Here is a 56409-nt window from a genome sequence, read left to right on the forward strand (position 1 = left end):
CTCCCGCACCCGCAGGGCCGAGTCCGACCAGCCGTCGACCGGTTCGGGCTGGCGCAGCACCCGGGATGCCGTCGAGACGTGGACACCGGCGCGCTCGGCGATCTCCTTGAGCGTCGGGGCGCGGTCGGGACGGGACATTCGGCTCTCCTGCTGGTACGGCATCGAGTTCGTGTTCCGGGTTGACGTGCCCGGAGCATGCCTTTAGCGTAGGCCACGCAATCGATCGTGCAAACGTTCTCGCAATCGTTCTGACAAACGTTTCCTCGACCACCGGAGAAGGCCATGTCCAACGCTCAGTCGCTCACCCAGCTGTTCGCCCTCGACTCCCTGCTCGAGCAGGAGGAGATCGACATCCGCGACACCGTCCGCAAGTTCGGTGACGAGCGCATCCGTCCGCACGTGGCCCAGTGGTTCGAGGAAGCAAAGTTTCCGGCGCGCGAGCTCGCGAAGGAACTCGGACAGCTGGGCGTACTGGGCATGCACCTCGACGGCTACGGTTGCGCCGGCATGAGCGCCACTGCCTACGGCCTGGCCTGCCTCGAACTCGAGGCCGTCGACTCCGGCATCCGCAGCCTCGTGTCCGTGCAGGGCTCGCTGGCGATGTTCTCCATCCACCATTGGGGCAGCGAGGAGCAGAAGCAGGAGTGGCTCCCCCGCATGGCCGCCGGTGAGGCCATCGGTTGCTTCGGCCTCACCGAGCCCGACTTCGGCTCCAACCCCGCCGGGATGCGCACCAACGCCAAGCGCGACGGCGACGACTGGATCCTCAACGGCACCAAGATGTGGATCACCAACGGCTCGATCGCCGACGTCGCCGTCGTCTGGGCGCAGACCGACCTCGAAGAAGGCGCCAAGGGAATCCGCGGCTTCGTCGTCCCCACCGACACCCCCGGTTTCTCCGCACCGGAGATCCACTCCAAGATGTCGCTGCGCGCCTCGGTCACCTCGGAGCTCGTCCTCGACGGCGTGCGCCTGCCCGCCTCGGCGATGATGCCGAAGGCCAAGGGGCTGCGCGGACCGCTCACCTCCCTCGGCGAGGCCCGATTCGGCATCGTCTTCGGTGCCATCGGTGCCGCCCGCGACTGCCTCGAGACCGCCATCGAGTACTCGCAGTCCCGCGAGGTGTTCGACAAGCCGCTCGCCGGCTACCAGCTCACCCAGGCCAAGATCTCCGACATGGCGCTCGAGGTCGGCAAGGGCCACCTGCTCGCCTACCACCTCGGCCGCATCAAGGACCGCGGCGAGATCGCCCCGGAGCAGGTCAGCCTCGGCAAGCTCAACAACGTGCGCGAGGCCATCGCCATCGCCCGTGAATGCCGTACCATCCTCGGCGCCAACGGAATCACGCTCGAGTACCCCGTCATCCGTCACGCCAACAACCTCGAGTCGGTGCTGACCTACGAGGGCACCTCCGAGGTCCATCAGCTGACCATCGGCAAGGCGCTGACCGGTGAGGCGGCCTTCCGGTGAGCGGAGCGTTGGAAGGGCTGGTGATCGCCGACTTCGGTCGCGTGCTCGCCGGCCCCTACGCCACCATGCTGCTCGCCGACCTCGGGGCGGAGGTCGTCAAGATCGAACGACCCGGCTTCGGGGACGACACCCGGCACTGGGGACCACCCTGGGTCGGCGACGAGTCGACCTACTTCCTCGGCGTCAACCGCAACAAGAAGTCGGTGGCCATCGACCTGACCACCAATGAAGGACTCGCTCAGGCACGCGATCTCGTCGCCCGCGCCGATGTCGTCGTCGAGAACTTCTTGCCCGGCACGATGACTCGGCTCGGGCTCGGATACGAGCAGGTCCGGGAACTCAACCCCGGCATCGTCTACACCTCGATCACCGGCTTCGGCGGACACAACAACCTGCCCGGCTACGACCTGCTCATCCAGGCCGTCGGCGGTCTGATGAGCATCACCGGGCCCGACCCGGCGACACCCACCAAGGTCGGTGTCGCCGTGGTCGACATCATCACCGGAATGCACGCTGCGCTCGGTATCCTCGCCGCGCTGCGGCACCGCGACCGCACCGGTGAGGGCCAACGCGTCGAGGTGAACCTGCTGTCGTCCCTGTTGTCGGCGCTGGCGAACCAGTCGTCGGGCTACGTCGCGGCGGGAGTGGTGCCGAAGGCGATGGGCAATCGTCATCCGAGCATCGCGCCCTACGAGGTGTTCCACACGGCCGACCGGCCGTTCGTCCTCGCCGTGGGAAACGATCGCCAATTCTCTTCGCTGGTCGAGGTTCTCGGCGCTCCGGAACTCGCCACCGACGAGCGGTTCACCACGAATACCGCCCGCGTCGCGAACCGGGAGGAGCTGACGAAGATCGTCGACGAGCTGCTGTCGACGGACACCGCCGACGCGTGGTTCGACGCTCTGACCGCAGCCCGGGTGCCGTGCGGTCCGCTCAACGACATCGCCGACGCGGTCGCGCTCGCCGAACGACTCGGCCTGTCGCCGGTGGTGTCGATCGACGATCCCGACCGGGAGGCTCCGCTTCGTCAGATCGCCAACCCGATCCGGCTCAGCGCCACCCCCGCCACCTACCGCACCGCACCCCCGCGGTTGGCATAGTCGGAGGCTCTCGTCAGTCGGACTTCTGTTCCTTCAGAGTGTGGGCGACGAGAGCATTGGCGTGCCCGTGACCCATCCCGTGTTCCTGCTTCAGCCAGTTCACGAGTTCCATGTGCTTGGTGAGATCCGACGCGCGGATCATGTTCTTCCACTCCTCGATCGGGCGTCCGTACTTCTGCTCGATCGACGGAAAATACGACTCCGGCCCCTTGACCTTCTCGCTCATGCCGGAGAGGTTAACCGCGACGACCGACACGGTCGGGCCGTTCCGTTCGATCCGTAAAAAAACGACCGCGGCGCCGCAGTCCCGGAGGGGACGCGGCGCCGCGGATGTTCGGAAGGGGATCAGGCCTTCGGGCCACCGGCCACGTAGATGACCTGACCGGACACGAAGCCTGCGCCCTCGGACGCGAGGAACGATGCGGTGTGGGCGATGTCGTCGACCTCGCCGATACGGCCGACCGGGATGTTGGCTGCGATGTTCGACTTGAAGTCGTCGAACGACAGGCCGAGACGCTCGGCGGTCGCGGCGGTCATCTCGGTGGCGATGAAACCCGGCGCGATGGCGTTGGCGGTGACACCGAACTTGCCCAGCTCGATCGCGAGGGTCTTCGTGAAGCCCTGCATGCCGGCCTTGGCAGCGGAGTAGTTGACCTGGCCGCGGTTGCCGAGGGCCGAGGTGCTCGAGAGGTTGACGATGCGACCGAACTTGGCGTCGACCATGTAGCTCTGGACGGCACGCGTCATGAGGAAGGCGCCACGCAGGTGCACGTTCATGACGGCGTCCCAGTCCTCGACCGTCATCTTGAACAGCAGGTTGTCGCGGGTGATGCCGGCGTTGTTGATCAGGACGGTGGGCTCGCCGAGTTCGGTGGCGACCTTCTCGACGGCAGCGGCGACGGACTTCTCGTCGGCGACGTCGGCACCCACGGCGAGCGCCTTGCCGCCGGCGGACTCGATAGCCGAAACGGTGTCCTTGCAGGCAGATTCGTCGAGGTCGAGGACGGCGACCTGGTAGCCGTCGCCGGCGAGCCGCTTCGCGACGGCGGCGCCGATACCGCGTGCGGCTCCGGTGACGATGGCAGTGCGGGGCTGTGTGCTCATAGCGTTCCTCCGTAGGGGGATGGGTGGTGCCGTCAGGTGATGGTGAGTCCGCCGTCCACGGCGATGGTCTGACCGGTGACGTAGGCGGAGGCGTCGGACGCCAGCCAGACTGCGGTGGCTGCGATCTCATCGGCATCCCCGGTCCGGCCGAGGATGATTCGCGGCTTCATCGAGTCGAGGTAGCCGGGCTGGTACTCGTCCGTCATCTCGGTGTGGAAGAAGCCGGGGGCGATGGCGTTGACGCGGATTCCCTTACGCGCTCCCCACTGCTGGGCCAGGTCGCGCGTGAGGCCGATGACGCCCGCCTTGCTGGCCGAGTACGCGGCCTGCGGTAGGCCGGCCGTGGTGAGGCCGAGAACCGACGAGATGTTGACGATCGAGCTACCGGGCTGCATCACACGGCCGACGGCCTGTGCCGCCCAATAGGATCCGTTCAGGTTGATGTCGATGACCTGCCGGAACTGGTCGGGGGTCTCCTTGGTGGCAGGGACGGCGGTGCCGATACCGGCATTGTTGATGAGGATGTCCACCCGGCCGAGCTGCTCGACCGCCTGATCGACCATGCGCTGCGCCTGTTCGGGATCGGCGATGTCGGTCTCGACCGTGACGGCCTGCCGTCCGGCCTCCCGGACCAGCTCGGCGGTCTTCTCGAGGCGGTCGACGCGGCGTGCGGCGAGCACGACGTCGGCCCCTGCCTCGGCCAGCCCTCGGGCGAATGCGACACCGAGGCCTGAAGAGGCACCGGTGACGATGGCAACGCGGCCGTCGAGACGGAAGCGGTCGAGCACGGACATACGTCATCTCCTCGCTGTGACGGGGCCTACAGGAACTGTATAGCCGACCGCCTTCTCATCCACCAAACAGCCTGTATCCAATTTGATTGGACAGCACTACCTTTCAGAGCCAGGTCCTATTCTTCTCTTCGGCGGATCCTATGTTGCCGCAGGCGTTGCAGCGCGGAGAGGACCCCGCGTCGCACCCACCGTTACCAAGTCGATAAGCACTGGCTTATTTCTAAGCGCTCGCTTATCGTGCGATGCCGTAGCGGGCTTGTCAACATCAACCGGACAGAACGGAAGCGCCCTCGTGAGTGATGCATGGGACGACGTCGTCGGCGGATCCAAGGCCGCTGCTCGCATCCGCACGGCCGCGATCGAGGAGTTCGCTGAGCACGGCTACGGCGGCACCACGACCCGCCGGATCGCGGCCCGACTCGGTATGAGTCCCGCCGCGATGTATCCGCACTACGCGTCCAAGGAAGAGCTGCTCTTCGCTATCGCCTACGAGGGTCATGCACTCGCCCTGGAGGTCCTCGAGAACGCCGACCGCCCCGACGCCGAGCCGTCCGACCGGCTCGCCTCCGTCATCGGACGCTTCGCCGCCTGGCAGGCGGAGAACCACCGGTGGAGCCGGGTCATCCAGTACGAACTGGCCGCGCTCGACCGCGAGCACTACCGCACGATCGTCGGACTACGACGGCAGACCACGCAGGTCGTGCGGGGTGTCGTGGACGCCGGCCACGCCTCGGGCGAGTTCACCCTCCCGGACGCCGAAGGTGTCACCCTCGCGCTGATGTCGCTCTGCGTCGACGTCTGCCGCTGGTACCCCTCGGGCCGCTACGACGACGCCGCGACGATCAGCGACCTGTATGCCGATCTTGCCCTGCGTCTGGTCGGTGCCGTGCGTTAGCATCGTCGCCACCATCGGATCGGGGGGATCTACGTGGGCAGGGGGATATCGCGCCGCCGTCGGCTCCTCGAGACGCGAGAGCATCGGAGGGGGAGCTGTCGTCCATGTCCACGAATGACAACATCGTCGACCGACTACTGGTGTCGCTCGGGGTCGACGCCCCGGTCCCCGATTCCGTCTCTCGACGGCAGTCCAACTACGACGCCCTCGCCGCGCGCATCGACGTGGGAGTCGATCCCGAATACATCGCGGCATTCGAGAACTTCCACGGCATGGAGCATGCCGACATCCATCGGCTCGCCCAGAGCATCAATCCCGTCGCGATGACCACTTTGGCCACCGAATGGGCCGAACTCGGAAAGGGTTTCAGCCTCACCGTCGCGTGGGGAACGCTGATGATCCGCAAGCTCATCGGCCGGCACTGGGAGGGCCCGGCGGCCGAGGCCGCGATGGACGCAACGGTGCGATTCGGCGAATCCGCACAACAGTTGTCCGACGCCGCACGCGCGACGTCCGAGAAACTCCGCATCGCCGCCGACGTCGGCGAGCGAGTGCGAGCGTCCGTGCCTCCACCCACGGTGAACACGTCGTCGGTCCTGTACGCGCTCGATCCCCTCGCGGGTGCTGCTGCCGCCCGGCAGGAGGAAGCCGTTCGCGCCCAGGCCGTGCGGGTGATGGAAGCCCTCTACAAGCCGTACTACCGCGATTCCGGCACGGCGGTTCCGGTCCTGCCCTCCCCGTATGCCGCCACCACGAGTCGCGCGACCGAAACATTCGTTCCTCAGGGCTACGGCACACCGGGTGTCGGCGACGCCCGGACCGCCGGCGACCCGACGGGAATCCCGGGCGGGGACGGAGAACGTCCGGATGGGCAGACCGCCACGGAAGCGGAGAACCGTACGGACGCATCGACGTCCGGTGAAGGTGCGGACGGCCGGTCGGAAGGATCGGATTCGGCTGGTAGGGCTGGCTCGAACGATCCTGCGGCGACCACTCCTGCATCCACCTCCCCGTCAGCGAGCGGCGCCCTCGGAAGCCCGACCGGTCAGTCGTATGGCTCACCGTCCTCCGGAGCGGGTGCAGGTGTCGGAGGTGGCCTGCCGGGCGCCGGTGGCGTCGGGTCGGCCGGTGGCGCATCGCCCGCGGCGGGACCCGCTCCGCTCGTCGCGGGAGCCGCACCCACCGGCGGTGCTGCCGGCCGGCCCGGTGCCGCCGCGACTCGCGGTGCCGGAATCCGCCCGTTCGGCATGATGCCCGGAATGGCCCCGGCCTCCTCACGCGGCGACGAACAGGACAAACGCGCGGCCGGATATCTCGTCACCGGCGAGAACGGAAACGAACTGATCGGGTCGCTGCCCGACACCGCTCCGCCGGTTCTGGGGGCCTGAGCTCTGTGGACCGGCATCTGACACCCGATCGATTCCTGGCGTCGTGGACAGCCGCGGGTGGCGACGAGTTCCCCTTCCCCCTGCGTTATCGCACCTCGGCGATGTGGGAAGACGAACACGCCGCGAACCTGCAGGCCGCTCGCGCGTGGCTGCACGAGACTCCCGACCCCGCCCTCGACGACGCGATGCGGAGGCTGCTGACCGGCGAGGTCGCGGTGGAGGTCTACGGCCGCTCCACCGACCCGACCTGCGAGGTCTTCGTCCGCGTCGCCGCGACCGGCGAGCAGGCCGTCCTCGCCCGCCAGGCTCCCGCCGCGGGCGACATCCGCATCACCACGACCACCGATCTCGCGGGCGCGATCGTCGGACACCTGCCGGTCGTAGCGCCGGGCCGCGAACCGGCACGCACCGCGCCGAGTCGGGACGTGCTCGAGCCGTCCGAATTCGGCGCTGTCCGTCGTCCGGCGGGTGGCACGCACGCAGAGTCGTTGCGCCGGTTGCTGCGTCGCGAACGCTCGGCCACCGGCAGCATCCGCATCCTGCGGTACTCGAACCCTGGATACACACCCGTCGCCGACATCGGCTGGTTCGACGTCGTGGGCGACGGCCGGTACCTCTTCCTCCCCGGTCCCGACCTCCGCGTCGCACCGGGCACCGTCGACGCATTCGTCCGGGAACTGTCGGCGCAGCTGTCCCGGGTGCGCAAGCCGTCGCACGAGGGTCGGAGCGGCGTCCTGCGACGGCAGTGATCCCTTCCCGAACCGGCCGTTCGTCTAGGCTGGCGACATGACGGACCGGGACCGCACACCCGACGGCAGGCCGCAGAACGCGCGTCCGCGCGACGCCCTGGGGCGTCCGTTGCCGCCGGGCGAAGAAGGCGTCGAACGTGTTCCCGAAGACATCGATCTGGATGTCGAGGAGACCATCGCCGAAGGTCAGCGCCTCCTCGACCACGGCTTTCCGTTCCACGCCCACGAGGTCTTCGAAGCGATGTGGAAGAAGGCGCCGCCCGAGGAACGTCCCCTCTGGCAGGGCCTCGCCCAGCTCGCCGTGGGGCTGACGCATCTGCTCCGGGGCAACCCCACCGGCGCGGCGTCGCTGCTGAAGCAGGGACAGGCGCGGGTGCGGCACTACGAGGACGAACCGCCCTACCGGCTCGATATCGACGGCCTCGCGAGTTGGGCCGATCATCTGCTCACCGAGATCGCTCGCGACGAACCGATCCCCGCTCCCCCGACCCCGCGCCTGAGGATGCCCTGATGCCGATACTTCCCATGTTCCCGCTCGGCACCGCGTTGCTTCCCGGGTCCGACCTTCCATTGCGCATCTTCGAGCCGAGATATCAGCAGCTCGTCCAGGACTGCACGGCATCACCGGACGGCCCCCGTTTCGGGGTCGTCCTCATCGCCCGAGGACACGAAGTGGGCGGAGGCGAGCAGCGACACGACGTCGGCACCATTGCGCGGATCATGGTCGACACCGAGGTCGGTGCGGGTCGCCGCGAACTCGAATGCATTGCGGAGGAGCGTATTCGCGTCACCCGATGGCTCCCCGACGATCCCTATCCCCTCGCCGAGGTGGAGCCCTGGCCCGACACCGATTCGGGGCCGGTGGATTTCGCCGCGATCACCGGACCGATGGGCCGGCTGTACGGGGTGCTCGACCGCCTCACGGGTGGCCAGGCCCCGCTGCCTCCCGCCACCACCGAACTACCGGAGGATCCGGGGGCGCGACTGTTCGCGCTCGCCCGGTACGTGCCCATGGGGGAAGCGGACCGCTACGCGGTTCTCGCCGCGCCGGGTCCGGCCGAACGCATGGCCGTGCTGCTCGAAGCGATCTCCACCGCAGTCGATCTCGCGGAATGGAAGCTGAAGGGCTGAGACGCGTGCGCCCGCCCGGTGAGTGGGAGTATCGCTCTTCCGGTCTCATGGTTGCGGGCTAGGGTCCGGGACACCGTTCGTCCCCGACCGGAAGGCACCCCGATGGACACCGTCGAACAACGGTTGGCCCGGCTCGAAGCCCTCGAAGAGATCAGGATGCTCAAGCATCGCTACTTCCGGGCGTGCGACGCCAAGGACCCGGAGGCGATGCGCAGGTGCTTCGTCGAGCACGGAGCCGACATCTACTACGGACCGGCGCTGGGTAGTTTCGACGACGCCGACGCCCTGGTCGACATCTATTCCCGAATCGCTCTCGAACGGATCGACGACCGCTACGTCGTGCTCGACATGCATCACGGCATGCATCCGAGCATCCACCTGACCGGGCCCGACACCGCGACCGGCGCCTGGACGCTGCGATTCCGGCAGGTGGATCTGCGTGCCCGCACCGAACGGGTCACCGCGCTCGACTACGACGACGACTACGTGGTCGAGAACGGCGAATGGAAGATCTCCCGCTGCCACGTGAAGGTGCTGTGGTCGATCCAGCGGGCTCTCACCGACGACGTGGAAGTGGTGCAGTGATGACAGAAGCAAAGGTCGCGCTGGTCACCGGCGCGAGTCGCAGCGTCGGCAAGGGCATCGCGTGCGCCCTCGGCTCCGACGGCTGGACCGTCTACGTCACCGCCCGCGGCCCCGTCGGCGTCGACGGACCACTCGACCGCACCGCGGCGGAGGTCACCGAACGCGGCGGACGAGGTATCGCCATGCAGTGCGACCACCGCGACGACGCACAGATCCACGAACTGTTCGGCCGGATCGCCGACGAGCAGGATTCCCGCCTCGATCTGCTCGTCAACAACGTGTGGGCATCACCGCCGGGATTCGCGGGGTTCTCCGAACCGTTCTGGAAACGCCCGATCAGCGACTGGGACAGCCTGATCGGCGTCGGTCTCCGCGCGCACTACGTCGCCTCCGTCGAAGCCGCGCAGCTGATGGTGCCGCGCAACAGCGGGATGATCGTCAACATCTCGTCGTTCGGCACCCGCGGCTACCTGCATTCGGTGCTGTACGGCATGTCGAAGGCCGGCCTGGACAAGATGGCCGCCGACATGGCCGTCGAACTCCGAGGCACCGGGGTGACCACCCTGTCGCTGTGGCCGGGACTGGTGAAGAACGAGGCCATGCTCGCCCGCGGCATCGACAACTTCGAGGGCTTCTCGCTGGCCAACGCCGAGACACCGGAGTTCATCGGACGGGTGATCGTCGCTCTCGCGGCCGACCCCGAGGTGAACGCGCGCAGCGGTCGCACCCTCATCACCGCCGAGACCGCACTCGACTACGGCATCGTGGACGTCGAAGGCAACCAACCCGATTCACACCGGGACATCTTCGGGGGCGGGCCGTTGTTCTGACGACGACCGCGGCGTCGGGAGTCGAAACTCGGGGGATGTTGTGTGCGTCGAATTCGTAAAAGTCGCACACAACCTCCCCTTCGATCGGGCGGCCCGGACGAGGGGTGGTCGGAGCACCCTCGGAAGTCGTGTATGGTTGGACATGCAACGCGGGGTGGAGCAGCTCGGTAGCTCGCTGGGCTCATAACCCAGAGGTCGCAGGTTCGAATCCTGTCCCCGCTACCACCGACCGGCCCGGACTCACACGAGTCCGGGCCGGTTCTTTTGTGAATGCTCCTCGGCCTCGGTACGGCTCCCCCGGCCGCGCTCACCGAGTAGATTTCGCGGCAGAGTCTCTGCAGAGCGGGAGGGTGTGATGGCCAAGCGCGCAACCGTCGCCGATCGACCACGAACTCCCCGCTGGCTCCGGCCCACGATCGTCGGTGTTCTGCTGGCCGTCGCCTTCTATCAGATGTCGGGCTGGCTCTTCCACAATCTGAAGGGCTTCCTCGGCCTGCTGTTCCTGGCGTGGTTGTTCAGCATCACCATCGAACCGATCGTCGACCGCCTCGAGCGGTTCGGGATGCGTCGCGGTGCCGGCACCGGCCTCGTGCTGTTCTCCCTGATCCTGCTCACGGTCGGTTTCTTCGCGGTGTTCGGCACGCTCCTGTTCGAACAGATCGCCCAGTTGCTCACCACACTGCCGGACGCGCTCACGCGCATCACCGATTGGGCGAACCGCACCTTCGACACCAACTTCAAGACCGGGGACGAGCTGTTCAAGATCACACCCGATACCGTTCGCGATCTCGCGCAACGTTTCACGCCCGGTGTCCTCGGCGTCCTCAGCACTCTGGTCGGTGCCCTGTTCCAGATCCTGACGATGCTGCTGTTCGTCTTCTACATGTCGGCCGAGGGGCCGAAGATGCGCCGGACGATCGCGAGCTGGTTCCCGGCCCGGCAGCAGCAGCTGATCGCGAACGTGTGGGAGACCTCGGTGGAGAAGGCCGGCGGCTATGTCGTCTCCCGGTTGATCCTCGCCGCCGCGGCGTCGATCTTCACCGGAATCTTCTTCCTCATCATCGGGGTTCCGTACTGGCTGCCCCTCGCGATCTGGACCGGGGTGGTCTCGCAGTTCATCCCCACTCTCGGCACCTATCTCGCGATCGGGCTCCCCGCGCTCATCGCCGCGGTGCAGCAACCGCTCGACGGTGTGTGGGTGATCGCCTTCGGCACGGTCTACCAGCAGATCGAGAACTATGTGCTGCACCCGCGCATCACGGCCCGCACGGTGTCGATCCACCCGGCGGTGGCGTTCGGTTCGGTGATCGTCGGCGCCACCCTGTTCGGCCCGGTGGGGGCGCTGGTGTCCGTGCCGGTGGTGGCGATCCTGCAGGCGCTCGCCGAGTCGTTCGGGCACCGCTACGAACTGATCCCGGAGGTGGGCGGGGACGAACCGGACCCCGACGCCCCGGAGCTCACGGCCGACAATGACGACTACGACTGAGAGGGCCGGGCACGAGATTCCCTCGTGCCCGGCCCGTCATTGTCCGATGATCAGACGATCAGCTTCGCCGCCGTCGCAGCGACGACGTCCTCGGTGGTCACACCGGGTGCCGTCTCGACGAGCTTCAGACCCTCGTCGGTGACGTCGATGACCGCGAGGTCGGTGATGATGCGCTGCACGCATCCACGACCGGTGAGCGGCAGCGCGCACTCCTCGAGGATCTTCGGATCACCCTTCTTGGTGACGTGATCCATCATCACGATGACGCGCTTGGCGCCGTGGACGAGGTCCATCGCGCCGCCCATACCCTTGACCATCGCGCCGGGCACCATCCAGTTGGCGATGTCGCCCTTGGCGGAGACCTGCATCGCGCCGAGCACGGCGACGTCGATCTGGCCGCCGCGGATCATGCCGAACGACTGCGCCGAGTCGAAGTACGACGCACCGGGGATCGCGGTGATAGTTTCCTTGCCGGCGTTGATGAGCTCGGGGTCGAGTTCGTCCTCGGTCGGGTACGGGCCGACGCCGAGCACACCGTTCTCGGAGTGCAGGATGACCTCGACGCCGGGCTCGAGGTAGTTCGGCACGAGGGTGGGCATGCCGATTCCGAGGTTGACGTACTGGCCGTCCTCGAGTTCCTTGGCGACGCGTGCCGCCATCTCCTCGCGGGTCAGCCCCTTCTTCGTTGCCTGTGTCATGAGCGCACCGTCCGGTTCTCGATGCCGACCTCGACGGGGCCGACGTGTACGACACGCTGCACGTGGATGCCGGGCGTGTGGATTTCGTTGGGGTCGAGTTCGCCGGGTTCGACGAGGTGCTCGACCTGCGCGATCGTGATGCGACCCGAGGCGGCGGCCGGCGGGTTGAAGTTGCGGGCGCTCGCTCGGTAGACGAGGTTGCCGTGGCGGTCGCCCTTCCAGGCGTGCACGAGCGCGTAGTCGGCGACGATGCCACGTTCGAGCACGTAGGTCTCGCCGTCGAACTCGCGGGTCTCCTTCGGCTTCGACGCGAGGGCGATGCCGCCGTGACCGTCGTAGCGCAGCGGGAGTCCGCCTTCCTCGACGGCCGTGCCGACGCCGGCGGGGGTGAAGAAGGCGGGGATGCCCGCGCCACCGGCGCGCAGGCGCTCGGCGAGCGTGCCCTGCGGGGTGAGCTCGACTTCGAGTTCGCCGGCGAGGTACTGGCGCGCGAACTCCTTGTTGGAGCCGACGTACGACGAGATGGTGCGGCGGATGCGGCCCTTCTCGAGCAGCAGACCGAGCCCGAAGCCGTCGGTACCGCAGTTGTTGCTGACGGTCTCGATGTCGGTGGCGCCCTGTTCGAGCAACGCGTTGATGAGGATCTCGGGGATGCCGACCAGGCCGAACCCTCCGACGGCGATCGTGACGCCGTCGGGGATGTCGGCTACGGCCTCGGCGGCGGAGGCAACGACTTTGTCCATGTGTGCCACGATACCCTCAGGTGTACGTCATGTGAACTCCCGTCCGCAATGCGAACAAATCCGCGTAGGATCGTTGCGAGCGCAGAACGGCCGCACTAGCCTGTTCGCATAGCGTCCATCCGTCCACATAGCGAACGTTTCGGATCGGAGGTCCGTGTCTCCCTCATCCCCCGACGCCGGACATCGGGGCCCGCTGTTCGATCCCGTCTTCGGCGCGGACGAACTCGGCGTCGCCCTGTCGGATCGCGCGTGGATCGGTGCCCTGCTCGACGTGGAGGTCGCGCTGACCCGCGCAGCCGCCGCACTCGGCCGCGTCGAGAACACCCACGCCGACGCCGTCGCGACAGCCGCGACTTCCCTCGCCGAGGAACTCGATCCCGCCGACCTCGGTCGACGGTCCGCGGCGGGCGGCAACGGCGTCATCCCCCTGGTCTCCCTGCTGCGCGAGCGCGCCGACGCTCCCGCGCGCGCCGTGCACGTCGGCGCGACCAGCCAGGACGTGCTCGACACCGCGCTGATGCTGCTCGCCCGCCGCGCAGGAGGGATCGCCCTGGCGAACCTGCGCTCCGCAGCCGACGGCGCAGCGCGTCTCGCCGCCGCCCATCGCGAGACACCGATGGTCGCGCGCACTCTCGGCCAGCAGGCACTGCCGACCACCTTCGGTGCGCTCGCGGCCGGTTGGCTCCTGTCCCTCGACGACGCCGCCGGCGCACTCGACCGCGCGCTGTCCGCCCTGCCCGCCCAGTACGGCGGGGCCGCCGGCACGCTCGCCGCCGTCCACCCCGACGGCTTCGCGTTCGCCGACACCGTCGCCGACCTGCTCGGGCTCGCGCGTCCCGTCGCGCCGTGGCACACCGCCCGCACCCCCGTCACGACCCTCGCGGGCACACTCGGTGTCGCCGCGGGCGCGGTCGCGAAACCCGCCACCGACGTCGTGCTCATGGCGAGCACCGAGTTCGGTGAGGTGAGCGAGGATGCGCCCGGCGGGTCGTCGGCCATGCCGCACAAGCGCAATCCCGTCGCGGCGATCACCGCGCGCGCTGCTGCCCGACGCGTTCCCGGCCTCGTCTCGACGATCCTGTCGTCGACCGATCACGAGTTCCAGCGGGCCGCCGGTGCCTGGCACGCCGAATGGGAGACGCTCGCCGACATCCTGCGCCTCACCGGCGGTGCCGCGCACCAACTCTCGACGAGCCTGAACGGTTTGCACGTCCACACCGACGCGCTCGACCGTAACCTCGCCCTCACCGGCGGAGCGATCCTGGCCGAGAAGGTCACAGCGGCACTCGCCGAACACACCGACGACGCCCGCTCGATCGTCACCGACGCGGCGGTCGCCGGCAGGCCGCTCGACGAGGATCCCGCCATCACCGCACATCTCGACCCGCAGGACGTGCGCGAACTTCTCGATCCCACGCGTTATCTCGGCCATGCCGCAGACATCGTCGACCGCGTTCTCGCCCGTCACGACAGCACGAACCGAACCACAGGAGATGCCCGATGACCGTCACGCTCAACTACGAACAGTACGGCGACCCCACGAAGCCGACCGTCCTGTTCCTCGGTTCGCTCGGTTCGGACCTGTCGATGTGGGGACCGCAGATCCACGCCTTGGCGACCGACTGGAACGTCGTCGCAGCAGACCATCGCGGGCACGGCGCATCGCCCGCGCCGTCCGGTCCCTACACGATCGAGGAACTCGCCGGCGACGTCGTCGCCCTGCTCGACTCGCTCGAACTCGACGCCGTGCACTACGTCGGCCTGTCGCTCGGCGGTGCCGTCGGGCAGTGGCTCGCGGCGCATCACCCCGAGCGCGTGCGCACGCTGACGCTGCTGTGCACCTCGCCGGCCTTCCAGCCTGCCCAGCCCTGGTACGACCGGGCCGTATCGGTCCGCAACGACGGCCTGGCCTCCATCGCCGATTCGATCGTCTCGCGCTGGTTCACTCCCGAACTGGCCGAACACGATCCGGAGCTCGTCGCCCGCCACGTCGAGATGGTGAAGGGCACCACCGACGAGGGCTACGCCGCGTGCTGCGAGGCACTGGCGACCTGGGACGGCCGTCCCGACCTCGCCCGGATCGTCGCGCCCACCCTGGTGATCGCCGGTGAGCAGGATCCCGCCACCCCGCCGTCGACGATGCAGCAACTGGCCGACGGGATCGCCGACTCGGCCTTCCACGTCCTCTCCCCCGGCGCACACCTCGCCAACGTGGAGCAGGCGGGACGGGTCACGAAGCTGATCCGCGAACACATCTCGTCGCGCGCCACGCCGTCCGCCGCGCACCGCACCGCGGTGTTCGAAGAGGGCCTACGGGTGCGCCGTTCCGTCCTCGGCGACGCGCACGTCGACCGGTCCATCGAGTCGGCCACCGAATTCACCCGGCCCTTCCAGGATTTCATCACCCGCACCGCGTGGGGCGACATCTGGGCACGCCCGGGTCTGGACCACCGCACCCGCCGGCTGCTGACCCTCGCGATCCTCACCGCGGTCGGCAACGAGCACGAACTCGACATGCACATCCGCGCCGCCCTGCGCGCCGGGATCGATCCCGACGACCTCGTCGAGGTCTTCCTGCACACCGCGGTCTACGCGGGTGTCCCCAACAGCAACCGGGCGTTCGCGCTCGGCAAGCAGGCGCTGGCCGACACCGAGGGAGGTGCGGGATCGTGAGCACGTCCGACGTCACCGCCCCCGAGGTCACTCGCGAGAACCCCGGAGCGTCACCCGATTACGTGCAGTCGCTGGCGCGTGGCCTGTCGGTCATCAAAGCCTTCGGTGCGCACGCCCAGCGGCAGTCGCTCTCCGACGTCGCCCGCGCGACCGGCCTCACCCGCGCCACCGCCCGCCGATTCCTGTTGACGCTCATCGAACTCGGCTACGTCCGCACCGACGGATCCCAGTTCTGGCTCACCCCACGGGTGCTCGAACTCGGCTACAGCTACCTGTCGGCGCTGACACTGCCGGAGGTCGCGCGACCCCATCTCGAGGCGCTCGCCGAGAAGGTCAAGGAATCGACCTCGGTGTCGGTGCTCGACGGCACCGACGTCGTCTACGTCGCGCGAGTTCCGGTCAGCCGCATCATGACCGTCACCATCACCCTCGGCACCCGCTTCCCCGCCTACGCGACCTCCATGGGACGGGTACTGCTCGCCGGATTGAACGACGACGAACTCGACGCCTACCTCGCGCGCGCCGAGTTCGCTCCCATCACCGGCAACACCGTCACCACCGCCGAGGAACTGCGCGCCGAGATCGCCACGGTGCGACGCAACGGATACTGCATCGTCGACCAGGAACTCGAGGAGGGCCTGCGCTCGCTCGCCGCGCCCATCCGCGATGCGTCGGGAACCGTTGTGGCGTCGGTGAACCTGTCGACCCACGCGGCCCGCTACCGGATGGAGACCGTGCACGACGAGCTCGTCCCGGCGTTGCTCGCCACCGCCGGAGCGATCTCCACGGATCTCGCCCGCACCCAGACCCACCAGTGAACAATCCCGATCGAGGTACATCATGACCGACGTAGTGATCTGCGAACCCCTGCGCACCCCGGTGGGCAGGTTCGGCGGTGTTCTGAAGGACATCGCACCCGAGGATCTCGCGGCCACCGTCATCCGCGAACTCGTCGCCCGCACCGGCATCACCGGTTCCGACATCGACGACGTCTTCCTCGGCCAAGCCTCCCCCAACGGTGAGGCCCCCGCCCTCGGCCGCGTCGCCGCCCTCAACGCCGGTCTCGGCGTGGACGTTCCGGGCCTGCAGGTCGACCGCCGCTGCGGCTCGGGCCTGCAGGCGATCGTGCAGGCCGTCATGCAGGTGCAGACCGGCGCCAGCGACCTGATCCTCGCCGGCGGCGCCGAGTCGATGAGCCAGGCCGAGTTCTACGCCACCGGTATGCGCTGGGGCGTCAAGGGTGAAGCCGTCGCCCTCTCCGATCGTCTCGCCCGGGCCCGCGTCACCGCCGGCGGCCGCGACTTCCCCGTGCCCGGCGGCATGATCGAGACCGCCGAGAACCTGCGCGCCGAGTTCTCCATCAGCCGTGAGGACCAGGACGCCCTGGCCGTGCAGTCGCACCAGCGGGCCGTCACCGCGCAGAAGAACGGCGTGTTCGCGCAGGAGATCGTGCCCGTCACCGTGCCGCAGCGCAAGGGCGATCCGCTCGTCGTCGACACCGACGAACACCCCCGCGCCGACACCTCGATGGAGACCCTCGCCAAACTGCGCCCGATCCGCGGCAAGATCGATCCCGAGTCGACCGTCACCGCCGGCAACGCCAGCGGCCAGAACGACGGGGCCGCCCTCGCGATCGTCACCACCGCCGAGAAGGCCGCCGCGCTGGGTCTGCGTCCGTTCGCTCGCCTCGCGAGCTGGGCGGTGGCCGGTGTGCCGCCGCGCACCATGGGCATCGGCCCGGTGCCCGCCAGCGAGAAGGCCCTCGGCCGACTCGGACTGACGCTCGCCGACATGGACGTCATCGAACTCAACGAGGCGTTCGCCGCCCAGGCTCTCGCGGTCACGCGCTCGTGGGGCATCGAGGCCGACGACCCGCGCCTGAATCCCAACGGCTCCGGCATCTCGCTCGGACACCCGGTGGGCGCGACCGGCGGACGCATCCTCGCCACCCTGCTGCGCGAACTCGACCGCCGTGAGGGTCGCTACGGACTCGAGACGATGTGCATCGGCGGCGGCCAGGGGCTCGCTGCGGTATTCGAGCGCATCGCCTGACGGCCGTCGAACGCATCACCTGATGTGGCCTACGGTGCTCGCGACGCGATCCCCGTCGCGAGCACCGTACAGTCCGTACGCTCGTGATCATGAGCGAAGTTCAGATAACTCCCCCGACCGAAGCCCCTGCTCCGCCCACGACACGAGCCCGGACCCTCGCGCGTTATCTGCTGGCCGCCTCACTCGTCTTCGCCGGACTGAGCCATCTCTTCTGGGCCCGCAAGGACTTCCAGGCCCAGGTGCCCGACTGGGTGCCGATGGACAAGGACGGCGTGGTCATGGCGTCCGGCGGTGTCGAGATCATGCTCGGCGCCGGACTCGCCGTGGCGAACCGCGACCGCGTCCGTGTCGGCCGCCTGGCCGCACTGTTCTTCGCGGCCGTCTTCCCGGGCAACATCGCCCAGTATCTCGGCAAGCGCAGCGCCTTCGGTCTCGACACCGACCGTAAGCGCCTGATCCGCTTGTTCTTCCAGCCCGTGCTCATCCTGTGGGCCCTGTGGTCCACCGGAACCCCCCGACGCTGACGCGGCCGGCGCCGGAGGGCGGACCGGTGTCCGTCACTCCGGCGCGACCCGCACGAGCATCTTCCCGAAGTTCTTTCCTTCGAGCATGCCGATGAACGCCTCCGGGGCGTTCTCGAGTCCGTCGACGATGTCCTCGCGGTACGCGAGCTTTCCGTCGCGGACCCATGCCGAGGCCTCACGCAGAAAGTCGCCGTACATCTCCTTCACGAACTCGCTCTGGATGAAACCGCGGATCGTGAGGCTCTTGGTGAGAATCGAATTGAACAGCCCCGGAAGCCGGTCCTTACGGTCCAGATCCGCGCCGTTGTACTGCGCGACCAGACCGCACACCGGGATCCGCGCATAGGTGTTGAGCAACGGCCACACCGCTTCCTGCACGGGGCCGCCGACGTTCTCGAAGTACACGTCGATGCCGTCGGGAACCGCCTCGGCCAGCTTGTCGGCGAAGTTCGGGTCGCGATGGTCGATCGCCGCATCGAAACCGAACTCCTCGATCAGTGCGCGGCACTTCTCCGGGCCACCGGCGATACCCACCGCGCGGGCGCCCTTCAGCTTCGCGATCTGCCCGACGGCCGATCCCACCGGCCCCGTGGCGGCAGCGACGACGACGGTCTCGCCCTCCTTCGGCTGTCCGATCTTCAGGAGCCCGGAATAGGCTGTGAAGCCGGGCATTCCGAGCACACCCACCGCGGTGGAGATCGGTGCGGCCTGCGGATCGAGCTTGCGGACGGTGGAGCCGTCGAGGACGGCGTGCGACTGCCAGCCGGCTCCGGCCAGCACGTAGTCGCCCGGCTCGAGACCCTCGTACCGCGATTCGACGACCTGGCCCACCGTTCCGGCGACCATCACGTCCCCGAGTTCGACGTGCGCGGCATACGACTTCGCGGTGCTCATCCGACCGCGCATGTACGGGTCGAGGGACAGGTAGACGACGCGCAGGAGGATCTGGCCGTCGCCGACCTCCGGCAGCTCCACGGTCTCGAATCGGAAGTTGTCGGCGGTGGGCGCCCCCTCCGGGCGCGACGCGAGAACGATGCGGGTGCTCTGACTCGTCGTGGCTTCACTCATGCCGACAGTGTGCCGCACGCGCAGGTGTCCTAAACGCTGCGCACGGGCACCCCGGCAGGCACGATGTCGGGCCGGAGACGCTCCCGATCAGGCGCTGCGCTGTACCTGTCCGCGAGGCACCTGGTAGTTCGAGAACAGCTGCGAGTGGATGACCTCGGTGAAGGACGGTCCGTCCTGCTCCACGCGGGCAGGACGGCGAGTGGACGAAGCGGTGCGCGAGGCACCCATCTGCGACGTGGAGCGGATCGCCATGTCGATCTCCTCTCGGAAGGCGGGGAGAGGTGGCCACCGGCACCGTACAGAAGGTGCAAATCGGGTGAGCGACCCCTTGGGAGATACATATACCCCGTCGATGCCCGATATGCACCTGTCGATTTCGGCGCGCCGCACACCGCCGTGCCGGGAGCCTCGGGAAGCTACCCGTCGATCTCGTGACCGTCGGAGGCGGGAAGCACCCGGATGGGCGCGCTCGTGGCCGAGTTCGATGCCCCCACCCGACCGCTCAACGTCGCGGCCGGATCACAGGCCCGCACGGCGATCGTGCGAGAACCTCCGGGAGGCAGGTGGAACCAGGAATCCTGCAGGTCACCGCCGGTGACGTCGAGGTGCACATACTGCGCCACACCCTCGGTCCGCACCTCCACGCTCCACCCGTCCGGGACGGGTCGAGCGGTCGCCGCGAGACCGATTCCGCGCTCGACGGGCCGTGCCGGACCACCCACGAGATGCACCGACTCCGCCAGCACCGCACCGGTGGGATCCAGCAGCCGGGCGGTCGCCGTGTCGAAAGTGCGCGGCCCGAATCGATACGCAAAATTGACATCGGAGAAACCGCCCGTCACGGACGCCCAGGAGAACACCCGGCTCTCGTGCGGCTCGAGATGCAGCGGCACGGCCACATCCACCGGTGCCGCACCCGAGGGGGTGTGGGCCTGCAACTGCAAAGTCACGTCGAGAACGTCGGCGGTGTCGTTGATGGCGTCCACCCGCAGGCCGTCGAGGCCGTCGTCGGTGAGGAGGACGGTGACGGGCGCGAACACCCGGGCCAACACCCACCACGGCGCCTTCGGGTTCCCGTCGGCGTCGAGCACGCCCCATCCGGCACCCGGCTGCAGGTCGCGGGCGGACAGGACCAGGGCACCGCGACATCCGGATCCGGATCGTCGCCAGTACTGCAGCACCTCGGTGAACGCTTCGCAGATCGCTGCCCGTCCGAGTGCGAGGTACCGCGCGGGGTCGGCCCACCGCACCTCGGCGGGGTCGACCCCGAAGATCGTGCGCACATAGTGGTCTCGCACGTCCTCGAAGTCCCACGACGCGCCGTTGTCGCGCGGCACAGCCGCCTTCCACCGCGGATGGTGACCGGCGACATTCACACTGCCGAACTCGGCCTCGATCGCCGTGTCGGAGGGCGGGATCGAGAACGCGAGGCATTCGGTGGCGAAACGCACGCCGGCGGCACGCACGTCGCTGAGTGGACGGCGGTAACCCCCGACGCCGAAGTAGTGCGCCACACCCGAGCCCACCGCGATCGGCAGTGTGTCACTACCCGGGGGCGCGGAGGGTGACGACGACACCCACACCGTGCCCGGTAGCTCGCGGTCGACGATCGCGGGCAACCAGTCGTCGAGCGCCGGGATGGATGCCTCCGCCAGACCGAGCATGGCCGGTTGCTGCTCGGTCTCGCTGCCCCCGCACATCACCACGGGTGCCGGGTTCCCGCCCCATCGACGTGCCAGCGCACGGACCTCGTCCTCGAGCAGCGCGCGGAAGTGCGGGTCGTCCGGTGGGTCGGTGGTGGCGAGCATGACGTCCTGCCACACCATGATGCCCAGTTCCGCACACGCGGAGTAGAACTCGTCGTCCTCGTAGACCATCGTGCCGGGGATGCGGATCGTGTCCACCCCCGCCGACACGCAGCGTTCGACGATGCGCCGCGTTCCGGCCGGGTCGTTCCGCGCGATCGGATCGGTCGGTGTCCACACCAGGCCGCGGCAGAAGACGTCGATGTCGTTGATCCGCAAGCCGAATCCGTCGCCGGGTGAGCGCTCGACCGATCGGAAACCGATGGCGCCCAATTCCATCCGATGCCCGTCCAGAAGAAGTTGGGCTGCATACAGGTTCGGGTCGCCGTAGGTATGTGGCCACCACCGCTGCACCTCGGGGAGCGTCACCTGCATGTGCACGCGTGCTGTCCCGTCGGCTCCGTATTCGGGTCGGGCGTGGGCCGTCGACCCTCCGATCTCCACAGCGACTTCGGAGACGGCAGCGCCAACCAACACGAGGTCGACGTCGACGATCCCGTCGGATCCGCGCACACGCGTTCGTATCTCACGTTCCAGCACGAGGGGTTCACCGGAATCGACGAGACGCACGGGACGCCACGGTCCGACCGGCGCCGGAGCTCCCGCGTAGACCGGGGCACGCCCGAGCATCGTGGTGCGGAACCACCGCAATCCCTGAGCCGATACGAGCGACGAGCGCCACCGTCCGCGCGGTCGTCGCTTGCGGAGTGCAGTGTCGAGCGAGGCGCACCGGATCGCGATCCGCGTCGTCGACGACAGGCGGTCGAGGATGACGGTCAGGGGCACGAACATCGATTCCGACGTCGCGACGAGGGTGCCGTCGACCCACACCTCCGCGAGGGTCGCGAGTCCGTCGAAGGTCAGACGCCACGGTCCGTCCCCGGACACCTCGACATCGGTGACGAACCACCAGTCGTCACTGTCGGGTGACGACGCCCGGGCCGCCGCGACTCCGTCGGCCTCCCGGATCGCGCCTGCCGCCGTCCCGGGTATGCAGACCGGCAGCCAACAACCGTCCTCCGGTAGCTCACCGGGATTCTCGACCGACCCGGGAGCAACACGGAGACAACGCCATCGGGAATCGTGCAGCAGATCCATGTGCGTCGAATCCCGTCACCGCACCCCGGCGGCGCGGACGACGGTCGCCATGGCGTCCTCCCAGGCATCGGCCATCGCCGTCAGCTGGTCGCCGGGGTCGACGCTGCGGCCGCGTGCCGCGCGCGCCATCCGGAACTGGACACTCTTCGCGCCCTCGGCGACCGCGCGGAAGCCGTCGGCGGCGGCAGCCGCACCGGGATATCCGCGACCGTCCATGTAGATGCTCACGTCCGCGGCGAGTTCGGCGGTGGCACCGCACTGGCGGAGCACCCCGAACGTCCACGGATGGAAGACGTCCATTCCACCGGTGCGGATCGGGTCGACGTCGGCGAGTACCCGCTTGCCGAGTTCGCGCACCGGATTCGAGCCTGCGCGCATGCGCAGGTGCCGGAGCACCACGGTGTCGAAGGCATCGCACTGCGGTTGCACCGCATCGAGACGCACTTGTTCGAGATAGGGAGGCCAGGTGGGCACCGGTTCGTCGAGGCCGAACACTCCGCGGAAGTCCTCACCGGTGAGGACGTGATAGCCGCTGTTGTGGAAGTACTCGAGCGTCTCGGTGTCGCGGTCGATGAGATTGGGCACGATCGTCGTCTTCGAACGACTCTCCCGGTATCCGGTGCCCTCGGTGTCGGGCAGCCAGAAGGCGTCCACCTCGATCGTCGACAACAGGCCGGCGGCGGCGTTGTCCTCGAGGTGGTCCACCGGGCGGCGCCAGACGTTCATCTCCGCGACGTCGATCCCGTAGAGCACGAACAGATCCTCGGGACGGAACTTGAGGAAGGTCCACTGGGCTCCGTCGAACCGGGCCGAGAACGCGCACGCCGCCGCGGGGACGGGGTCGTGGCCGAGCGAATACAGCACCTCGACCCACAGGTCGACGTAGCAGTTGGTCTCGGTCCAGATCCGGTCGGCAGCGTGCACGAAGTGCGGTGAGTACCCGTCGACGCGGACGTAGATGAGCCGATCGCTCACGGGAACATCCTGTCGCGTACCGCAGCGGGCCAGCGGTCGACGTCGAGTCCGTGGGTCCGCAGCAACGCCAGGGCGATCCGCTCCATGCCGAATCCGACGCAGGCGCTGTGCGCGACTTCGCCGTCGGCCGTGCGGATCTCGAAGGTCTCGCCGAAGTGTTCGCGGTGACAGTTGCACGAGACCACGGCGGTGCCGTCGTCGAGGTCGCCGTAGAGCCGGACGGTCAGCTCGGTCTTGAGGTTCTCGGTGCGCTGGTTGACGGCCAGCATGCGCCCGGCCCGCCCGAAGAAGGGGTCGTTGGCAGGCACGGCGGTCGCGTCGAGACCCAGCGAGTCGAGCACCTCGAGTCCTCGCTCCACCCAGGAATCACGATGCTGCGCAGCGTCGTTCTCGGTGCCGATCCGCACGAACTCGTGCATCCGGAAAGCCTGCATGCGAGCCGGGTCGACTGCCGGTTCGTGCCGGAAGCAGTAGCCGAGGACGTCGAGCAGTTCGCCGCCCTCGCGCAGCGTGCCGGTGTACCGCGAGTAGGCGGGATGGCATGCGGCGGAGACGAGCACGGTGTCGGCGGGTTCGAGCCACGGATCCCACGCCTCGCCCCGCGACCGCGCGGCGAGCAGTTCGGCGTGCTCGGCGTTGCTGCCCGCGAAGGTGTTCACCGCTCCCGTCAGGTGCGGGAACGAGGCGATGTAATCGGTGCGCTCGAAGCTCGTCCGCGGGAAGACCGGAGGGAAGCGCAGGCGCGTCGCCGCCCGGCCCGGACCCGCCGCAACCACCACGCGGTCGATGCCATCGACGATGTCCTCGAAGACACCCGACCGTCCGTAGAGTCCCGGAACACCGGTCTCCACGAGCAGTTCGGCCTCGAGCAACTGCTGCTGGAAGTCGAGGCGGGCGCGCTCGAGCTCGGACAGCTCGTCGGTTGCGGTGCTGGTAGTGGCTGTACTTGTCACAGCGTCCCCCGGTAGGCGATCGACAACTGGGCCGAGTTGTTCATGATGCGGTCGTTGTTGACCATCACGGCGGCACCGTGCGCGTCGCGCAGGTGACGGCCGAGCGAGTACTGCGAATCCTCGCGGTATCCGGCGATCCCGCAGATGAGCATCGCGCGGTTCACCAGATCCACGACGAGCGTGGACGCGGTGACCTTGAGGTTGTTCATGGCGAGCGAGAAACCCATGCCCGACATCGATTCCTCCTGCGCCGACGCGGCCGCGTCGAACCGGGCGGCCGACGCAGCGACGAGATCGGAGAACTGCTGGTGCACGGCGGCTGCTTCGGCGAGTCGCAGCGCACCGGGCGGCGTGACGCCCGGGCTGCGGCGGGCCGCCGAGCGCACGAACGAGCGGGCCTTCTCCATCGCCGCGTCGGCGATTCCGAGCCATACCGCCGACCACACACTGTGCGAGACGGGAAGCATGGTGCGCGACGAGATCTCGGCGTAGGCCGTGCCGACAACGAGATCGGCGGACGTCGTGGCGGTGAGGACGAAGCCGGGGCTGCAGGTGCCGCGCAGTCCGAGGGTGTCCCAGTTCCCGGTGGGCTCGAGGGTCACGTCGTCGCGTCGGCACACGACGAGCACCTGGTCGCTGGGCGGGCTGTCGGCGGTGCGACGCGCGGTCACCAGGATCGCGTCGGCGTACTCGCCGTACGAGATGACCGGTGCGTTCTTCGTCAGCGTGACGGTGTCGCCGTCGCGGGCGACGGCGCAGACACTGCTGCGCACGTCGCCGCCGGTGCCGAGTTCGGTGGTCGCCGAAGCGATCAGGTAGTCGTTCGCCACCGCTTCGGCGACGAAGGCGGCCACACCCGGGGTGGGGTGGTGCACCAGCGACAGGATCTGCGTCTGGTGCATCGCGAAGATCATCGCGGTGGAGGCGCAGTACCGGCCGAGGATGCGGGCGACGGCGCACAGCTCACCGAGGGACGCGCCCTCCCCACCCTGGTCGACGGGGACGGCACAGTTCAGCAGTTTGTGGGCGCGCAGCGCGTCGACGGCCTCGTGTGGGAACCGACCCTCACGATCCACGTCGGCGGCCGCGGGGCCGGCGCTCTCGCGTCCGACGAGTTCGGCACGGGCGAGCAGTGACAGCCCGGTGTTCTCCGCGACAGCCAGGGGCACGGACGTGGATGTCACGCGACGCCCAGTTCCGTCAACGCCGACCTGATGGCGCCGACGCTCGCGAAGGTGCTCTTGCGCAGCAGTTCGTCGGGGAATTCCACGTCGAAGGCGTCCTCGAGGGCGAGCATCACGTTCACGCTGGCGTGCGATGTCAGGCCGAGCTCGTAGAGGTCGGCGGCGGGATCGAGCGCAGTGCTGTCGACCGACAGCTTCGCGTGCTCACCGAGGACCTTGCGGATCACCTGCTCCGTCATGGGTGTTCTCCAGTTTCTGCTTCGTCGACGCGGGTCGCCACGACCGTCGCGATGGCGTATTCGGGCTCGTGGGAGATCGAGACCTGTATGTCGGTCACCTGTTCATCTCGCGCCAGGGCGGCCGCGTTACCGGCCAGTACGACAGTGCATCCGCCCCAGTCCGCGCGGCGGATCTCGATGGCCCGCCAGGGAACCGCGTGCTCGCGCGGACGCAGGACCTTCATGACGGCTTCCTTCGCGGCGAAGCGCGCCGCGAGGCGTTGGGCGCGACCCGGTCCGGTGCATACGTCCAGCTCGTGCGGGGTGAACACGCGCTGCAGGTAGCGGTCGCCGAACCGGTCGATGCTCGACGCGATGTCGCGGACGGTGACGACATCGCAGCCGACACGTGTCGTCGCGACGCGGGGGCCGCTGCCATCGTTCATGGGTCACTCCTCGGGATGCGCTGCACACGCTAGCCGCAGGTCGGCCGATCTACACCACTCGAACGGCTCTGGCTCGCAGGACATCCCGGAAATCACCCCGACTTTCACCCGCCGGTCGCGGCAGTTCGCGCGGTGACCCGGGGCTCGCTACCGCAACACGCCGCGTCGATCCCGGCTCCGCGCGCGAACGACGAAAGGCCCCGACCGGGTGGTGGGGCCTTTCGGGGGTCTGGAGTTATGCGGACGTCCGCACGGGTTCCTTGTCGCTCTCCGGCTCGTCCTTCGTCGCCGGCTCCTTCTCCGCCGCGGGCACCGGGACGGTGTCCTGCGCGTAGTAGAAGTGCGGGCGACGGTGTCCGAGGAAGGAACCGCACCAGGACATGACCGCGATGTAGCGGTTGCGGAAGCCCACCAGGTAGACGAGGTGGACGGCGAGCCACAGCACCCACGCGATGAAGCCGGTGAGCTCGATCTTCCCGACCCGCGTGATGGCGCGGAACCGGTTGATGATCGCCATGCTGCCCTTGTCCTTGTACTGGAACGGGGTGCCCATCGCGACCTTGCCGGTGATCATCTTCGCGACGTGGCGGCCACCCTGCATCGCGAACGGCGACTGTGCCGGCAGGTTGTCGAGGGTGACCATGTCGCCGATGGCGAAGATGTTGTCGCTGCGGCCGACGGTGAAGTCGGGGTCGACGAGCAGGCGTCCGCCGCGGACCGTCTCGCAGCCGGTGCGCTCGGCGAGCACGTCGGCGAAGTCGTTGGCCTGGATGCCGGCCGACCAGATGATGGTCTCGGCAGTGAGGCGGCGGGTCTCCTCGGTCGTGGGCGTGGTGAGCGTGGCACCGTGCTCGTCGATGTCGGTGACCATCGTCCCGAGGACGACGTCGACGCCGCTCTTCTCCAGCGACTCCTTGGAGTACTCGCTGAGCTTGCCGCCGAACGGGGGCAGCACCTTGTCGGCGCCCTCGACGAGGGTGACGGTGACGTCGTCGGCGCGGATGTTGCCGATGTTCTCGGCGAAGTAGCGCTGCGCGAGCTCCTTGATCTGTCCCGCGAGCTCGACGCCCGTCGGGCCGGCGCCCACGACGATGAAGCTGAGCAGATTCTTCCGACGCTCGGCATCGGTGGTGACGTGTGCTTCCTCGAAGCACCGCACGATCTGGCGTCGCAGCTTCTCGGCGTCCTCGACCGTCTTGAGCGCGTACGTCAGGTCGGCGAACTCGTCGCGTCCGAAGTACGCCTGGCGGGCGCCGGTCGCGGCGACGAGGTACTTGTAGCCGAGGCGGAGACGCTGGCCGCCGGCCTCGTAGACGACCGTGTTCTCCTCGGGGAGCACGTCGACGACGCGGCCCAGGCGGACGTCGGCGTTGGGGTACTCGGCCAGGATCGCGCGCACGGAGGGGGCGATCTCACCGGGCGAGAGGACACCGGTCGCAACCTGGTAGAGCAGAGGCTGGAAAAGATGCTCGGTGGTCTCCGAGATGAGAACGAAGGGCGTGCCGGCCTTGGCGAGCTTCTTGGCGGTGGCCAATGCTCCGAAGCCGGAACCCACGATGACTACATCTGTCCGATCGACCAGGGTCACTGTGTCCGCATCGTCCATGCTGTCGTAAACCTCCACGTGCTTGTCATCTCCGTTGATGTATGACTCCCAAGGTAGGTACGAAGGACCCTTGTTATCCACTAACCTGGGATATTCGAAGAACTGTTATCTGTTTTGCTCATAAATGCAGATGGCACGTTCCCGGGAGGAGCCATGGATTTCCGTCAGCTGCGCTACTTCTTCGCCGTCGGCGAGGAGGGCAGCTTCTCCCGTGCTGCCCAGCGCTGCTTCATCTCGCAGTCGGCGATCAGCCATCAGATCGCGAAGCTCGAGCACGAACTGGGCACCACCCTGTTCGACCGCACCACCCGTTCGGTCAAGCTCACCTCGGCCGGCCGACGCCTGATGCCGATCGCCGCCGAGGTGCTCAGCCTCGAGGCGAAGGCCCTGGAAGTGGGCCACGAACCGCGGGAGAGCATCCGCATCACGGCGAACATGAGCTTCGCGTCGCAGAGCCTCGATGCCATCTCCAGCGTCCGGGAGCGTCATCCCAAGATCGACGTGGAGTTCGTCATCAAGGACTTCACCGACCGCGTCAACGCCGTCGCGTCCGGCGACGCCGATCTCGCACTGATCCGCGGCGACGTCGACCGCCCGGGGCTGGAGGCGATCCGTCTCGGCATCGAGGAACTCGTCATCGTCACGTCGACCGAGCACCCACTCTCGGCGTTCTCCACCGTCGACCTCGGAGATCTCGCCCACTACCCGCTGCTGCTGCCGCCGCGCGGCAACCAGGTGCTGTTGCACCGCGTGGTCGAGGACGCCTTCGTCGAGGTCGGTCGTCGCGTGCGCCTCGGGCCTCCGATCGCGAGCGACCACACCGCGACTCTCGAGGTGCTCACCAACCCGAGGGCGTGGACCGTGCTCTACGCCGGCACCGCCGCCGACACGCCCCGCAAGGGGCTGAAGTTCATGCGCGAGATCCACCACCGGCTGCAGGTACCGGTGTGCGGGGTGGTGCGGAGCAACGCGACGCCCAATCCCGAACTCGAGTTCCTCATGCGGGCGCTCGCGCATTCGATCGTGCCGCCGACGGACAGCACGCCGTGATCGGACCGCCGACATCGGAGCGCGAAACGGTCATCGGTGCGCGCAATTCCGCGCTCTGCTGACCGTTTCGCGCGTCGCTGCAGTCCGGGGCGACTCAGTCGCGCGGCGACAGCTTGTCGAGCAGGTCGAGGCCCTGACGTGCCCACGCGATCTCGGCCTCGCCGCGGCCGATGAGACCGTCGTACGCGAACGCCTTGAACGCGATGATCCGCTCGTGGTCCTCGGCCGGATACTTCTGCACGCGTCGCGCGATGGTCGCGTTGCTGAGGTCGAGGATCGCGTCGCGCACCGTGGTCCACTGGGCGATCTGTTCGGTGTAGTGGTCGATATGCCGTTGCAGGCACTCGCGAGCGCTGTCGGGGTCGGCCCATTCGAAGTAGGCCGCGCGCATGTGGGCGGCGTCGCGCACCGGGGCGTAGTCCAGCGGGGTGGACATCCACTCGCGGAAGGCCCGGATGCCCTCGTCGGTGATCGAGTACCGGGTCTTGGTGCTGTTGGGACCCCAGCGCACCTGTTCGCCCTCGACGAGACCTTCGCGCTCCATCCGGCGTAGTTCGGGATAGATCTGCGAGTCGGGTGCATGCCAGACGTGCCCGACCGACCCGCCGAACCGTTTCGCCGCGTCGTAGCCGGTCAGAGGCTCGGCGGTGAGCAATGCGAGCAGCGCGTATCGCAGGCTCATGGACCACCACCTTTCCCCGGGCGAGTATTCCACCCTTGCGAATAACTATATCGATAGATAGTGTGTGCTCCAGCTCACCAACTATCTATGTAGATAGTTATTTCACCCCTCAGTGTTCGGAGGATCCGACATGACCGATCTCGGCCCCACCGGGGCGACCGCGAAGAACATGGCCTACCCGCTCGACGCCTGGTACGTCGTCGCCTGGGATCACGAGGTGGGTCGCCGCGAGATCCTCGCCCGCACCATCGCCGGCAAGCCGATGGCCCTCTACCGCACCGAGGAGGGCCGTCCCGTCGCCCTCGCCGACGCCTGCTGGCATCGCCTGGCGCCGCTGTCGATGGGCAAGCTCATCGGCAGCGAGGGCATCCAGTGCCCCTACCACGGTCTGCAGTACAACTCCGCAGGTCGCTGCACACACATGCCCGCCCAGCAGACGATCAATCCGTCCGCGATGGTGGCGTCCTATCCCGTCGTCGAACGGCACCGCTTCGTGTGGGTCTGGCCGGGCGATCCGACGCAGGCCGATCCCGATCTCATCCCGGACATGTTCCAGATGGACTCCCCCGACTGGGCGGGCGACGGACGCACGATCGACGTGCAGGCCAACTACCAGCTCGTCCTCGACAACCTGATGGACCTCACCCACGAGGAGTTCGTGCACTCGTCGTCCATCGGCCAGGACGAACTGAGCGAGTCCGACTTCGTCGTCACCCACGACGACCGCACCGTCACGGTCACCCGCTGGATGCACGACATCGACGCACCGCCGTTCTGGCTCAAGAACATGCGCGACAAGTTCCCCGGCTTCGAGGGCACGGTCGACCGCTGGCAGATCATCGAGTTCCAAGCGCCCTCCACGATCCGCATCGACGTCGGTGTGGCCAAGGCCGGCACCGGCGCCCCCGAAGGCGACCGCAGCCAGGGTGTCAACGGTTTCGTCATGAACACCATCTCGCCCGTCGACGAGAGCACCGCCCTGTACTTCTGGGCCTTCATGCGCAACTACCGCCTGGAGAGCCAGCTCATCACCACGCAACTGCGCGACGGCGTGCACGGCGTGTTCGGTGAGGACGAGGCGATGCTCACCGCGCAGCAGAAGGCCATCGAGGCGAACCCGGATCACGAGTTCTACAACCTCAACATCGACGCCGGCGGCATGTGGGTGCGACGCCTGATCCAGCGCATGGTCGAAGCGGAGCGGAACCTCACCTCGGCCACCGCCGTTCCCGAGGGAGCCCACTGACATGAGCAACAACCAGATCCGTTGGCAGCGGGGCCGAGTCGTGAGTGTCGAGCGGGCCGCCGATTCGATCGCCGAGATCACCCTCGCCGCCGATACCGCCCACCGCGTCGAACCCGGCGCCCACATCGACGTGCGTCTCCCCTCGGGCGACACGCGTTCGTACTCCCTCGCCGCAGGTGGCCCGGACGGTCGCCTCACACTCGGCGTCCACCGTTCCCCCACCTCGCGCGGCGGTTCCGAGTACATGCACTCGCTGCAGGTCGGCGACGAACTCGAGATCACCGAACCGCTCCAGAACTTCCCGCTGCGGATCGGCGCACCGCGGTATGTCCTGCTCGCCGGCGGCATCGGCATCACCGCGGTCCGCGCGATGGGGGCCGTGCTCCGCCGCCTCGGCGCCGAGTACCGCTTCGTGTACGTCGGTCGCAGCCGCTCCGCGATGGCCTTCCTGTCCGAACTCGAAGCCCTCCACGGCGACCGTCTCGACGTCCACATCGACGACGAGGGAACGGGATTGGACGTCGCCGCACTCGTCGACGGCGTCGATCACGGCACCGAGCTGTACATGTGCGGCCCGATCCGCCTCATGGACGCCGTGCGGCGCCGGTGGCACGACCGCGACCTGCCGATGCCGAACCTCCGCTACGAGACCTTCGGCAACAGTGGATGGTTCGACGCCGAGGAGTTCACGGTCACCGTGCCCGAACTCGACGTCACCACCACCGTCGGCTCCGACGAATCGATGCTCGACGCACTCCGGCGTGCCGGTGTCGACATGATGTTCGACTGCCGCAAGGGCGAATGCGGCCTGTGCGAGGTCTCCGTCGCCTCGCTCGACGGTCGCGTCGACCACCGCGACGTCTTCTTCAGCGAGGAGCAGAAGCGCTCCTCGCGTCGGATGTGCGCCTGCGTGTCACGCGTGGTGCGCGATTCGGCGTCGCCCCGATCGACGACGGGTGTCGTCACGCTCGACCTTCCCTGACCACCGCGCATTTCACACCACGAGGAAACACGATGGATCTTCGCGCACGCATCGACGCCTCGCCGATGCATCCCTACCAATGGATGGTCGTCGCCCTGTGCGTCGTGCTGAACATCCTCGACGGCTTCGACGTCATGGCCCTGGCGTTCACCGCCAAGAGCATCGGCAGCGACTTCGGCCTCGGCGGATCGGAACTCGGCGTGCTGCTCAGCGCGGGTCTGATCGGCATGGCCGTCGGCGCTCTCGCTCTCGCTCCGATGGCCGACCGGATCGGCCGACGGCCCCTGATCCTCATGTCGGTCGCACTCGCCACCGCGGGCATGGGCCTGTCCGCGAGCGCCGGATCGGCGTGGGAACTCGGCATCTGGCGGGTCATCACCGGACTCGGTATCGGCGGCGTCCTCGCCTGCACCACCGTGATCGCGAGCGAGTACTCGTCGGCCCGCTGGCGTGGTCTGGCGATCAGTATCTACACCGCCGGATACGGTGTGGGTGCCACGATCGGCGGTATGGCCGCCGTCGGTCTGCAGAGCGAATACGGTTGGCGTGCAGTCTTCGTCACCGGCGCCGGCCTCACCGGCCTGGTGCTCGCGCTCCTCGTCGTGCTGCTGCCCGAATCCCTGGACTTCCTCACCAGCCGGGGACGCGCAGGCGATCTCGACCGGATCAACAGCATCGCGCGACGCATCGGCCAGAGTCCCGTCTCCGAGCTCACCCGCTCCGCAGACAAGACTGCACCGCGGGCAGGACGGATCTCGGATCTGTTCTCCGGAAGCAACACCCGCTCGACGGTCCTGCTGTGGGCGGCCTTCTTCGCCACCATGTTCGGCTTCTACTTCGTCAACTCGTGGACGCCGTCGTTGCTGGAGACCGCCGGTCTCACGAAGGACCAGAGCGCCACGGCGGGCATGATGCTCACCCTCGGTGGCACGGTCGGGTCGGTGCTCTTCGGAGTGCTCGCCAGCCGCTGGACCACCCGGTCGGTCCTGCTCACCTTCACCATCGCCGCCGCCGCGACCATGACCGTCTTCATCATGTCGATCTCGACCCTGACGCTGGCGTTCGCGCTCGGCATCCTGATCGGCGGTCTCATCAACGGCTGCATCGCCGGTCTGTACACCCTCGCGCCGTCCCTCTACGGACCGCAGGTGCGGGCCACCGGCGTCGGTTCCGCCATCGGTATCGGCCGAGCGGGCGCCATCCTCGCACCGACCGCGGCCGGTGTGCTCCTCGATGCGGGATGGACGCCCGAACAGCTCTACTTCGGAGTGGCCGGCGTGGTCGTGCTCGCCGCGGTGGCACTGTTCGCGCTGCGCCCGGCACGTTCGGCAGACGCCTCGTCCGAGCCGCTGCCGGCCGCCGTCTCCACGGAGTCGCGGAGCTGACCGACGGCCGGGAATCAAAGCGCGAAGTGGTCATCAGAGCGGGTAATTCCGCGCTCCGATGACCACTTCGCGCGTCGATGCGGTGGTCCCTGCCGCGAACAACGTCACAGCAGCCGGGTATTCATGGCTTCGGTCCCTTCCGGGTGCATTCCTTCGGGGCGAGCCCCAGCGCCAGGTGCGGCCAATGGGCGATGTCGCGTCGCATCTGCCGGTCGTGGGTGGCCACCGCGACGGCGGCGTCGGTCGCCCCCAGGGCGTCGGTCAACTCGTCCACCAACGTGATCGACAGGTGGTTGGTGGGCTCGTCGAGCAGCAGTACGTGCGGTCGCGCGGCGAGCACCATCGCCAGGTCGAGGCGTCGTTGCTGGCCCATCGACAGGTCACGGACCCGCTTGCCGAGGTCGCGTTCGGTGAACAGTCCGAGTTCGTCGAGATCGACGGCTCCCTGGTCGGGGACGAGCCCGGCGACGATCAGTTCGCCGACGTGCGCGTCGTAGACCTGCTGCACCCGCGCCGCCGACGGTGCCGGCGACTCCTGGGCGAGCCGCCCGATCCGTACGACGGGATCGCTCTCGCGGGTCCCCGACGTCGGTTCGACCTCACCGGCCAGCACTGCGAGCAGCGTCGACTTGCCGGCGCCGTTGGGTCCGGTGATGACGAGCCGCGAACCGGCGAGGACGGCAAGGCTGACCGGACGGTCGAGCCGGCCGCGCACCATGACGTCCTCGATGCGCACCAACGGGGTGTCCGGGTCGATCCCGTCGGCCTCCGCGCCGAGCGCCGGCATCGAGAACTGAAGCGGCGGTACCGGTACCGCCACCGCGTGGTCGTCCAGCGCTTCCTGACGGCGGTGCACCGACTGCACGAGCGCCGGCGCACGGGTGGCACGCTGGTGCTTGCCGGTGCCCTTCTCCGGCCGCCAGCCGGTGACGAGCCGATCCTGCGCGGATTCGAGGTCCGATTCCAACCGGGCCCGCTCGGCCTGCTCGCGGGCGTATTCGCTCACCCAACGGGCGTATTCGGCTTCGCGTCCCGTCCGGAAGCCGGCGTAACCCCCGCCGTACAGGCGTGGACGACCGTCGCGGCTCGGGTTCAGGTCGAGGATCGACGTGGCGACGTCGGTCAGCAGGGCGCGGTCGTGGCTGACGAGGACCACACCACTACGGGTCTGCTGCAGGCGTTCGGTGAGGTAGTCGAGTCCCGACGCGTCGAGGTGGTTGGTCGGCTCGTCGAGCAGCAGGAAATCGTGTTCGGCGCCGAGCAGTGCGGCCAGGCGCACGCGGTAGCGCTGCCCGACCGACATCTCCGCCAGCGGCCGCGAACGGTCGGTGACGGCGCCGAGCGCTTCGAGGGCGGTGTCGACGCGACGGTCGGCGTCCCATGCGTCGAGTTGCTCGGCGATCTCGAGGGCGTCGGCGTACGCGTCGGCGGCACCCGGACGCTCGTCGGCGAGCGCTGCGGTGCTCTCGTCGAGCGCCCGCAGAGCGGCGCGGACGTGCGCCAGCTCGATGTCGACGAGATCACCGACGGTGCGCCCCTGCGCGACGGTCATCTCCTGCTCGGCGATGCCGAACGAGCCGAACCGGCGCACGGTCCCCGAGTCCGGTTCGAGGCGGCCGGCGAGGACGTGCAGCAGCGTGGATTTACCGCGGCCGTTCTCCCCGACGACGCCGAGCCGGGACCCCGGCGTGACCGCGAGGTCGACGCCGCGCAGGACGGGATGACCGTCGCGGGCGAGGTGGACGTCGACGGCGCCGAGTTGGGCGCGGGAGCGCCGGGGCAGGGTGATGCTGATGGTCATGTGGTTTCCTCCGGGCGGAGGCGCACTCGTCCCCGGATCACGGGTGGGAGGATGCGCTCGCTGACGAACGGCCGGACACTCGGCCGTATTCGGGTACGGCTCGAACCGCGACCTCGGAGTACGTCCCGAGTCGCGGAGGGGGTGTCGTCAGTGGAAGTAGAGCGCCTGGATCATGATCTCCAGGGTACCGAGCGCCCGACCACCGTCAATCGGATTTCGGTCCTCGATCACGGAGTGCCTCCGCGGACCGGTACTCGTGCGAGGATGCGAGGAACAGCTGTCGACGAGGCCGCAGGAGGCGCTCATGGAGCACACCGAATCGTCGTTCACCGGCGTCGGCGCGATCCCGATCGTGTACGACGTGTGGTCGCCGGAGGCTCCCACCGGCGTGCTGATCCTCAGCCACGGGCTGGGTGAGCACGCACGTCGCTACGACCACGTCGTCGCGCGGCTCACCGATCTCGGCCTCGTCGTGTACTCCCCCGACCATCGCGGTCACGGACGGTCGGGCGGCAAGCGTGTGCGCGCCCAGGAGATGCGCGAGTTCACCGACGACCTCGACAGCCTGATCGACCTGGCGACCCATGCGCATCCCGGCCTGCCGGTCTTCATGCTCGGTCACTCGATGGGCGGTGCGATCGCTCTGGCCTACGCGCTCGACCATCAGGACCGGCTCGCCGCGCTCGTGTTGTCGGGGCCGGCGGTGATCGTCACGTCGGGCACGCCGAAACCGGTCGTGGAGATCGGCAAGCTGATCGGGCGTTTCCTGCCGGGTGTGCCGGTGCAGAAGCTCGACAGCAAGGCGGTCTCGCGCGATCCCGCGGTGGTCGCGGCGTACGACGCCGATCCGCTCGTGCACCACGGTCTCGTGCCCGCCGGGCTTGCACGGGTGCTGGTGCTCAACGAGCAGAGCCTCGAGCGTCGCCTTCCGAACCTGACGTTGCCGTTGCTCGTCATGCACGGAACCGCCGATGCTCTCGCCGATCCGGCCGGGGCGCAGCTCATCGCCGATCGTGCGGGTTCGAAGGACCTGACGTTGAAGTTGTACGACGGGCTGTACCACGAGGTGTTCAACGAGCCGGAGAAGGACCGCGTGCTCGACGACCTGACGGCCTGGTTGAAGGCACGGCTCGACAACTGAGTTTCGACAACCGGGAGGAGGGGGCGTGTCGTCACGCATGCCGGTCGCGTTCGTCGGCCACGGCAGTCCGCTCAACGCGCTCGAATCGAATCGGTACACGCAGGCCTGGGCGGCGTTCGGGCGATCCGTGCCGACGCCCCGCGCGATCCTGGCGATCTCCGCCCACTGGTTCATCAACGCCACCGCGGTGACCGCGATGCGGTCGCCGCGCACGATCCACGACTTCTTCGGGTTCCCGCAGGAGTTGTTCGACGTCGAGTACCCGGCGCCGGGTGCTCCGGAACTGGCGGAGGAGATCGCCGATCTCGTCCATCCGACGTGGGTGGGTGCCGATGTCGACTCGTGGGGTATCGACCACGGCACCTGGTCGGTGCTCACCCACGCCTTCCCCGAGGCGGATGTCCCGGTGGTGCAGCTCAGCCTCAACGCCTACAAGCCGCTCGATTATCACGTCGAGCTCGGCGCCCGTCTCGCCGGACTCCGCGACCGCGGGGTGCTGATCGTCGCGAGCGGCAACGTCGTCCACAACCTCGGCGCGATGGATCCGCGACGTCCGGGCGCGGGGTTCGACTGGGCGCACCGGTTCGACGAGGACGCCTTCGCGGTCCTGCGCGACCGTCCCGGTGACGCCGCAGCGCTGGGTGAGCACCCCGATTATCGTCACGCGGTGCCGACCCCCGACCATTTCCTGCCGTTGCTGTACGTCGCGGGTCTGGCCGCCGAGTCCGGGGAACAACCGGCGACCCTCGTCGACGGTGTCGAATACGGATCGCTGTCGATGACGTCGTACGCCGTCGGCGGGAACTGTCCGCCGCGCGACGGGGACGGTCACGGCGCCGGACTACCCGAGAGCCCGGAGCCGCCCGACACCAATCTGTGAGCGCTCAGGCAGCGTCGTCCACTGCGACGATCGCGCGTCGCGCGAACCGGGTGCTGAGCCCGATCAGTTCCATGGCCTCGGGGATCGCGCGGGCCAGGACCGGCCACGCGTGGATCTGCCCGCGCCACAGATGTGTCTCCACGGTGCGTCCCGCCGACACGAGTCGTTCGGTCATGATCTCCACGTCCGGCCTGGTCAGCTCGTATTCGGCGGCGCACATGAACATCGGAGGGAACAGCGACGGGTCGGCGTCGACCGGGTTCGTCTCGCCCTCGATCGCCTCTTCGCCGGCGAACCAGCGCGGACTGATCTTCCCGAGTGCCTTGATGGGCAGGTAGGCATCCCTCGCCATGTACTTCGGGTCGTGCTTGTCGAGGTCGAGGTTGAGCAGCGGCGAGTAGCCGATCACCGCGGCCGGTCGCTGGATGCCGCGACGCGCGGCGAGTTCGGCGACCTTCGCCGCGAGATAACCGCCGGCCGAGTCGCCGCCGACGACGATGCGGGTGGGGTCGTCGGCCACCTCGAGCAGAGCGGTGTACGCGTTCATCGCGTCCTGCACCGAACCTGCGATCGGCACGGCGGGCACCTGCCGGTAGTCCATCGAGTACACCGGTGCGCCGGAGTCGAGCGCGAGCTGCACGCACAGCTGACGGTGGGTGGACGGGCCGCAGAAGATGAAGCCGCCGCCGTGGAAGTAGAGGATGGTGGCGTCGTCGAGCGGGTCGTCGACCGGCTTCGGGGAGATGATCCGCTCGCCGGGCACTCCGCCGAGTTCGGTCTGCGTGACGTGCACGGCGCGCGGCGTGGGCGTGATCCTGTCGACCACCCACGACAACCTGCCGAGCACGGCGATGCCGAAGTCGTTGCTCGGCCAGAGACTCAGAATCGGCTTGAAGAGGATCCGGACCACCCACAGGAGGATCAGCGCGACCCTACTGCTGCGGTCGTGCCAGGTCACCGCATCGGTACGCATGTGCACACACTATGTGACCGATGCGGTTCGGGCATCGAGAGTTCCGACACCCGGCGGCCCCGGACCTCGATCGCGTCACCCGATCCGCAGCAGCGGCACGAGCAGTTCCTCGTCGGTCAACGCCCCGTGCTGCCCGGGCAGGTTCGACATGACCTGCTCACCGTCGCTGCGGATCACTGTCGACTCGCCGCGACCGACGGCCACGATGTCGCCGATCCGCTTGGTCAGCGCCGGATCGGGATCGGATCCGAACAGGCACGCCGCGAACGCGTCGTCGCGGGTGCCGACCCACGCGTGGTCGCCGAGTTCGTTGCGCCAGCGTTCGAGGACCCGGTCGACGTGGTCGGTGTAGATGTGGCGGCACCGCGGTTCCCCGGCGATGACGGTGACGTCCTCACCGAGACCCGGCGTGTGGTCGAAGTCGATGCGGCGGCCACGCGAGGCGTCGACCATGCCGTGATCGGCGGTGACGAGCAGGCGGGTGCCGGTCGGCAGCGCCCCGGCGAGTTGCTCGACGAAACGATCGACCACCGTGAGTTGCGCGAGCCACGCCGCGGACTCCGGCCCGTAGACGTGCCCGAGGGTGTCGACCTCGCCGATGTAGCAGTAGACGAGGCTGCGATCGCCGGCGCTCACCGCGGCGACGACCTGGGCGAGCAGATCACCGTAGGCGGAGACCCCGACGAAGTTGCCGCCGCGCAGCACGGCACGGGTGAGGCCACTGCCCTCGAAGGCCTTCGGCACGACGGTGGTGACGTTCAGGCCCGCCTCGCGGCCGCGTTCGAACACCGTCGGATGGGGTTGCACGGTCTCCGGGACGAGGTCGTCGCGCTGGTCGATCGCGGTTCCGGCGAGGGTCCAGCGGAGCCAGTTGACCGGGGCCTCGATCTCGTCGACGTACGACTGATAGCCGGTGATGCCGTGGAGACCGGACGGGAGCCCCGTCCCGAGGGAGGCGAGGCTGACGGCCGTGGTCGTCGGGAAGCCGGCACGCATCGGGCTCCCCGGTGCCTGCGTCAGGTACGGGGCTGCTTTCGCGTTGCGCTGCAGCAGTTCCCAACCCATTCCGTCGACGAGCAGGACGACGGTGTGATCGACGGGGGTGAGATCGAGTCGGTTGGTCTCACCGGCGACCCCCGCGGACGAGAGCACCGACGGCATCAGGTCGGCGAGGGTCGGCTCGGCGTAGACGTCGCGCAGCGGCAGGCTCATAACCCGAGTATGAGCCACTCGCCTGCGCCTGGGGTCACTTGATGTCGGAGCCGTGCTTCGTCAGCGGCATGATCTCGATGTTCATGTAGGGGAACAGCGGCAGGTTCCACAGGATCTCGTGCAGTTCGTCGGCCGACTCGACGTCGAAGATCGAGATGTTGCTGTACTGGCCGACGATCCGCCAGATCTCCCGCCACTTGCCCTGACGCTGGAGATCCTGGCTGTACGCCTTCTCCTTCGCGATGGTCTCGGCGCGCACATCGGGATCGAGGTCGCGGGGGATGTCGACGTCCATCCGAACGTGGAACAGTGCCATGATGTTTCTCCTTCTTCTGTTCTGACGAGAGCGCGGATCAGGAACGCGCGTACTTCTTCACGACGTCCATGTCGAGTTCGACGCCGAGTCCCGGCCCCTCGGGCAGGTGCACCTGACCCTCGGAATAGTCGAGCGGCTTCTGCAGCAGTTCGACGGCGAACAGCTGCGGACCGAACAGTTCGGTGCCGTAGTCGATCCCCGGTTCGGCGCAGGCGAAGTGGATGGACGCGGCGGTCCCGATGGGACCTTCGATGGAGGTCGCGCCGTGGCACCGGAGACCGGCCGCCTTCGCGACGGCGACGACCTGCTTGCTGCGCTGCAGTCCGCCGCACTTGGTGGTCTTGAGCGCGACGACGTCGGCGGCGCCCAGTTTGGCCACTTCGTACGCGTCGTGCGGGGTCTGCACGGACTCGTCGGCCATCACCGGCGCCGAGACGCGGCGGTTGATTTCGGCGAGCACATCGAGTTGATCTGCGGGAGTAGGCTGTTCGATGAGTTCGACACCACCGTCGACGAGTTGCGGTACGTGGCGCAGCGCGGTGAAGCGGTCCCAGCGGGCGTTGACGTCGATACTGAATCCGACCTCGCCGCCGAACGCCTCGACGATCTTGACGACGCGATCGGTGTCGACTGCCGGGTCGAGCGCGCCCATCTTGAGCTTGAAGGAGTAGTTCAGGCGCTGCTCACGCTTGTGGGTGACCTCCTCGACGATCTCCTCGAGCGGCGCGGCACCGAGCGCCCACCGTACGTCGACGCCGGTCCGGAAGGCACCTCCGAGCAGCGACGCGACCGGCACACCCAGGGCGCGTCCCCACGCGTCGTGCATCGCGACGTCGACGGCGGCCTTCGCGAATCGCGCGTTGGCGACGATGCGCTCGATATCGACCATGACGCCGCTGATCTCGTCGACCCCGCGCCCGATGATGTACGGCCCGATGTAGCGGTCGACGATCTGCTGCATCGTCTCGACCGATTCGCCGCCCCACCACGGTCCGCCCGGCACGACGCCCTCACCGTAACCGGTGACGCCACCCTCGGTGGTCACCGCGACGAGCAGGATCGGCTGCGCTTCGGCGGTGGTGGTGGCGAACTTGTGGGGTCGGATCAGAGGTACGTCGATGATCGTCGTGGTGACGGAGGCGATCTTCAGATCGGGGTCGGACATCGGAATTGCTCACAATCGGATCGGGGTGTGACAGGGGATACGTTGCTGCTGCATTCAGCACGAATGCCGGTGCCCGAGTTGGGCACCGGCATTCGTTACACAGATCCGACCTTCACTCGGGAGCCGGTCGGACGGCGTCCGCGGTGCGGATCACGCTTCGGGGTCGAGCACGAAGTTGTAGGTCACTTCCTCGATGCCGTCGGCGTTGGGCTGCGGATCCAGGATGAGCTCGGGCTTGACCGCCGTGGCGACGTCGTCCTCGACCCACTCGCCACCCTTGAAGTACAGCTGGGTGGTGATGGCGCGCTTGCCGGGAGCCTTCACCATGAGGTGCAGGTGGGCCGGGCGCCAGGGGTGTCCGCCGTAGGACTGGATGAACCAGCCGGTCGGTCCGTCGGCCGGGATCTTGTAGGGAGCCGGCTTGAGCGTGGTGATCTCGAAGTTGCCGTCCGCGTCGACCTCGACGGTGCCGCGCAGGTTCCACTCGGGGATACCGGGGGCGAACTGCGAGTAGAAGCCCTCCTCGTCGGCGTGCCACAGTTCGACGGTGGCGCCGGGCAGACCGTTGCCATCGAGGTCGGTGACCTGGCCCTTGAAGATCAGCGGAGGAGCAACCTTGTCCTTCTCGCGCATCGGCATCGTGCACTTGGCCGGGAGCTTCGGGCTGTTCGGCACGTAGTAGGGGCCTTCGATGGAGCCCTTGGTGCCGGCGAAGCCCTTGCGCTCGTAGTGCACCTTCTCGATCTCGTGCTCGACGAAGACGTCCAGCCACAGCGGCCACTCGCCGTACTCACCCACGTCGATCAGCCACTGCTTGAGCACGCGGTACTCGTCGTAGGTGACCTGGTGCTTCTGGATGATGTCGGCGAAAGCCCCGATCACGTCCTGGTAGATCGCCGACGCGCGCTCGACCGAGGTGTCGGACGTGACCCGCTCGGACTTGAACTTGTCGGTCGCAGCGTTGCCGGACCCGTGGGCGGTGGGGTTCTCCATGGTGGTCATGGGCTCTCCTCGTGAGGGACTGAACTATCGGGAAGTGTGGGGCCGGTGCGACACGGGGGCTGCGGTGATCACCGGTCTGTACGCTGTGCGTACTTGTGTATCGCAGTGCGTACACCACATACTGTGCGTGGTGTCACACAGCTTGTCAACACCGGATCGGGCAGTATCAACAAGTACGCAGGTAGGAGGCAGGATGCCGAGTATCGACCTAGGTAATGGTCCTAGCAACGATCGGGACTTCATCCAGAGCATCGAGCGTGGTTTCGCGGTATTGCACGCCTTCGACGACAAGGACCCCAACCCCAGCCTGGCCGAGCTCGCCGCCAAGACCGACCTGTCGCGACCCGCGGTCCGCCGGATCCTGCTCACCCTGCAGAAACTCGGCTACGTCACGTCGCACGGTACGCGGTGGGCGCTCACTCCGCGCGTGCTCAGCATCGGCCGGCACTACACCGAATCCCACACCCTCGTGGACTCGGCGTTGCCGAAACTCGTCGAGATCGCCGAGCACACCAACGAATCCGCATCCCTCGGCGTACTCGACGGCACCGAGGTCGTCTACGCCGCACGCGTCCCGGTTCGCCGGATCATGAGCATCAACGTCTCCGTCGGCACCCGCGTCCCCGCCTACGCGACGTCGATGGGCCGGGCGCTGCTGGCCTGGTCACCGCGCGAACTCGTCGACCGCGTGCTCGAGGAGACCGAGTTCGTACGGCTCACGAGCGCGACGATCGACAACCCGGACGACCTGCGCGCCGAACTGGCCCACGTGCGCAACCGCGGCTACGCGATCACCTCCGCCGAGCTCGAGGAAGGGCTCATCACGATCGCCGCCCCCGTCTTCGACCCCTCCGGCTACGCCGTCGGAGTGCTCGCGTGCTCGACGTCGACCGGTCGCCACACCCTCGATTCGTTCCGCGATCTTGCCGCGAAAAGGGTCGTGAACTGCGCGGAAAGGCTCAGCAGCGAGCTCGGCTACCGCCACAACTGACGACTCCCCGGTCACCCGCGCAGCGTGACCGAGGGCGCCACCCCGTACTTGCGCTTGTAGGCCGCCGCGAACCGGCCGGTATGGGTGATGCCCCACTTCAGAGCCACATCGGTCACCGACAGTTCCGTCGCGTCGCCCACCGCGAGTTCCTCGTGGATGCGCTCGAGGCGCAGGTCGAGCAGGTAATCGCGCGGGCAGACCCCGAGATACTCGCGGAAGCCCTCCTGCAGGCGCCGCACACTGACACCGGCCACCTCGGCCATCTCCGCGGTGGTCCACGCCGAGGCGGGATCCTCGTGCAACCGGTCGAGGACACGCTTGATGATGCGCGGACGCGCACCGCCGGTCGGATCCGCGTCCTCCGGCATGACCGCGAGGATGAACGAGGTCGTCAGAGCGCCCGACAGCTGCTCCGCGACGAGCGGATTCCGCCAGAGTGATTCGTCCGCTTTGAGCTGTTCCACGACCGAGCGCAACAGTGTCATCCAGCTCTGCCCCGCCTGCGTCGTCAGATCCACCCGGTCCGGAAGCTGCAGGTCGGGGCGGGCGAGGATGCGCGACATCTCGCGCTGCAGATAGTCGCGCTCGAGCTTGATCCCCACGATCTCGCAGTCGTTCGTCCACTTCTGCTCCGGAGCTGCGATGTCGGGACGGAAGACCGCGGCCTGCCCGACCTCCGAGATCACCCCGTTGCCGGCGGCAATCCGTCCGGAGAGCGGGATGTTCACCGCGTACGCCCTGGGATGCTCGCTTCGGATCGATACGGCCGCACCCCAGCCGATGCGCGCGAGACGGATCGGCCCGAGCGGCAATGTGCGGAGCCGGAGCGAGGGCGCGACGTCGTCGAGAGGAGTCAGTTCGTGCTCGAAATAGGCATTCGAGACAACCTCTTCCACCTCTTCCCAATCGACCGGCCCCGGAGTCGGCTCCATTGCCATCGGCTCCTCACCTTCATTTTCTGCTCGTCGTCGGCGCCCCGACCTGCGCATCCGTATGGTTCGAGCGCGTGCGATCCAGTGTGATGCGGAACACGGTCCCAGGCAAACAGGGCCCTTCGGCCCACTCATCGCGCTAGGTGGATAGTGACCGCGCTCACTGGATCGCACAAGTTCCACGGCGTCCATATGGTCTGTGTCACATCGAATCGAAGTCCATCCCAACTCGCACCGGACAGGAGGACGCAGACATGGATCAGCGCACACTCCGCAACATCTTCGGACAGTTCGCCAGCGGCGTTACCGTCATCACCTGCGCGAACAGCGACGGAGAGCCCCACGGCGCGACCGTCACCGCCTTCACCGCCGTCTCGCTCGAACCCCGCCTCTGCCAGGTCACCCTGACCCGCACGTCCAAGGCCTGCCGGTTCCTGTCCGACGCGCCGTTCGCAGTCAACATCCTCGCCGCCGACCAGGTCGACACCGCACTGCACTTCGCGGGACGCCCCCAGTCGCCCGAACCGGTCTGGGAGCAGGGCCCCACCGCCCCGATTCTCGCCGGCACCGCCGCGACACTGTCGTGCACGCCCTGGCGCGAGTACGACGGTGGCGACCACGTCATCTACATCGGCGAGATCGTCGACGCCACCTTCGACGAGATGGCCGACCCGCTCCTGTTCTACCGCAGCACTTTCCACGATCTCGGCGCCCCGAGCACATCCACCGCGTGGAACGGCTCGCTGGACGACCCGCACAGCGGATGGTTCGACTCCCAGACCCGCTTCGTGCCGTTCGAACTCGCCCCGGCCCGACTCTGAGTCCCGGCCCCGCGCCCGAGACACAGCCCCCCCGAACCCCTCTTCATCCCCACCGGACAAGGAGAAACTCCATGACCACCACCGAGCCCCGGCCCACGGAAACCGTCGACCGCTCCAAGGTCAACGTCGCCGCAGACCATCCGGCCAACCAGCAGAAGAACTTCGCCTCCCGCCCGATGACCGGCGACGAGTACATCGCCTCCATCGACGACGGCCGCGAGATCTACCTGCACGGTGAGCGAGTCAAGGACTTCACCAACCATCCGGCCTTCCGCAACTCCATCCGGATGACGGCGCGCCTCTACGACGCCCTCCACACCGGTGAGCACGTCAACACCCTCACGACCCCCACCGACACCGGCAACGGCGGCGTCACCATGCCGTTCTTCCGCACCCCGAAGTCCGCCGACGACCTGCGCGCCGACCGCGACGCCATCGCCGCCTGGGCCCGCATGACCTACGGCTGGATGGGCCGCAGCCCCGACTACAAGGCCTCCTTCCTCGGCACCCTCGGTGCGAACGACGAGTTCTACTCCCCCTTCCAGGACAACGCGAAGCGCTGGTACCGCGAGTCGCAGGAGAAGGTCCTGTACTGGAACCACGCGATCATCAACCCGCCGGTCGACCGCTCGCTGCCGCCGGACCAGGTCGGCGACGTGTTCATGAAGGTCGAGAAGGAGACCGACGCCGGCCTCATCGTCTCCGGCGCCAAGGTCGTCGCCACCGGTTCGGCGATCACCAACTACAACTTCATCGCCCACTACGGTCTGCCGATCAAGAAGAAGGAATTCGCGCTGATCTGCACGGTGCCGATGGACGCACCCGGCATCAAGCTCATCTCGCGCGCCTCCTACTCGCAGAACGCCAACGTCGCCGGCTCCCCGTTCGACTATCCGCTGTCCTCGCGACTGGACGAGAACGACGCGATCTTCATCTTCGACAAGGTCCTCGTGCCCTGGGAGAACGTCTTCATGTACGGGGACGTCGACAAGATCAACAACTTCCTCGGTGGTTCCGGCTTCCTCCAGCGCTTCACCCTGCAGGGCTGCACGCGACTCGCGGTCAAGCTCGACTTCATCGCCGGTCTGCTCATGAAGGCCCTCGACGCCACCGGCGCCGGCGGATTCCGCGGAGTACAGACCCGCGTCGGTGAGGTCATCGGATGGCGCAACCTGTTCTGGTCGCTCTCCGACGCCATGGTCAACAACCCCGAGCAGTGGATCGACGGCACCGTCATCCCCAAGCTCGAATACGGCCTCACCTACCGCATGTTCGCGATGCAGGGCTACCCGCGCATCAAGGAGATCATCGAGCAGGACGTCGCCTCGGGCCTGATCTACCTGCCCTCCTCCGCCGCCGACTTCAAGAACCCCGACGTGCGCCCGTACCTCGACAAGTACGTTCGCGGTTCGGACGGCATCCAGGCCGTCGATCGCGTGAAGGTCATGAAGGCACTGTGGGATTCGATCGGCTCCGAGTTCGGTGGCCGCCACGAACTCTACGAGCGGAACTACGCCGGCAATCACGAGAACGTCAAGGCCGAGCTCCTCTTCGCCGCCGAGGGTCGCGGTGACGTCGCCTCCATGAAGGGCTTTGCGGAGCAGTTCATGAGCGAGTACGACCTCGACGGCTGGACCGTGCCCGACATGATCGGCAACTCCGACGTCAGCGCGTTCTACAAGTAACCGACTCCCGCGCGCGGGCGGATGATCTCCGTTCCCCCTGCCCGCCCGCGCGCGGCCCCCAACCTCCACCCCACCGCGAAGGAGCGTCCGAGATGACCACGACCGCTTCGAACTCCGTGTCCCATCCCCCTGCACCGGAATTCGACGCAGTGGTCCTCGGACGCTCCTTCGCCTCCCAGCGGGTCGCCGCACGGTTGCGCGACGAACTGCGGTTGGCGGTCCACGAGATCGGCACCGCGAACGTCGTCCGCTACGACGACATCGAACATCGATGGGAGATCCTCATCGGCGGCACCGTCGTCGGCCGAGCGAAGTTCGTCGTCGACGGACACGGCGGGCTCACACTGCACGGCCGAGAGGGCACCACGCTCGATCGTGGCGCCCTGACCATCCACGGATTCCCGAACCTGTTCCGCCCCATCGCCGGTACACGCACGGACCCCGTCGGGTACACGGTGTCCTGCATCGACTACATGCGCAGCAACGGTTTGGACTACGTCGAGCGGCGACTGCGGACGCCGGTCGCGGACGACGACTTCCCCGAGTTGTCGTTCGATCGGCCCACACCGATCCTCTGGTTCGGCTGAGCAGTTCGGGGAGGACCCACGAGCGGGTGACGACCATGAGGTCGTCACCCGCTCGCGTGCATCTGTATCCGCATGCGCTCAACCCCTCAGGATCTCCGTGGGGGTGACGCCGTACCGCTTCCGGAAGGCGGCGGCGAAACGCCCCGGATGGCTGAAACCCCACCTAAAAGCTACATCTGCCACCGTGATTCCCCCCGCAGCGAGATCCGCGTGGGCGCGATCGAGCCGGATGTCGCGCAGACACGCGGACGGACTGCTGCCCACGTACTCGGAGAACGCCTCCTGCAACCTGCGCACACTGGTTCCGGCGATCTCCGCCATGTCGGCTGCCGTCCAGACACGACCCGGATCCTCCTGCAGAGCGTTCAACACCCGCCGGACCATGCCCGGGCGGGGTGCCGGTGACATTTCGTCGGCCGGCGCGACCGCCAGGACGAAGGCCGTGGTGACCGCACCGCCGAGCTGGGCCGACACGAGAGGATTCGTGAGCACCCGGGTCGGCCCGGCGAGCTGCTCGCTCAGCGATGCCACGAGACGGTGCCATTCCTGCGCCGACCCCCGCAGATCGAGGCGGTCGGGAAGTTCGAGGCGCGACCGCAACGGACCACCGAGAATGCGGTCCGCTTCGCGTTCGAGATGATCTCGATCGAACTTGATTCCGAGGACCGAACATTCGGCGTCCCACCGTGTGATGAGCGACGGGGTGTCCGCGCGGAAGACCGTCGCCGAGCCGGGTTCGGAGACGACGGTGCCCGAGCGCCCCTGCGATTCGAGCCGCCCGCTCAGCGGTATGTTCACCTCGTAGGCGCCCGGATAATCGCATTCGATCGCGACGTCGGCTCCCCAGCTCATCCGACCGATCGTGACACCTCCGAGATCGGCCGAGACCAATTCGAGCTCAGGACGATCCACCTTTCCGAGGTCCGTCAACCGGTGCGGGAAGTACACGTCCGCCACGACGCGCGAGGCGTCGTCCCAGTCCTCGATCTCGGGCACACTCACGCCTTCGAGACTAACCGCTGCCGAGACCTGGATCACATAGTCGCGTGATTCGTCCAGGGACCGCGCAATGTGCATCGACCGGCCCGTCGGCCGACTCGTATGGTCCTGGCCACGTCAACAACGGCCCGGCCGTCGCCGGACGGCTCCCGACCCGGAGGTACACCGATGACCAGCACTCTTTCGTGGCTCGACGAGATCACCATGGAAGAACTCGAGCGCAATCCGTACCCGGTCTACGAGCGCTTGCGCGCCGAAGCTCCGATCGCCTTCGTGCCCGTCCTCGGCGCCTACGTGGCGTCCACGACCGAAGCGTGCCGTGCGGTCGCGGCCGGCGACGACTTCGACGGCATCATCACCCCCGCCGGTGGCCGCACCTTCGGTCATCCCGCGATCATCGGCGTCAACGGCGACATCCACCGCGACCTGCGGTCGATGGTCGAACCCGCCCTCCAGCCCGCCGAGGTGGACCGCTGGATCGAGGATCTCGTCCGTCCGATCGCACGACGCTACGTCGAGGCGTTCGAAGCCGACGGCAAAGCCGATCTCGTAGCCCAGTTCTGCGAGCCGGTGAGTGTGCGGTCGCTCGGAGATCTCCTCGGACTGAAGGACGTCAGTTCGGACAAACTGCGCGAATGGTTCCACAAACTGTCGGATTCGTTCACCAACGCAGCGATGGACGAGGACGGAAACTTTCTGAACCAGGAACGTTTCGACGAGGGCGACCGCGCCAAGGAGGAGATCCGTTCCGTCGTCGACCCGCTGATCGACCACTGGATCGAGCATCCCGACGACAGCGCCATCTCGCACTGGCTGCACGACGGGATGCCCGAAGGGCAGACGCGGGACCGCGACTACATCTACCCGACGCTGTACGTCTTCCTCCTCGGCGCCATGCAGGAACCGGGACACGCCATGAGTTCCACCCTGGCAGGCCTGTTCACCCGCCCCGAACAGTTCGAAGCCGTGGTGGACGAACCGGGACTCATCCCCCGCGCGATCGCCGAAGGGATGCGCTGGACCTCCCCGATCTGGTCCGGCACCGCACGTATCGCCAAGCGCGACACCGTCGTATCGGGAATCGAGATCAGCGAAGGGTCGGTGGTCATGCTGTCCTACGGGTCGGCGAACCACGACATCGACGTGTTCGACGCCCCCAGCCGCTACGACCTGACCCGCCCGCCACTCCCCCACCTCGCCTTCGGTGCCGGCAAGCATGCCTGCGCGGGAATCTACTTCGCGAACAACGTGAGCCGCATCGGTCTCGAAGAACTGCTCGAGACCATCCCCAATCTCGAGCGGGACACCTCCGAGGACGTCGAATTCTGGGGTTGGGGTTTCCGCGGCCCGAAGACCCTGCACGCGCGGTGGGAGATCTGACCATGTCGTACACACTGACCGCGGGCACCGGCGTCGTTCCCTGCGAACCCGGCCGGACGGTGCTGGAAGCGTTCCTGCGCAACGGCAACTGGATGCCCAACTCCTGCAACCAGGGCACCTGCGGCACCTGTAAGATCAAGGTCCTCGACGGCGAACTCGATCATCGGAACTCGCCGGAGGAGACGCTCACCGCCGACGAACTCGCGGCCGGATTCGTCCTCGCATGCCAGGCCACCCCGCGCGGCGACGTCGTCTTCGAGACCCCCGCAACGGAGGAATCCGCCGGCACGCATGTGCTGCGCGACGTCGTCGCCACCGTCGCCGAGGTGCGCGACATCGCCACCGACACGCGCAAGGTGTTGCTCACCGCCGACGAACCGCTCGAGTTCTCGGCCGGGCAGTACGTGGAGGTGACGGTTCCCGGGACCGAGATCCGCCGGCAGTATTCGCTCGCGAATCCGCCCTCCGAGGCCAAGCAGTTCGAACTGCACATCCGCCGGCAACCCGGTGGAGTCGCGAGCGAATGGGTCTTCGAGCGCATCGAGGTGGGTGAACGCGTGGCCGTCACCGGCCCGTACGGCGACTTCACCTTCGATCCGGAGGGCACCGGCCCGATCGTCCTGCTCGGCGGTGGGACGGGCCTCGCCCCGCTCGAGGCCATCGTCCGGCAGGCGCTCTCCCTCGTCCCCGACCGGCAGATCCTGCTCTACCACGGGGTCCGTACCTGCGCGGACCTGTACGACGTCGACTTCCTCCGCGAACTGGAGACCCGCCATCCCGGCTTCCGCTACACCACCTGTGTGAGCAGGGAGAGCGGCGGAGACCGCGAGGGTTACGTCACCGATGCCTTCCTCGAGGACGTGGCGTCCGCGAAGGAGTTCACCGGCTACATCTGCGGATCGGAGGCGTTCGTGGAGGCATCGGTGAAGGCGTTCAAGCGTCGCCGCATGTCACCGCGGCGCATCCGGCGCGAACGGTTCACCCCGGCCGGCTGAACACCCTCTCTTCGTACCGCTCCTGCATCCCGTTTCTCCGCATCATGGTGCACGGAAGGCGGCCGCATACATTCGGGATGTGTGCGACCGCCTTCCGGGGAGACGGGTCTGCAGGTTGCCGTGATCCGCTACTTGATCGCGAACCCCCGATAACCGTGTGCCGCGACGTCGTCACAGATCTCCCGATAGGTGTTGAGCCCACCGACGTACGACATGATCACCTGGGGCTTCCCGGGCACGTTCGCACCCGTGTACCACGAGTTCCCTTCCGGGTACAGGGTCTGAGCGGCGAGCTCGTTGTTGAGCTGCGTCCACTCGTCGGTGCTCGGCTCCAGTGCTTCGAACCGACGCGCGCCGCTCTCCTCGAGATAGGTGATGCACTCACCCACCCATTCCACGTGCTGCTCGATCGCGCACACCACGTTCGTGAGCACGTTCGGGCTACCGGGACCGGTGAGCATGAACATGTTGGGGAAACCGTCCACAGCGATCCCGAGATAGGTCACCGGGCCGTCCTGCCATTTCTCGTTCAGCGTCTGTCCACCGACACCCCGGATGTCCATCTTCAGCAATGGGCCCGTGATGGCGTCGAAACCGGTGGCGAGCACGACGGCATCGAGCTCGTGTTCGATTCCCCCGGTGCGGATTCCCTTCTCGGTGAACTCCTCGAGTGGCGCCTCGCACAGGTTCACCAGTTGCACGTTGTCCCGGTTGTAGGTCTGGAAGTAGTTCGTGTCCAGCGTTATCCGCTTCGCTCCGAGCGGGTACGTGCGTGGGGACAATTGTTCCGCCAGCTCGGGATCCTGCACGGCCGCTCGGATCTTGCTGCGGAAGAACTCCGCGATCGTCTCGTTCGCTTCCCGATTGCTGAACAGATCCGGGTAGGCCTGGATCAGGTCGATTGCGCGATGCCGTTTCCAGCGCTCCTCGTAGACCGCCCATCTCTCCTCATGGGTGTGATCGAGGGCGCTGACCTCGAGGGTGTCGGTGAACTGTCCCGACGGCGTGGTCTTGGAGATCGCCTTGAAGGTCTCGATGTTCTCCTTGAACTCCTGTCGTTCCGCGTCGGTGAGCGGCCGATTGCCGCAGTCGAGGCTGAATGCGGGTGTCCGTTGGAACACGGTGAGTTTCGCGGCTTGCTCGGCGACGAGAGGAATGACCTGGACCCCCGAGGATCCGGTGCCGATGACCCCGACCTTCTTCCCGGTGAAGTCGACGCCACCCTCCGGCCAGTCTGCGGTGTGGTAGGTGGCTCCGCCGAACTTCTCGAGGCCCGGGAAATCGGGGGTCTGCGAGGTGGACAAGCAGCCCACCGCGGTGACGAAGTACTTGGCGACCACGGCGTCGCCGGCATCGGTGGCGACGGTCCATCTGTCGGTGTGGTCGTCGTAGTATGCCGATTCCACTCGTGTGCGGAAGCGGAAGTGCTTCTCGACGTCGAGTTCATCGGCGACGAACTCGAGGTAACGCAGGATCTCCGGTTGTGACGGGTACCGTTCGGACCAGTCCCACTTCTCGATCAACTGCGGCGAGAAGGTGTAGGCGTATTCCATGCTGATGCAATCGCATCTGGCACCCGGATAGCGGTTCCAGAACCAGGTGCCCCCGACACCGTCCGCCGCTTCGAAGGCTGCGACGGTCAACCCCATCTCGGTCAGGCGGTGGACCATGTAGATTCCGGAGAATCCGGCACCGACGACGACTGCATCGAACTCCGCGGAGTTCTCGACCGGGCTCATGCGCGCGCCTCCTCACCGGAAGCGGCGGCAGCGATCGGCTTGCCGTCGAGCAGATCGTTCACCGCATCCACGACGTAGTCCATGCCGTCCTTCGCCCCCGGCAGCACGTTGACGAACTGGAAGAATCCGTGCATCTGACCGTCGAAGACCCTCTCGCGCACGGGAACACCCGACTCGGCGAGCTTGCGAGCGTAGGCACGCCCTTCATCGTGCAGCACATCGTGTTCCGCTACCAGCACGGCCGCCGGGGCCACTCCGGCCAGGGATTGCGCCTTGAGCGGGGCTGCATCCCAGCGTGCACGATCATTCGCGTCAGGAACGTACAGATCCCAGAACCATTTCATCGATGTGGCCGTGAGCATGAGTTCGTTGGCGGGATCGCGGTAGCTGGTGCTGTCGAAGTTGTCGTCCGTGACGGGGTACACGAGCACCTGCAGGTCGATTCTCGGTCCGGCCTCTCGCACGGTTCGCTGGGCGAGCACGGCGGAGAGGTTGCCGCCCGCACTGTCGCCGGCGACGACGAGCGGGCCGTCCGCTGCCGCGTAGTTGCCACTGTTCTCGGCTGCCCACTCCAGTACCGCCCACGAATCCTCTGCCGCGGCGGGGAACGTGTGTTCGGGAGCGAGTCGGTAGTCGACGATCGCCACGGCACAATCGGTGCGCTCGGCGAGCTGGCGACCGAGGGTGTCGTAACCGTCGAGACCGCCCACCACCCAACCACCGCCGTGCAGATACACGATGAAGCCGCGGGGAGCATCGGACGGCACCAGCACCCGCACCGGGACCTGGTAGCCGTTCGTCGACGGCACGGTGATGTTCTCGACACGCGCCATCTCGGGTCCCTCGCCGACGAGTTCGATGAACCCGTCGCTCATTTCACGGGCTTCCTGTGGTGTCATCTCGTGAAGTGCGGGCCCTCCGGCCTCTGCCATCTGGGCGAGGAAGGCGGTGGTTGCGGAATCCAGTGCCATGGGTACTCCTTCGACGGAAACTGTGGCGTATTCGGAACGTGTGGCGCGTAGGGGAACGAACAACAGAAGGTCGACGAAACAGTCGTCGTCAGTGATCCAGATCACCTTAACCATAATTATGATTAGGGGCAATGGGCGTATAGGTCTACCCCGGATGCTAATTCATGAATATGATTGTCTTGATTGATCGGCTCACCAGAGTAGCTCCAGCACCACAAGGAAGGCATCGATATGACCACCGGAAACCAGGACGCCACACTGCAGAGTCCGATCGACACCATCGTGTCGGACCGCGCCTTCCTCGAATGCCCGCGATGGCACGACGACCGCGTCTGGGTCTCGGATCTGTATCGCCACGAGGTGATTTCGATCGGATCCGACGGGGACGTGAGGGTGGAAGCGACACTTCCCGGCGACGAACCGTCCGGACTCGGCTGGCTTCCCGACGGCCGATTGCTCATCACGGCGATGGAATCCGGCCGGATCATGCGACGCGAACAGGACGGTGAGATCGTCGTACACGCGGATCTGTCCTCTGTGGCGACAGGCAAACTCAACGACATGGTCGTCGCTGCCGACGGTACCGCCTACGTGGGAAGCTTCGGATTCGAGTTCAAGCGCGACACCCCCATCCGCCCTGCGAACCTCGTCCGAGTCTCACCCGACGGGACCTTCACCGTGGAGGCGGACGACCTGCTCTTCCCGAACGGCATGGTGATCACTCCCGACAACACGCTCGTGGTTGCGGAATCCATGGGGAACCGCCTGACCGCCTTCGACATCGGATCCGATGGCTCGCTGTCGAATCAGCGCACGTGGGCAAGCTTCGGCCCGGAACTGCCACGCGACTCCGTCAAGGCAGCCATGAGCGCTGCTGCCGTCGCCCCCGATGGCATCGGTCTCGACAGCAGCGGTGCGGTCTGGGTAGCGGACGCCCTCAACCGTCGTGTCGTCCGAGTCGTCGAGGGCGGCCGGATCATCGACGAGGTCCGCTTCCCCACCGGCGTCTTCGCCTGCATTCTCGGCGGCCACGACGGCGACACGCTGTACGCCTGCGCCGCACCGAATTCCTCGGAAGCGGCACGACGCCATACCCGAGATGCGAGCCTGCTCGCCACGCGCGTCGACGCCACCCACGCTGGGCGGCCCTGAGGTCGGCACCTGAACACCGAACACCGACGACAGGGTGTCCTCCGCGATCGAGTCGCGGAGGACACCCTCTCCGTTGCGGGCATCAGTACGGCTGGTATTCGACCTCTCCCGCAGGAAGATCGATCATCCGATCGACCGAGATAGTCTTCCTGTCGATGAGGAGGGTTCCTTCACGCTCGATGTAGACATCCGCATACCGGCCGTAGATCCGTTGATTCGAACCCGGAGCACACACCGTCGCCTCGAAGTACGCATCGACGTGCACACGTCCGTCCTCACCCTGTGCGACACGCACGTTCGAGATCGCGTGACGCGAGAACTCCACCGGAGAGTCGACGAACGCGCGGTACACCGCGATGAACTCCTCGGCGCCGAAGTCCGACTTCCCGTTCTGCTCGATCACCACATCGTCGGTGATCAATCCCCGAAGGCCGGCCAGATCACCGGTATCCACGGCCGCGGCATAGTCGTACAGCAGCCTCTCGGCCCGATGACCGATTTCGACGGAAATCGACTGCATCACAAGGTCCCTTCCCGTAACTCGAGTGACACCCGAATCAGAATTCCTGGATCAGCTTGGTTTCGAAGAAGGCGTCGAACCCCTCGACGCCGCCCTCCCGGCCGAGCCCGGACTGCTTGTAGCCTCCGAAGGGCTGGACCACGCACATGGCATAGCCGTTGACCGAGATCTGGCCCGTTCGCACCCGGCGCGCAACGCTGTCGGCCAAGGCGCGATCCTTCGCATACACCGCACCGGACAATCCGTAGTCGGAATCGTTGGCGATCGCGATCGCCTCGTCGATCGAATCGAACGGGATCACGACCAGCACAGGACCGAAGATCTCTTCCTGGGCGATGCGCATGTCGTTGCGAACGTCGGCGAACAATGTCGGCTCGACGTACCAACCGCGATCGAGGTGAGCAGGCCTGCCCCCGCCGACGACGAGCCGAGCACCCTCTTCCTTACCTACCTCGATGTACTCGAGAACCCGTTTCTGCTGCCGTTGCGCTGCGAGAGGCCCGATGAACGTGTCGGGGTCCCGCGGGTCGCCGACCTTGACGCTCTTCATGACCTCCTCGATCGCCGCAACCACTTCGTCCTGGCGATCACGGGGTACGAGCACTCGGGTCAGAGCCGCACAGACCTGACCCGAATGACCGATACCCCCGAAGACCATGCCCGGCAGGAACGAGTCGAGTTCGATGTCGTCGGCGATGATCGCAGCCGACTTACCACCGAGCTCCAGGGTTACGCGCTTGATCTTCTCGGCAGCTCTGGTCATGACCGTTCGGCCGGCGACGGTACTCCCCGTGAAGCTGATCTTGTCGACGTCGGGATGACCGACGAGATAGTCCCCGACCTCGCGTCCGGCAGGCAATACGCTGATGACCCCTTCGGGGAGGCCGGCAGCCTCGAGGGCCTCGGCGAGCATCATCGTCGTCACCGGCCCTTCGGGAGCCGGCTTGAGGATCACGGTGCACCCCGCCGCGAGAGCCGGTGAGATCTTCAACGACGCCGTTGCCACAGGCCCGTTCCACGGAACGACCACGGCGACGACGCCGATCGGTTCGCGCACGACCTTGCCGCGACCATCCTTCCAGGTGCGTTCCTCCTCGAAGACGAAGCGCTCGTGGAAGGTTGCCGCGTCGTCCCACATGTCGACCGCGTTCTGATGGAAGAGCGTGGAGATGGCCGCCGGGCCACCCAGCTCCAGTGTGAAGGCTTCGGCCATGGCGGGGATCCGCTTCTTCACTTCGTCCCCGACTCGTACGAGGATCTCGGCGCGTTCGGCCGGGGTCATCCTGGGCCACGGCCCCTCGTCGAATGCCTTTCGCGCTGCCGCGACGGCCCGGTCCATGTCGGCCTCACGCGCTTCCGGGACCGACGCGATCACTTCTTCGGTGATGGGCGAGATCACGTCGATGACGGCATCGCTCGACGGCTCCACCCAGGAGCCCCCGATGAACAGTTTGTCGTAGCTCTTCAACCGGATCGGAATTGCTGTGGTCATGTTCGTTCCTCACTCGGCCGTGCGCGGGCGCGGCTGTTCGATGATTGACGAGGTGTTACGAGGAATGCAGAGACATCGTGTGCACAGGGGCGTCCAGATCTCCGATCGCATCGGGGTCCACGACGGCACCCCGATCGATCGCCATGCGCGCCTGCACCATATGACGTGGAGAATCGACGCTCAGATGTGCGGTCAGCCTGGACGAGTCGTCGATCCATGCCGCAGCCCATCTGCCGTCCCCGCCCTCCCGGAAGACGATCCGATCGGATGGGTCGCGGTGCCCCACGAATTGGATCTTGTGCCCGAACTGATCGCTCCAGAAGTACGGGACGGGATCGAAGACGAGTCCGCGATCCGGGCGGAGCAAGGCCGCAGCGATGGTTGCCGGCGCCGTGCGGGCATCGTCCCAGTGCTGTCCGACGATGCGGCTGCGGTAACGCGGCGACCATCGTGCCGCGACGTCGCCGACCGCGAACACCGCCGGGTCGGCGGTACGGAGTCGCTCGTCGACCACCACTCCCCGATCGATATCGAGACCGGATCCGACGAGCCAGGCGACGTCCGGCCTGACACCGATGCCGGTGACGACGAGGTCGGATTCGACGAGCGAACCGTCCGCGAGTACCGGTCCGGCCTCGGTGACTTCCGCAACCGAGACGCCGCAGCGCATGTCGACGTGCTCCCACCACGGCAGCATCCGGTGGGCGACATCGGGGCCGAGCGGTTGATGCAACG

At 67.4% G+C, this 56409-nt stretch carries 57 protein-coding genes and 1 tRNA gene (2 of these 58 running past the window's edge); 29 read left to right on the forward strand and 29 right to left on the reverse strand.

Annotated features, from left to right (window positions below; translation table 11 throughout):
• Window positions 1-138 carry the 5' end (the start) of a LacI family DNA-binding transcriptional regulator gene (locus tag U9J23_RS22615; RefSeq protein ID WP_272265918.1) on the reverse strand. 870 nt of this gene lie to the left of the window's left edge, so only the first 138 of its 1008 coding nucleotides appear in the window; its start codon is at window positions 136-138; its stop codon lies beyond the left edge, outside the window.
• 144 nt (window positions 139-282) lie between these two features.
• Between U9J23_RS22615 and U9J23_RS22620 the strand changes: the two genes are divergently transcribed.
• Together U9J23_RS22620 and U9J23_RS22625 are read left to right on the forward strand one after the other, a co-directional pair.
• The gene (locus U9J23_RS22620) at window positions 283-1470 is read left to right on the forward strand and encodes an acyl-CoA dehydrogenase family protein (protein ID WP_326600623.1); all 1188 of its coding nucleotides are present in this window, start codon (window positions 283-285) and stop codon (window positions 1468-1470) included.
• Window positions 1467-2570, forward strand: coding sequence for a CaiB/BaiF CoA transferase family protein (locus U9J23_RS22625; RefSeq protein ID WP_326600625.1), 1104 nt, complete (start codon window positions 1467-1469; stop codon window positions 2568-2570). The genes U9J23_RS22620 and U9J23_RS22625 overlap by 4 nt, the downstream gene beginning before the upstream one ends.
• Before the next feature lie 13 nt (window positions 2571-2583).
• Here the strand turns inward: U9J23_RS22625 and U9J23_RS22630 are convergent, their stop codons facing one another.
• From U9J23_RS22630 to U9J23_RS22640, 3 genes are all read right to left on the reverse strand, one after another.
• The gene (locus U9J23_RS22630; protein ID WP_272265923.1) at window positions 2584-2796 is read right to left on the reverse strand and encodes a DUF4287 domain-containing protein; all 213 of its coding nucleotides are present in this window, start codon (window positions 2794-2796) and stop codon (window positions 2584-2586) included.
• Between the two features lie 119 nt (window positions 2797-2915).
• Entirely contained in the window at window positions 2916-3674 is a 759-nt protein-coding gene (gene fabG / locus U9J23_RS22635; RefSeq protein ID WP_088898011.1) for a 3-oxoacyl-ACP reductase FabG, read from the reverse strand.
• 32 nt (window positions 3675-3706) lie between these two features.
• Window positions 3707-4468 (reverse strand): SDR family NAD(P)-dependent oxidoreductase, encoded by a 762-nt coding sequence (locus U9J23_RS22640; RefSeq protein WP_059382718.1) that lies wholly within the window; start codon window positions 4466-4468, stop codon window positions 3707-3709.
• A 292-nt stretch (window positions 4469-4760) separates the two neighbouring features.
• Between U9J23_RS22640 and U9J23_RS22645 the strand changes: the two genes are divergently transcribed.
• The 9 genes from U9J23_RS22645 to U9J23_RS22685 all read left to right on the forward strand — a co-directional run bounded on the left by U9J23_RS22645 (window position 4761) and on the right by U9J23_RS22685 (window position 11532).
• The gene (locus U9J23_RS22645; RefSeq protein ID WP_272265927.1) at window positions 4761-5363 is read left to right on the forward strand and encodes a TetR/AcrR family transcriptional regulator; all 603 of its coding nucleotides are present in this window, start codon (window positions 4761-4763) and stop codon (window positions 5361-5363) included.
• Between the two features lie 104 nt (window positions 5364-5467).
• On the forward strand, window positions 5468-6751 hold the full coding sequence (locus U9J23_RS22650) for a PPE domain-containing protein (protein WP_059382716.1): 1284 nt from the start codon (window positions 5468-5470) through the stop codon (window positions 6749-6751).
• Window positions 6752-6756: 5 nt separating this feature from the next.
• Window positions 6757-7500, forward strand: coding sequence for an ESX secretion-associated protein EspG (locus U9J23_RS22655; protein ID WP_272265929.1), 744 nt, complete (start codon window positions 6757-6759; stop codon window positions 7498-7500).
• Window positions 7501-7537: 37 nt separating this feature from the next.
• Window positions 7538-8011 carry a DUF309 domain-containing protein gene (locus tag U9J23_RS22660; RefSeq protein ID WP_059382714.1) on the forward strand — a complete coding sequence of 158 codons (474 nt, stop codon included), beginning with the start codon at window positions 7538-7540 and terminating at the stop codon, window positions 8009-8011.
• Window positions 8011-8631, forward strand: coding sequence for an LON peptidase substrate-binding domain-containing protein (locus tag U9J23_RS22665; RefSeq protein WP_059382713.1), 621 nt, complete (start codon window positions 8011-8013; stop codon window positions 8629-8631). Before U9J23_RS22660 ends, U9J23_RS22665 begins: the two co-directional genes overlap by 1 nt.
• 102 nt (window positions 8632-8733) lie before the next feature.
• Window positions 8734-9216 carry a nuclear transport factor 2 family protein gene (locus tag U9J23_RS22670; protein WP_106201063.1) on the forward strand — a complete coding sequence of 161 codons (483 nt, stop codon included), beginning with the start codon at window positions 8734-8736 and terminating at the stop codon, window positions 9214-9216.
• Window positions 9216-10046, forward strand: a complete 831-nt coding sequence (locus U9J23_RS22675) for an SDR family NAD(P)-dependent oxidoreductase (protein WP_106201062.1) — start codon at window positions 9216-9218, stop codon at window positions 10044-10046. Before U9J23_RS22670 ends, U9J23_RS22675 begins: the two co-directional genes overlap by 1 nt.
• 148 nt (window positions 10047-10194) lie before the next feature.
• A tRNA-Met gene (locus U9J23_RS22680) sits at window positions 10195-10271 on the forward strand.
• A 130-nt stretch (window positions 10272-10401) separates the two neighbouring features.
• Window positions 10402-11532: an AI-2E family transporter gene (locus U9J23_RS22685; protein WP_059382710.1), complete on the forward strand. Its 1131-nt coding sequence runs from the start codon at window positions 10402-10404 to the stop codon at window positions 11530-11532.
• A gap of 50 nt (window positions 11533-11582) precedes the next feature.
• On the opposite strand, the gene U9J23_RS22690 is transcribed toward U9J23_RS22685, so the two are convergent.
• Window positions 11583-12230 (reverse strand): CoA transferase subunit B, encoded by a 648-nt coding sequence (locus tag U9J23_RS22690; RefSeq protein WP_059382709.1) that lies wholly within the window; start codon window positions 12228-12230, stop codon window positions 11583-11585.
• On the reverse strand, window positions 12227-12973 hold the full coding sequence (locus U9J23_RS22695) for a CoA transferase subunit A (protein ID WP_272265936.1): 747 nt from the start codon (window positions 12971-12973) through the stop codon (window positions 12227-12229). The genes U9J23_RS22690 and U9J23_RS22695 overlap by 4 nt, the downstream gene beginning before the upstream one ends.
• A gap of 154 nt (window positions 12974-13127) precedes the next feature.
• Between U9J23_RS22695 and pcaB the strand changes: the two genes are divergently transcribed.
• The 5 genes from pcaB (at window position 13128) to U9J23_RS22720 (ending at window position 18222) form a co-directional block, all read left to right on the forward strand.
• The gene (pcaB, locus tag U9J23_RS22700) at window positions 13128-14477 is read left to right on the forward strand and encodes a 3-carboxy-cis,cis-muconate cycloisomerase (protein ID WP_272265937.1); all 1350 of its coding nucleotides are present in this window, start codon (window positions 13128-13130) and stop codon (window positions 14475-14477) included.
• A complete protein-coding gene (pcaDC, locus tag U9J23_RS22705) occupies window positions 14474-15646 on the forward strand; it encodes a bifunctional 3-oxoadipate enol-lactonase/4-carboxymuconolactone decarboxylase PcaDC (RefSeq protein ID WP_272265938.1) in 1173 nt (390 codons plus the stop codon). The genes pcaB and pcaDC overlap by 4 nt, the downstream gene beginning before the upstream one ends.
• Window positions 15643-16464 carry an IclR family transcriptional regulator domain-containing protein gene (locus tag U9J23_RS22710; protein ID WP_059382705.1) on the forward strand — a complete coding sequence of 274 codons (822 nt, stop codon included), beginning with the start codon at window positions 15643-15645 and terminating at the stop codon, window positions 16462-16464. Before pcaDC ends, U9J23_RS22710 begins: the two co-directional genes overlap by 4 nt.
• A 22-nt stretch (window positions 16465-16486) precedes the next feature.
• Complete coding sequence (locus U9J23_RS22715; protein WP_258260898.1) at window positions 16487-17698, forward strand: acetyl-CoA C-acetyltransferase; 1212 nt, start codon at window positions 16487-16489, stop codon at window positions 17696-17698.
• A gap of 89 nt (window positions 17699-17787) precedes the next feature.
• Window positions 17788-18222 (forward strand): DoxX family protein, encoded by a 435-nt coding sequence (locus U9J23_RS22720; protein WP_174479633.1) that lies wholly within the window; start codon window positions 17788-17790, stop codon window positions 18220-18222.
• Window positions 18223-18255: 33 nt separating this feature from the next.
• On the opposite strand, the gene U9J23_RS22725 is transcribed toward U9J23_RS22720, so the two are convergent.
• From U9J23_RS22725 to U9J23_RS22765, 9 genes are all read right to left on the reverse strand, one after another.
• The gene (locus tag U9J23_RS22725) at window positions 18256-19290 is read right to left on the reverse strand and encodes an NADP-dependent oxidoreductase (RefSeq protein WP_016695878.1); all 1035 of its coding nucleotides are present in this window, start codon (window positions 19288-19290) and stop codon (window positions 18256-18258) included.
• A gap of 87 nt (window positions 19291-19377) precedes the next feature.
• The gene (locus U9J23_RS22730; RefSeq protein ID WP_016695879.1) at window positions 19378-19542 is read right to left on the reverse strand and encodes a hypothetical protein; all 165 of its coding nucleotides are present in this window, start codon (window positions 19540-19542) and stop codon (window positions 19378-19380) included.
• A 164-nt stretch (window positions 19543-19706) separates the two neighbouring features.
• Window positions 19707-22193: a glycosyl hydrolase 2 galactose-binding domain-containing protein gene (locus U9J23_RS22735; protein WP_326600646.1), complete on the reverse strand. Its 2487-nt coding sequence runs from the start codon at window positions 22191-22193 to the stop codon at window positions 19707-19709.
• A gap of 15 nt (window positions 22194-22208) precedes the next feature.
• Window positions 22209-23168: a DUF1839 family protein gene (locus U9J23_RS22740; RefSeq protein ID WP_272265944.1), complete on the reverse strand. Its 960-nt coding sequence runs from the start codon at window positions 23166-23168 to the stop codon at window positions 22209-22211.
• Complete coding sequence (locus tag U9J23_RS22745) at window positions 23165-24121, reverse strand: amino acid--[acyl-carrier-protein] ligase (protein WP_272265945.1); 957 nt, start codon at window positions 24119-24121, stop codon at window positions 23165-23167. Before U9J23_RS22745 ends, U9J23_RS22740 begins: the two co-directional genes overlap by 4 nt.
• A complete protein-coding gene (locus tag U9J23_RS22750; RefSeq protein WP_085470431.1) occupies window positions 24118-25305 on the reverse strand; it encodes an acyl-CoA dehydrogenase family protein in 1188 nt (395 codons plus the stop codon). The genes U9J23_RS22745 and U9J23_RS22750 overlap by 4 nt, the downstream gene beginning before the upstream one ends.
• Complete coding sequence (locus U9J23_RS22755; protein WP_024102340.1) at window positions 25302-25544, reverse strand: acyl carrier protein; 243 nt, start codon at window positions 25542-25544, stop codon at window positions 25302-25304. The genes U9J23_RS22750 and U9J23_RS22755 overlap by 4 nt, the downstream gene beginning before the upstream one ends.
• A complete protein-coding gene (acpS, locus tag U9J23_RS22760; protein ID WP_059382697.1) occupies window positions 25541-25969 on the reverse strand; it encodes a holo-ACP synthase in 429 nt (142 codons plus the stop codon). Before acpS ends, U9J23_RS22755 begins: the two co-directional genes overlap by 4 nt.
• A 235-nt stretch (window positions 25970-26204) precedes the next feature.
• On the reverse strand, window positions 26205-27575 hold the full coding sequence (locus tag U9J23_RS22765) for an NAD(P)/FAD-dependent oxidoreductase (RefSeq protein WP_145709772.1): 1371 nt from the start codon (window positions 27573-27575) through the stop codon (window positions 26205-26207).
• A 153-nt stretch (window positions 27576-27728) separates the two neighbouring features.
• Between U9J23_RS22765 and U9J23_RS22770 the strand changes: the two genes are divergently transcribed.
• Window positions 27729-28625, forward strand: coding sequence for a LysR family transcriptional regulator (locus U9J23_RS22770; RefSeq protein WP_088898038.1), 897 nt, complete (start codon window positions 27729-27731; stop codon window positions 28623-28625).
• Window positions 28626-28719: 94 nt separating this feature from the next.
• Here U9J23_RS22770 and U9J23_RS22775 read toward each other — a convergent pair whose 3' ends face one another.
• A complete protein-coding gene (locus U9J23_RS22775; protein WP_016691177.1) occupies window positions 28720-29307 on the reverse strand; it encodes a PadR family transcriptional regulator in 588 nt (195 codons plus the stop codon).
• A gap of 130 nt (window positions 29308-29437) precedes the next feature.
• On the opposite strand from U9J23_RS22775, the gene U9J23_RS22780 reads away from it, so the two are divergent.
• Genes U9J23_RS22780 through U9J23_RS22790 form a run of 3 tightly spaced genes read left to right on the forward strand, consistent with a single transcriptional unit; the run spans window position 29438 to window position 32920 of the window.
• Entirely contained in the window at window positions 29438-30553 is a 1116-nt protein-coding gene (locus U9J23_RS22780; protein ID WP_272265952.1) for an aromatic ring-hydroxylating dioxygenase subunit alpha, read from the forward strand.
• A gap of 1 nt (window position 30554) precedes the next feature.
• Window positions 30555-31535 (forward strand): PDR/VanB family oxidoreductase, encoded by a 981-nt coding sequence (locus U9J23_RS22785; protein ID WP_272265953.1) that lies wholly within the window; start codon window positions 30555-30557, stop codon window positions 31533-31535.
• A 32-nt stretch (window positions 31536-31567) separates the two neighbouring features.
• Entirely contained in the window at window positions 31568-32920 is a 1353-nt protein-coding gene (locus tag U9J23_RS22790) for an MFS transporter (protein WP_272265954.1), read from the forward strand.
• Window positions 32921-33041: 121 nt separating this feature from the next.
• Here U9J23_RS22790 and U9J23_RS22795 read toward each other — a convergent pair whose 3' ends face one another.
• Window positions 33042-34721: an ABC-F family ATP-binding cassette domain-containing protein gene (locus U9J23_RS22795; protein WP_272265956.1), complete on the reverse strand. Its 1680-nt coding sequence runs from the start codon at window positions 34719-34721 to the stop codon at window positions 33042-33044.
• 304 nt (window positions 34722-35025) lie between these two features.
• On the opposite strand from U9J23_RS22795, the gene U9J23_RS22800 reads away from it, so the two are divergent.
• Both U9J23_RS22800 and ygiD read left to right on the forward strand, forming a co-directional pair.
• Complete coding sequence (locus U9J23_RS22800; RefSeq protein WP_272265958.1) at window positions 35026-35862, forward strand: alpha/beta hydrolase; 837 nt, start codon at window positions 35026-35028, stop codon at window positions 35860-35862.
• A gap of 37 nt (window positions 35863-35899) precedes the next feature.
• Window positions 35900-36742: a 4,5-DOPA dioxygenase extradiol gene (gene ygiD, locus U9J23_RS22805; RefSeq protein WP_272266134.1), complete on the forward strand. Its 843-nt coding sequence runs from the start codon at window positions 35900-35902 to the stop codon at window positions 36740-36742.
• A gap of 4 nt (window positions 36743-36746) precedes the next feature.
• Here the strand turns inward: ygiD and U9J23_RS22810 are convergent, their stop codons facing one another.
• The 5 genes from U9J23_RS22810 to catA all read right to left on the reverse strand — a co-directional run bounded on the left by U9J23_RS22810 (window position 36747) and on the right by catA (window position 41410).
• Window positions 36747-37715 carry an alpha/beta hydrolase gene (locus U9J23_RS22810; protein WP_230824777.1) on the reverse strand — a complete coding sequence of 323 codons (969 nt, stop codon included), beginning with the start codon at window positions 37713-37715 and terminating at the stop codon, window positions 36747-36749.
• Window positions 37716-37790: 75 nt separating this feature from the next.
• The gene (locus U9J23_RS22815) at window positions 37791-38927 is read right to left on the reverse strand and encodes an alkaline phosphatase family protein (RefSeq protein ID WP_059382688.1); all 1137 of its coding nucleotides are present in this window, start codon (window positions 38925-38927) and stop codon (window positions 37791-37793) included.
• A gap of 34 nt (window positions 38928-38961) precedes the next feature.
• Window positions 38962-39243 (reverse strand): muconolactone Delta-isomerase, encoded by a 282-nt coding sequence (gene catC, locus U9J23_RS22820; protein WP_059382687.1) that lies wholly within the window; start codon window positions 39241-39243, stop codon window positions 38962-38964.
• Window positions 39244-39280: 37 nt separating this feature from the next.
• Window positions 39281-40408: a muconate/chloromuconate family cycloisomerase gene (locus tag U9J23_RS22825; protein WP_059382686.1), complete on the reverse strand. Its 1128-nt coding sequence runs from the start codon at window positions 40406-40408 to the stop codon at window positions 39281-39283.
• A 150-nt stretch (window positions 40409-40558) separates the two neighbouring features.
• Entirely contained in the window at window positions 40559-41410 is an 852-nt protein-coding gene (catA, locus tag U9J23_RS22830; RefSeq protein ID WP_059382685.1) for a catechol 1,2-dioxygenase, read from the reverse strand.
• Window positions 41411-41603: 193 nt separating this feature from the next.
• Here catA and U9J23_RS22835 point away from each other — a divergent pair, with 193 nt between their 5' ends.
• Window positions 41604-42401, forward strand: coding sequence for an IclR family transcriptional regulator domain-containing protein (locus tag U9J23_RS22835; RefSeq protein ID WP_085469909.1), 798 nt, complete (start codon window positions 41604-41606; stop codon window positions 42399-42401).
• Between the two features lie 11 nt (window positions 42402-42412).
• On the opposite strand, the gene U9J23_RS22840 is transcribed toward U9J23_RS22835, so the two are convergent.
• Window positions 42413-43333, reverse strand: coding sequence for an AraC family transcriptional regulator (locus U9J23_RS22840; RefSeq protein WP_085469910.1), 921 nt, complete (start codon window positions 43331-43333; stop codon window positions 42413-42415).
• 254 nt (window positions 43334-43587) lie between these two features.
• Here U9J23_RS22840 and U9J23_RS22845 point away from each other — a divergent pair, with 254 nt between their 5' ends.
• The 3 genes from U9J23_RS22845 to U9J23_RS22855 all read left to right on the forward strand — a co-directional run bounded on the left by U9J23_RS22845 (window position 43588) and on the right by U9J23_RS22855 (window position 46426).
• Entirely contained in the window at window positions 43588-44154 is a 567-nt protein-coding gene (locus tag U9J23_RS22845) for a flavin reductase family protein (RefSeq protein ID WP_085469911.1), read from the forward strand.
• Window positions 44155-44225: 71 nt separating this feature from the next.
• Window positions 44226-45839: a 4-hydroxyphenylacetate 3-hydroxylase family protein gene (locus tag U9J23_RS22850; RefSeq protein WP_059382681.1), complete on the forward strand. Its 1614-nt coding sequence runs from the start codon at window positions 44226-44228 to the stop codon at window positions 45837-45839.
• A gap of 92 nt (window positions 45840-45931) precedes the next feature.
• A complete protein-coding gene (locus U9J23_RS22855) occupies window positions 45932-46426 on the forward strand; it encodes a hypothetical protein (RefSeq protein WP_059382680.1) in 495 nt (164 codons plus the stop codon).
• 78 nt (window positions 46427-46504) lie between these two features.
• Here U9J23_RS22855 and U9J23_RS22860 read toward each other — a convergent pair whose 3' ends face one another.
• Window positions 46505-47428, reverse strand: a complete 924-nt coding sequence (locus U9J23_RS22860; RefSeq protein ID WP_085470005.1) for an AraC family transcriptional regulator — start codon at window positions 47426-47428, stop codon at window positions 46505-46507.
• Window positions 47429-47593: 165 nt separating this feature from the next.
• Here U9J23_RS22860 and U9J23_RS22865 point away from each other — a divergent pair, with 165 nt between their 5' ends.
• Window positions 47594-48805, forward strand: a complete 1212-nt coding sequence (locus U9J23_RS22865) for a cytochrome P450 (RefSeq protein ID WP_085469912.1) — start codon at window positions 47594-47596, stop codon at window positions 48803-48805.
• 2 nt (window positions 48806-48807) lie between these two features.
• Window positions 48808-49800, forward strand: coding sequence for a 2Fe-2S iron-sulfur cluster-binding protein (locus tag U9J23_RS22870; RefSeq protein WP_272265969.1), 993 nt, complete (start codon window positions 48808-48810; stop codon window positions 49798-49800).
• 128 nt (window positions 49801-49928) lie between these two features.
• Here U9J23_RS22870 and U9J23_RS22875 read toward each other — a convergent pair whose 3' ends face one another.
• Complete coding sequence (locus U9J23_RS22875; protein WP_085469914.1) at window positions 49929-51539, reverse strand: flavin-containing monooxygenase; 1611 nt, start codon at window positions 51537-51539, stop codon at window positions 49929-49931.
• Window positions 51536-52510 (reverse strand): alpha/beta hydrolase, encoded by a 975-nt coding sequence (locus tag U9J23_RS22880; RefSeq protein WP_085469915.1) that lies wholly within the window; start codon window positions 52508-52510, stop codon window positions 51536-51538. Before U9J23_RS22880 ends, U9J23_RS22875 begins: the two co-directional genes overlap by 4 nt.
• Before the next feature lie 231 nt (window positions 52511-52741).
• Here U9J23_RS22880 and U9J23_RS22885 point away from each other — a divergent pair, with 231 nt between their 5' ends.
• Entirely contained in the window at window positions 52742-53662 is a 921-nt protein-coding gene (locus tag U9J23_RS22885; RefSeq protein ID WP_272265971.1) for an SMP-30/gluconolactonase/LRE family protein, read from the forward strand.
• 82 nt (window positions 53663-53744) lie between these two features.
• Here the strand turns inward: U9J23_RS22885 and U9J23_RS22890 are convergent, their stop codons facing one another.
• The 3 genes in view from U9J23_RS22890 to U9J23_RS22900 are tightly spaced (at most 55 nt apart) and all read right to left on the reverse strand, a layout consistent with a single transcriptional unit that may run on beyond the window.
• Window positions 53745-54182 carry a nuclear transport factor 2 family protein gene (locus U9J23_RS22890; protein WP_085470006.1) on the reverse strand — a complete coding sequence of 146 codons (438 nt, stop codon included), beginning with the start codon at window positions 54180-54182 and terminating at the stop codon, window positions 53745-53747.
• 37 nt (window positions 54183-54219) lie between these two features.
• On the reverse strand, window positions 54220-55674 hold the full coding sequence (locus U9J23_RS22895) for an aldehyde dehydrogenase (protein WP_085469917.1): 1455 nt from the start codon (window positions 55672-55674) through the stop codon (window positions 54220-54222).
• Between the two features lie 55 nt (window positions 55675-55729).
• On the reverse strand, window positions 55730-56409 hold the 3' portion of the coding sequence (locus U9J23_RS22900; RefSeq protein WP_272265973.1) for an NAD(P)/FAD-dependent oxidoreductase. It continues 511 nt past the right edge of the window; the window shows 680 of its 1191 coding nt (coding positions 512-1191); its start codon lies beyond the right edge, outside the window; it ends in the stop codon at window positions 55730-55732.

This window comes from Rhodococcus sp. PD04 (assembly GCF_035918275.1).
Taxonomy (GTDB): domain Bacteria; phylum Actinomycetota; class Actinomycetes; order Mycobacteriales; family Mycobacteriaceae; genus Rhodococcus; species Rhodococcus rhodochrous.

Coding starts and splice junctions, on each gene's coding strand:
- U9J23_RS22795 (WP_272265956.1), bottom strand. CDS start 34,721: ATGACCATCAGCATCACCCTGCCCCGGCGCTCCCGCGCCCAACTCGGC.
- U9J23_RS22720 (WP_174479633.1), top strand. CDS start 17,788: ATGAGCGAAGTTCAGATAACTCCCCCGACCGAAGCCCCTGCTCCGCCC.
- U9J23_RS22800 (WP_272265958.1), top strand. CDS start 35,026: ATGGAGCACACCGAATCGTCGTTCACCGGCGTCGGCGCGATCCCGATC.
- U9J23_RS22815 (WP_059382688.1), bottom strand. CDS start 38,927: ATGAGCCTGCCGCTGCGCGACGTCTACGCCGAGCCGACCCTCGCCGAC.
- U9J23_RS22675 (WP_106201062.1), top strand. CDS start 9,216: ATGACAGAAGCAAAGGTCGCGCTGGTCACCGGCGCGAGTCGCAGCGTC.
- U9J23_RS22890 (WP_085470006.1), bottom strand. CDS start 54,182: ATGCAGTCGATTTCCGTCGAAATCGGTCATCGGGCCGAGAGGCTGCTG.
- U9J23_RS22780 (WP_272265952.1), top strand. CDS start 29,438: ATGACCGATCTCGGCCCCACCGGGGCGACCGCGAAGAACATGGCCTAC.
- U9J23_RS22695 (WP_272265936.1), bottom strand. CDS start 12,973: ATGGACAAAGTCGTTGCCTCCGCCGCCGAGGCCGTAGCCGACATCCCC.
- catA (WP_059382685.1), bottom strand. CDS start 41,410: ATGACCACCATGGAGAACCCCACCGCCCACGGGTCCGGCAACGCTGCG.
- U9J23_RS22690 (WP_059382709.1), bottom strand. CDS start 12,230: ATGACACAGGCAACGAAGAAGGGGCTGACCCGCGAGGAGATGGCGGCA.
- acpS (WP_059382697.1), bottom strand. CDS start 25,969: ATGAACGATGGCAGCGGCCCCCGCGTCGCGACGACACGTGTCGGCTGC.
- U9J23_RS22755 (WP_024102340.1), bottom strand. CDS start 25,544: ATGACGGAGCAGGTGATCCGCAAGGTCCTCGGTGAGCACGCGAAGCTG.
- U9J23_RS22630 (WP_272265923.1), bottom strand. CDS start 2,796: ATGAGCGAGAAGGTCAAGGGGCCGGAGTCGTATTTTCCGTCGATCGAG.
- U9J23_RS22875 (WP_085469914.1), bottom strand. CDS start 51,539: ATGAGCCCGGTCGAGAACTCCGCGGAGTTCGATGCAGTCGTCGTCGGT.
- ygiD (WP_272266134.1), top strand. CDS start 35,900: ATGCCGGTCGCGTTCGTCGGCCACGGCAGTCCGCTCAACGCGCTCGAA.
- U9J23_RS22840 (WP_085469910.1), bottom strand. CDS start 43,333: ATGGAGCCGACTCCGGGGCCGGTCGATTGGGAAGAGGTGGAAGAGGTT.
- U9J23_RS22845 (WP_085469911.1), top strand. CDS start 43,588: ATGGATCAGCGCACACTCCGCAACATCTTCGGACAGTTCGCCAGCGGC.
- U9J23_RS22870 (WP_272265969.1), top strand. CDS start 48,808: ATGTCGTACACACTGACCGCGGGCACCGGCGTCGTTCCCTGCGAACCC.
- U9J23_RS22650 (WP_059382716.1), top strand. CDS start 5,468: ATGTCCACGAATGACAACATCGTCGACCGACTACTGGTGTCGCTCGGG.
- U9J23_RS22775 (WP_016691177.1), bottom strand. CDS start 29,307: ATGAGCCTGCGATACGCGCTGCTCGCATTGCTCACCGCCGAGCCTCTG.
- U9J23_RS22730 (WP_016695879.1), bottom strand. CDS start 19,542: ATGGCGATCCGCTCCACGTCGCAGATGGGTGCCTCGCGCACCGCTTCG.
- U9J23_RS22855 (WP_059382680.1), top strand. CDS start 45,932: ATGACCACGACCGCTTCGAACTCCGTGTCCCATCCCCCTGCACCGGAA.
- fabG (WP_088898011.1), bottom strand. CDS start 3,674: ATGAGCACACAGCCCCGCACTGCCATCGTCACCGGAGCCGCACGCGGT.
- U9J23_RS22785 (WP_272265953.1), top strand. CDS start 30,555: ATGAGCAACAACCAGATCCGTTGGCAGCGGGGCCGAGTCGTGAGTGTC.
- U9J23_RS22685 (WP_059382710.1), top strand. CDS start 10,402: ATGGCCAAGCGCGCAACCGTCGCCGATCGACCACGAACTCCCCGCTGG.
- U9J23_RS22660 (WP_059382714.1), top strand. CDS start 7,538: ATGACGGACCGGGACCGCACACCCGACGGCAGGCCGCAGAACGCGCGT.
- U9J23_RS22770 (WP_088898038.1), top strand. CDS start 27,729: ATGGATTTCCGTCAGCTGCGCTACTTCTTCGCCGTCGGCGAGGAGGGC.
- U9J23_RS22790 (WP_272265954.1), top strand. CDS start 31,568: ATGGATCTTCGCGCACGCATCGACGCCTCGCCGATGCATCCCTACCAA.
- U9J23_RS22895 (WP_085469917.1), bottom strand. CDS start 55,674: ATGACCACAGCAATTCCGATCCGGTTGAAGAGCTACGACAAACTGTTC.
- U9J23_RS22725 (WP_016695878.1), bottom strand. CDS start 19,290: ATGAGTGAAGCCACGACGAGTCAGAGCACCCGCATCGTTCTCGCGTCG.
- catC (WP_059382687.1), bottom strand. CDS start 39,243: ATGGCACTGTTCCACGTTCGGATGGACGTCGACATCCCCCGCGACCTC.
- U9J23_RS22835 (WP_085469909.1), top strand. CDS start 41,604: ATGCCGAGTATCGACCTAGGTAATGGTCCTAGCAACGATCGGGACTTC.
- pcaDC (WP_272265938.1), top strand. CDS start 14,474: ATGACCGTCACGCTCAACTACGAACAGTACGGCGACCCCACGAAGCCG.
- U9J23_RS22735 (WP_326600646.1), bottom strand. CDS start 22,193: ATGGATCTGCTGCACGATTCCCGATGGCGTTGTCTCCGTGTTGCTCCC.
- U9J23_RS22850 (WP_059382681.1), top strand. CDS start 44,226: ATGACCACCACCGAGCCCCGGCCCACGGAAACCGTCGACCGCTCCAAG.
- U9J23_RS22665 (WP_059382713.1), top strand. CDS start 8,011: ATGCCGATACTTCCCATGTTCCCGCTCGGCACCGCGTTGCTTCCCGGG.
- U9J23_RS22640 (WP_059382718.1), bottom strand. CDS start 4,468: ATGTCCGTGCTCGACCGCTTCCGTCTCGACGGCCGCGTTGCCATCGTC.
- U9J23_RS22620 (WP_326600623.1), top strand. CDS start 283: ATGTCCAACGCTCAGTCGCTCACCCAGCTGTTCGCCCTCGACTCCCTG.
- U9J23_RS22810 (WP_230824777.1), bottom strand. CDS start 37,715: ATGCGTACCGATGCGGTGACCTGGCACGACCGCAGCAGTAGGGTCGCG.
- U9J23_RS22765 (WP_145709772.1), bottom strand. CDS start 27,575: ATGGACGATGCGGACACAGTGACCCTGGTCGATCGGACAGATGTAGTC.
- U9J23_RS22715 (WP_258260898.1), top strand. CDS start 16,487: ATGACCGACGTAGTGATCTGCGAACCCCTGCGCACCCCGGTGGGCAGG.
- U9J23_RS22880 (WP_085469915.1), bottom strand. CDS start 52,510: ATGGCACTGGATTCCGCAACCACCGCCTTCCTCGCCCAGATGGCAGAG.
- U9J23_RS22825 (WP_059382686.1), bottom strand. CDS start 40,408: ATGTCCGACCCCGATCTGAAGATCGCCTCCGTCACCACGACGATCATC.
- U9J23_RS22885 (WP_272265971.1), top strand. CDS start 52,742: ATGACCACCGGAAACCAGGACGCCACACTGCAGAGTCCGATCGACACC.
- U9J23_RS22865 (WP_085469912.1), top strand. CDS start 47,594: ATGACCAGCACTCTTTCGTGGCTCGACGAGATCACCATGGAAGAACTC.
- U9J23_RS22670 (WP_106201063.1), top strand. CDS start 8,734: ATGGACACCGTCGAACAACGGTTGGCCCGGCTCGAAGCCCTCGAAGAG.